47 protein-coding genes and 1 pseudogene are annotated in these 45,218 nt (G+C 71.1%); 13 read left to right on the top strand and 35 right to left on the bottom strand.

Annotated elements, in window-relative coordinates; genetic code table 11:
• Positions 1-1,707: glycerol-3-phosphate dehydrogenase/oxidase (locus tag M4D54_RS07205; RefSeq protein WP_259890819.1), on the bottom strand; the 1,707-nt coding region annotated here is incomplete at its 3' end.
• A 139-nt stretch (positions 1,708-1,846) separates the two neighbouring features.
• Between M4D54_RS07205 and M4D54_RS07200 the strand changes: the two genes are divergently transcribed.
• The gene (locus M4D54_RS07200; RefSeq protein WP_259890817.1) at positions 1,847-2,806 is read left to right on the top strand and encodes a sugar-binding transcriptional regulator; all 960 of its coding nucleotides are present in this window, start codon (positions 1,847-1,849) and stop codon (positions 2,804-2,806) included.
• A 148-nt stretch (positions 2,807-2,954) separates the two neighbouring features.
• Here M4D54_RS07200 and M4D54_RS07195 read toward each other — a convergent pair whose 3' ends face one another.
• The 3 genes from M4D54_RS07195 to M4D54_RS07185 are packed head-to-tail and all read right to left on the bottom strand — an operon-like array spanning position 2,955 to position 5,588.
• Positions 2,955-3,404, bottom strand: a complete 450-nt coding sequence (locus tag M4D54_RS07195) for an ASCH domain-containing protein (RefSeq protein ID WP_193866450.1) — start codon at positions 3,402-3,404, stop codon at positions 2,955-2,957.
• Positions 3,401-4,273 (bottom strand): formate dehydrogenase accessory sulfurtransferase FdhD, encoded by an 873-nt coding sequence (fdhD, locus tag M4D54_RS07190; RefSeq protein WP_193866449.1) that lies wholly within the window; start codon positions 4,271-4,273, stop codon positions 3,401-3,403. Before fdhD ends, M4D54_RS07195 begins: the two co-directional genes overlap by 4 nt.
• Positions 4,274-4,319: 46 nt before the next feature.
• Positions 4,320-5,588, bottom strand: coding sequence for an ATP-binding protein (locus tag M4D54_RS07185; RefSeq protein ID WP_259792210.1), 1,269 nt, complete (start codon positions 5,586-5,588; stop codon positions 4,320-4,322).
• Positions 5,589-5,821: 233 nt separating this feature from the next.
• Here M4D54_RS07185 and M4D54_RS07180 point away from each other — a divergent pair, with 233 nt between their 5' ends.
• The gene (locus M4D54_RS07180; RefSeq protein WP_193866447.1) at positions 5,822-6,169 is read left to right on the top strand and encodes a hypothetical protein; all 348 of its coding nucleotides are present in this window, start codon (positions 5,822-5,824) and stop codon (positions 6,167-6,169) included.
• Between the two features lie 144 nt (positions 6,170-6,313).
• Here M4D54_RS07180 and M4D54_RS07175 read toward each other — a convergent pair whose 3' ends face one another.
• From M4D54_RS07175 to M4D54_RS07125, 11 genes are all read right to left on the bottom strand, one after another.
• Positions 6,314-6,787 carry an SRPBCC family protein gene (locus M4D54_RS07175; RefSeq protein ID WP_193866446.1) on the bottom strand — a complete coding sequence of 158 codons (474 nt, stop codon included), beginning with the start codon at positions 6,785-6,787 and terminating at the stop codon, positions 6,314-6,316.
• 163 nt (positions 6,788-6,950) lie between these two features.
• Positions 6,951-7,910, bottom strand: a complete 960-nt coding sequence (locus M4D54_RS07170) for an ABC transporter substrate-binding protein (RefSeq protein WP_193866445.1) — start codon at positions 7,908-7,910, stop codon at positions 6,951-6,953.
• A 118-nt stretch (positions 7,911-8,028) separates the two neighbouring features.
• Entirely contained in the window at positions 8,029-8,691 is a 663-nt protein-coding gene (locus M4D54_RS07165; protein WP_193866444.1) for an ABC transporter permease, read from the bottom strand.
• The gene (locus tag M4D54_RS07160) at positions 8,688-9,368 is read right to left on the bottom strand and encodes an ABC transporter permease (protein ID WP_259890816.1); all 681 of its coding nucleotides are present in this window, start codon (positions 9,366-9,368) and stop codon (positions 8,688-8,690) included. Before M4D54_RS07160 ends, M4D54_RS07165 begins: the two co-directional genes overlap by 4 nt.
• Positions 9,365-10,204 carry an ABC transporter ATP-binding protein gene (locus M4D54_RS07155; RefSeq protein ID WP_193866442.1) on the bottom strand — a complete coding sequence of 280 codons (840 nt, stop codon included), beginning with the start codon at positions 10,202-10,204 and terminating at the stop codon, positions 9,365-9,367. Before M4D54_RS07155 ends, M4D54_RS07160 begins: the two co-directional genes overlap by 4 nt.
• Before the next feature lie 75 nt (positions 10,205-10,279).
• Entirely contained in the window at positions 10,280-11,068 is a 789-nt protein-coding gene (locus tag M4D54_RS07150) for a class II glutamine amidotransferase (RefSeq protein WP_259890815.1), read from the bottom strand.
• A gap of 115 nt (positions 11,069-11,183) precedes the next feature.
• On the bottom strand, positions 11,184-12,011 hold the full coding sequence (locus M4D54_RS07145; protein ID WP_259890814.1) for an amino acid ABC transporter permease: 828 nt from the start codon (positions 12,009-12,011) through the stop codon (positions 11,184-11,186).
• Positions 12,008-12,706, bottom strand: coding sequence for an amino acid ABC transporter permease (locus M4D54_RS07140; protein ID WP_259890813.1), 699 nt, complete (start codon positions 12,704-12,706; stop codon positions 12,008-12,010). The genes M4D54_RS07145 and M4D54_RS07140 overlap by 4 nt, the downstream gene beginning before the upstream one ends.
• A gap of 68 nt (positions 12,707-12,774) precedes the next feature.
• Positions 12,775-13,776, bottom strand: a complete 1,002-nt coding sequence (locus M4D54_RS07135) for a glutamate ABC transporter substrate-binding protein (RefSeq protein WP_259890811.1) — start codon at positions 13,774-13,776, stop codon at positions 12,775-12,777.
• A 71-nt stretch (positions 13,777-13,847) separates the two neighbouring features.
• On the bottom strand, positions 13,848-14,654 hold the full coding sequence (locus M4D54_RS07130) for an amino acid ABC transporter ATP-binding protein (RefSeq protein WP_284690647.1): 807 nt from the start codon (positions 14,652-14,654) through the stop codon (positions 13,848-13,850).
• Positions 14,655-14,814: 160 nt separating this feature from the next.
• Positions 14,815-15,615 (bottom strand): hydroxymethylpyrimidine/phosphomethylpyrimidine kinase, encoded by an 801-nt coding sequence (locus M4D54_RS07125; RefSeq protein WP_259792223.1) that lies wholly within the window; start codon positions 15,613-15,615, stop codon positions 14,815-14,817.
• A gap of 236 nt (positions 15,616-15,851) precedes the next feature.
• Between M4D54_RS07125 and M4D54_RS07120 the strand changes: the two genes are divergently transcribed.
• The gene (locus M4D54_RS07120) at positions 15,852-16,421 is read left to right on the top strand and encodes a GtrA family protein (RefSeq protein WP_193866436.1); all 570 of its coding nucleotides are present in this window, start codon (positions 15,852-15,854) and stop codon (positions 16,419-16,421) included.
• A gap of 23 nt (positions 16,422-16,444) precedes the next feature.
• Entirely contained in the window at positions 16,445-17,668 is a 1,224-nt protein-coding gene (locus M4D54_RS07115; protein WP_259890810.1) for an aminotransferase class I/II-fold pyridoxal phosphate-dependent enzyme, read from the top strand.
• Between the two features lie 99 nt (positions 17,669-17,767).
• On the opposite strand, the gene M4D54_RS07110 is transcribed toward M4D54_RS07115, so the two are convergent.
• Both M4D54_RS07110 and M4D54_RS07105 read right to left on the bottom strand, forming a co-directional pair.
• Entirely contained in the window at positions 17,768-18,739 is a 972-nt protein-coding gene (locus M4D54_RS07110) for a hypothetical protein (RefSeq protein ID WP_259890809.1), read from the bottom strand.
• A gap of 132 nt (positions 18,740-18,871) precedes the next feature.
• Positions 18,872-21,022: a 3-hydroxyacyl-CoA dehydrogenase NAD-binding domain-containing protein gene (locus tag M4D54_RS07105; protein ID WP_259890808.1), complete on the bottom strand. Its 2,151-nt coding sequence runs from the start codon at positions 21,020-21,022 to the stop codon at positions 18,872-18,874.
• Between the two features lie 251 nt (positions 21,023-21,273).
• Here M4D54_RS07105 and M4D54_RS07100 point away from each other — a divergent pair, with 251 nt between their 5' ends.
• Complete coding sequence (locus M4D54_RS07100) at positions 21,274-22,047, top strand: hypothetical protein (protein WP_259791316.1); 774 nt, start codon at positions 21,274-21,276, stop codon at positions 22,045-22,047.
• On the opposite strand, the gene M4D54_RS07095 is transcribed toward M4D54_RS07100, so the two are convergent.
• From M4D54_RS07095 to M4D54_RS07075, 5 genes and pseudogenes are all read right to left on the bottom strand, one after another.
• On the bottom strand, positions 22,034-22,282 hold the full coding sequence (locus M4D54_RS07095; protein WP_259791317.1) for a hypothetical protein: 249 nt from the start codon (positions 22,280-22,282) through the stop codon (positions 22,034-22,036). The two genes, M4D54_RS07100 and M4D54_RS07095, sit on opposite strands and share 14 nt — an antisense overlap.
• Before the next feature lie 115 nt (positions 22,283-22,397).
• Positions 22,398-23,306: a hypothetical protein gene (locus M4D54_RS07090; RefSeq protein ID WP_259791320.1), complete on the bottom strand. Its 909-nt coding sequence runs from the start codon at positions 23,304-23,306 to the stop codon at positions 22,398-22,400.
• A 167-nt stretch (positions 23,307-23,473) separates the two neighbouring features.
• Positions 23,474-24,802, bottom strand: coding sequence for a glycoside hydrolase family 32 protein (locus M4D54_RS07085; RefSeq protein ID WP_259890807.1), 1,329 nt, complete (start codon positions 24,800-24,802; stop codon positions 23,474-23,476).
• A 38-nt stretch (positions 24,803-24,840) separates the two neighbouring features.
• Positions 24,841-25,323 (bottom strand): annotated as a pseudogene (locus M4D54_RS07080) (carbohydrate ABC transporter permease); the annotation flags it as partial.
• An 87-nt stretch (positions 25,324-25,410) separates the two neighbouring features.
• Positions 25,411-25,815, bottom strand: coding sequence for a hypothetical protein (locus M4D54_RS07075; protein WP_259791325.1), 405 nt, complete (start codon positions 25,813-25,815; stop codon positions 25,411-25,413).
• Between the two features lie 177 nt (positions 25,816-25,992).
• Between M4D54_RS07075 and M4D54_RS07070 the strand changes: the two genes are divergently transcribed.
• Positions 25,993-26,769, top strand: a complete 777-nt coding sequence (locus M4D54_RS07070; RefSeq protein ID WP_259890806.1) for a hypothetical protein — start codon at positions 25,993-25,995, stop codon at positions 26,767-26,769.
• Complete coding sequence (locus M4D54_RS07065; RefSeq protein WP_259890805.1) at positions 26,766-28,244, top strand: hypothetical protein; 1,479 nt, start codon at positions 26,766-26,768, stop codon at positions 28,242-28,244. The genes M4D54_RS07070 and M4D54_RS07065 overlap by 4 nt, the downstream gene beginning before the upstream one ends.
• A gap of 24 nt (positions 28,245-28,268) precedes the next feature.
• Here M4D54_RS07065 and M4D54_RS07060 read toward each other — a convergent pair whose 3' ends face one another.
• The 4 genes from M4D54_RS07060 to M4D54_RS07045 form a co-directional block, all read right to left on the bottom strand.
• The gene (locus M4D54_RS07060) at positions 28,269-28,673 is read right to left on the bottom strand and encodes a hypothetical protein (protein WP_193866422.1); all 405 of its coding nucleotides are present in this window, start codon (positions 28,671-28,673) and stop codon (positions 28,269-28,271) included.
• Between the two features lie 202 nt (positions 28,674-28,875).
• On the bottom strand, positions 28,876-29,226 hold the full coding sequence (locus M4D54_RS07055) for a hypothetical protein (RefSeq protein WP_259890804.1): 351 nt from the start codon (positions 29,224-29,226) through the stop codon (positions 28,876-28,878).
• A gap of 349 nt (positions 29,227-29,575) precedes the next feature.
• Positions 29,576-30,874, bottom strand: a complete 1,299-nt coding sequence (locus tag M4D54_RS07050) for an acyl-CoA dehydrogenase family protein (protein WP_259890803.1) — start codon at positions 30,872-30,874, stop codon at positions 29,576-29,578.
• Positions 30,874-32,091, bottom strand: a complete 1,218-nt coding sequence (locus tag M4D54_RS07045; RefSeq protein WP_259890802.1) for an acetyl-CoA C-acetyltransferase — start codon at positions 32,089-32,091, stop codon at positions 30,874-30,876. The genes M4D54_RS07050 and M4D54_RS07045 overlap by 1 nt, the downstream gene beginning before the upstream one ends.
• Positions 32,092-32,247: 156 nt before the next feature.
• Between M4D54_RS07045 and M4D54_RS07040 the strand changes: the two genes are divergently transcribed.
• The gene (locus M4D54_RS07040; protein WP_259890801.1) at positions 32,248-32,454 is read left to right on the top strand and encodes a hypothetical protein; all 207 of its coding nucleotides are present in this window, start codon (positions 32,248-32,250) and stop codon (positions 32,452-32,454) included.
• The gene (gene pdxH, locus M4D54_RS07035; RefSeq protein WP_259890799.1) at positions 32,451-33,143 is read left to right on the top strand and encodes a pyridoxamine 5'-phosphate oxidase; all 693 of its coding nucleotides are present in this window, start codon (positions 32,451-32,453) and stop codon (positions 33,141-33,143) included. Before M4D54_RS07040 ends, pdxH begins: the two co-directional genes overlap by 4 nt.
• A gap of 51 nt (positions 33,144-33,194) precedes the next feature.
• Here the strand turns inward: pdxH and M4D54_RS07030 are convergent, their stop codons facing one another.
• Positions 33,195-35,234: a cation-translocating P-type ATPase gene (locus tag M4D54_RS07030; RefSeq protein ID WP_259890797.1), complete on the bottom strand. Its 2,040-nt coding sequence runs from the start codon at positions 35,232-35,234 to the stop codon at positions 33,195-33,197.
• A gap of 27 nt (positions 35,235-35,261) precedes the next feature.
• On the bottom strand, positions 35,262-35,516 hold the full coding sequence (locus M4D54_RS07025; RefSeq protein WP_259890796.1) for a heavy-metal-associated domain-containing protein: 255 nt from the start codon (positions 35,514-35,516) through the stop codon (positions 35,262-35,264).
• 191 nt (positions 35,517-35,707) lie between these two features.
• On the opposite strand from M4D54_RS07025, the gene M4D54_RS07020 reads away from it, so the two are divergent.
• Positions 35,708-36,418 carry a Crp/Fnr family transcriptional regulator gene (locus M4D54_RS07020; RefSeq protein WP_259890795.1) on the top strand — a complete coding sequence of 237 codons (711 nt, stop codon included), beginning with the start codon at positions 35,708-35,710 and terminating at the stop codon, positions 36,416-36,418.
• A gap of 230 nt (positions 36,419-36,648) precedes the next feature.
• Here M4D54_RS07020 and M4D54_RS07015 read toward each other — a convergent pair whose 3' ends face one another.
• Together M4D54_RS07015 and M4D54_RS07010 are read right to left on the bottom strand one after the other, a co-directional pair.
• The gene (locus tag M4D54_RS07015; protein ID WP_259890794.1) at positions 36,649-37,515 is read right to left on the bottom strand and encodes a GH25 family lysozyme; all 867 of its coding nucleotides are present in this window, start codon (positions 37,513-37,515) and stop codon (positions 36,649-36,651) included.
• Positions 37,516-37,525: 10 nt separating this feature from the next.
• Positions 37,526-38,269: a glutamine amidotransferase gene (locus tag M4D54_RS07010; RefSeq protein ID WP_259890793.1), complete on the bottom strand. Its 744-nt coding sequence runs from the start codon at positions 38,267-38,269 to the stop codon at positions 37,526-37,528.
• 89 nt (positions 38,270-38,358) lie between these two features.
• Between M4D54_RS07010 and M4D54_RS07005 the strand changes: the two genes are divergently transcribed.
• Positions 38,359-38,673, top strand: a complete 315-nt coding sequence (locus tag M4D54_RS07005) for a hypothetical protein (protein ID WP_259890792.1) — start codon at positions 38,359-38,361, stop codon at positions 38,671-38,673.
• A gap of 21 nt (positions 38,674-38,694) precedes the next feature.
• Here M4D54_RS07005 and M4D54_RS07000 read toward each other — a convergent pair whose 3' ends face one another.
• Together M4D54_RS07000 and M4D54_RS06995 are read right to left on the bottom strand one after the other, a co-directional pair.
• Positions 38,695-39,360, bottom strand: coding sequence for a GNAT family N-acetyltransferase (locus tag M4D54_RS07000; RefSeq protein WP_259890791.1), 666 nt, complete (start codon positions 39,358-39,360; stop codon positions 38,695-38,697).
• 104 nt (positions 39,361-39,464) lie between these two features.
• Positions 39,465-39,953 (bottom strand): Hsp20/alpha crystallin family protein, encoded by a 489-nt coding sequence (locus M4D54_RS06995; RefSeq protein WP_193866856.1) that lies wholly within the window; start codon positions 39,951-39,953, stop codon positions 39,465-39,467.
• 339 nt (positions 39,954-40,292) lie between these two features.
• Between M4D54_RS06995 and M4D54_RS06990 the strand changes: the two genes are divergently transcribed.
• Positions 40,293-40,925, top strand: coding sequence for a pyroglutamyl-peptidase I (locus M4D54_RS06990; RefSeq protein WP_259890790.1), 633 nt, complete (start codon positions 40,293-40,295; stop codon positions 40,923-40,925).
• A gap of 356 nt (positions 40,926-41,281) precedes the next feature.
• Here the strand turns inward: M4D54_RS06990 and M4D54_RS06985 are convergent, their stop codons facing one another.
• The 3 genes from M4D54_RS06985 to M4D54_RS06975 all read right to left on the bottom strand — a co-directional run bounded on the left by M4D54_RS06985 (position 41,282) and on the right by M4D54_RS06975 (position 44,115).
• Positions 41,282-42,199 carry a rhomboid family intramembrane serine protease gene (locus tag M4D54_RS06985; protein ID WP_259890789.1) on the bottom strand — a complete coding sequence of 306 codons (918 nt, stop codon included), beginning with the start codon at positions 42,197-42,199 and terminating at the stop codon, positions 41,282-41,284.
• A 54-nt stretch (positions 42,200-42,253) separates the two neighbouring features.
• Positions 42,254-43,411, bottom strand: coding sequence for a winged helix DNA-binding domain-containing protein (locus M4D54_RS06980; protein WP_259890788.1), 1,158 nt, complete (start codon positions 43,409-43,411; stop codon positions 42,254-42,256).
• Positions 43,412-43,578: 167 nt separating this feature from the next.
• Positions 43,579-44,115: a peptidylprolyl isomerase gene (locus tag M4D54_RS06975; protein ID WP_259890786.1), complete on the bottom strand. Its 537-nt coding sequence runs from the start codon at positions 44,113-44,115 to the stop codon at positions 43,579-43,581.
• 254 nt (positions 44,116-44,369) lie between these two features.
• Here M4D54_RS06975 and M4D54_RS06970 point away from each other — a divergent pair, with 254 nt between their 5' ends.
• Positions 44,370-45,164, top strand: a complete 795-nt coding sequence (locus M4D54_RS06970) for a hypothetical protein (protein WP_259890784.1) — start codon at positions 44,370-44,372, stop codon at positions 45,162-45,164.
• Positions 45,165-45,218: the final 54 nt, after the last annotated feature.

Here is a 45,218-nt window from a genome sequence, read left to right as displayed (position 1 = left end):
GACGGCCGCGGCCGCCTCGTCGTCGCTGTGGGACGCCTCGGCCTCGAGGCGGGCGGCGATGAAGGCGCGGTAGGTCTCGACCTCCGTGCGGGTGCGGGCCTCGTCCCAGCCCAGCTCAGGGCCGACGATCGCGGCGATCTCCTCGGCGGCGCCGACTCCGCGGTCGCGCACCTCGTAGTCCAGGCGCAGGCGGCGGGTGATGACGTCGGCCAGGTGGACGGCGCCCTCCGCGCGGGCGGCGTACAGCACCTCGGCGCGCAGGTAGCGGGGTGCCTGCTCGAGCGGCTCGAGCAGCGAGGGGTCCTCCTCGGCCAGCGCGAGCACGTCGGTCAGCAGGGCGCCGTAGCGGAACAGCAGCCGCTCCACCCGGATCTCGTCGAAGCCGTGGCGGGCGGCGAGCTCGGCCTGGTCGCGCTTGAGCTCCGCGTATCCCTGCGCGCCGATGATCGGCACCGAGCGGGTGAGGCTGTGGCGGCCGGGGTAGGTGTCCTTGACGGCGAAGTCCACGATGTCCTCGGCCATCACCCGGTAGGTGGTGTACTTGCCGCCGGCGATCGCGGACAGTCCCGGCTCCATGCGCATCACGGTGTGCTCGCGGGAGACCTTCGAGGAGGAGCCCTCGGACTTCTTGATCGGCTGCAGCAGCGGGCGCAGGCCCGCGTACACGCCGATCACGTCGTCCCGGGTGAGGTCCTCGGCCAGCACCTCGTTGGCGTGCTCGAGCACGTAGTCGATGTCCTCGCTGGTGGCGGCCACGTGGTCGGGGTCGTGGGTCCACGGGGTGTCGGTGGTGCCGATGATCCAGTACTCGTCGGAGGGGATCAGGAACAGCACGGACTTCTCGGTCTTGGTGATCACGCCGGTGTCGCGCGCGGCGGGGATACGGTCGCGGGCGATGGTGATGTGGATGCCCTTGGAGGCCAGCACCTCCAGGCCCTTCTCGGAACCGGCCAGCTCCTGCTGCTCCTGGGTCCACACACCGCCACCCAGGATGGTCTCGCAGGCGTGGACATCGAACTCGTCCCCGGTGAGGACGTCGCGCACACGGGCGCCGGCGATCCGCTCCCCGTCGCGCAGGTAGCCGATGACCTCGGTGTAGTTGGTGACCGCGGCCTCGTACTGGGCGGCCGAGCGCACCAGCATCATCACGAAGCGGGCGTCGTCCATCTGGGCGTCGAAGTACTCCAGGGCGCCTACGATCTTCTCGCCGTCCAGCGCCGGGAAGTACTCGAGCATCTTCTTCTTGAGCAGGTGGCGGTGCATGGGCACGGCGCGCTTGCGGCCGATCATCTGCATGGCGTCGTACAGCATGACGCCGGAGCCGATGAAGGCGCGGTCCACGACCTTGTGGAAGAAGGGGAACACGAAGCTGATGGGGTGCACCAGGTGGGGCGCGGTGTGCTTGATCAGCAGGTCGCGCTCGCGCAGGGCCTCGGCCACCAGCTTGAAGTCGAGCATCTCGAGGTAGCGCAGGCCGCCGTGCATCAGCTTGGAGGAGCGCGAGGAGGTGCCCGAGGCCCAGTCGCGAGCTTCGACCAGGCCCACGGACAGCCCGCGGGTGGCGGCGTCGAAGGCGGCCCCGGCACCGTTGACACCCCCGCCGACCACCAGCACGTCCAGCGGGTTCTGGGCCGTCGCGCCGCGCAGCCGGTCCAGGTGCTCCTGGCGGGAGGCGGGCGTGAGGGTGGCGGCGCTCTTGTTCGGCACGGGGCGCTCCTTCGCGTAGAGGTTCGGCTGCCCGGGCGAACTGGGGGTCCATCACCAGACGACCGGGACTTAGGACCCAGGATGGCGCTAACGTGCGGGGCTCGGCAAGCGGGGTGCACGAACGTGCAACACTGGGGGCATGGCCCAGGATGCACGGCAGCAGAGCGCCTACGAGGCTGCACGGATGTACTACGACGAGGGCCAGACGATGGGGGCCATCGCCTCCGCATTCGGCATCTCCCGCTCCACCGTGTCCCGCCTGCTTCGCGATGCCCGGGAGCAGGGGATCGTGCGGATCACGCTGCGGCCCCCGGGGGTGCGCCGCCTGGCGGACCTGCGCTCGGCGATCGGTCAGCGCTACGGCGTGCGCACCCACGTGGTGCCCACCAGGCCCGACAGCTCCGAGCGGGAGCGGTTGCGCGCCGTGGCGGCGGATGCCGCGGGCGTGGTCGAGGACCTGCTGCAGCCGGATCAGGTGGTGGGCATCGCCTGGGGCACCACCATCACGGCGGTGGTGGAGCAGCTGGCGCCCCGACCCGTGCTGGGAGCGCAGGTGGTGCAGCTGAACGGGGCGATCAACACCGAGGGCTCGGGCCTGGCCAACGTGTCCACCGTGATGGATCGGGTGGCCTCGCGCTGGTCTGCCACGGTGCACCACTTCCCGGTGCCGGCCATCTTCGACTATCCCTCCACGCGGGAGGCCATGTGGCGCGAGCGCTCGGTGCGGCACGTGCTGGAGATGCAGCGCCGCTGTCGTCTGGCGGTGTTCGGGGTGGGCGCCTTCGATGCCGAGGTGCCCAGCCAGGTCCACGCCAGCGGTTACCTCACGGAGGACGATCTCGCCCAGCTGTACTCCGACGGGGCGGTGGGGGACGTGTGCACCGTGTTCCTGCGGGCCGACGGGTCCTGGCGCGACGTGCGCATGAACCAGCGCTGCTCGGGGCCCAGCCCCGCGGCGCTGGCCTCGATCCCCCGGCGGGTGCTGGTGGCCTCCGGTGCCCGCAAGGCGGTGCCCCTGCGTGCGGCGCTGCGGGCGGGGTGCGCGACGGACCTGGTGCTCGATGAGGCCACCGCCGCGCGCCTGCTGGCGCTGGATTGAGGCGCCGCGACTGTGCCCGTACGGACTGGTACGGCCCTATGTGGGCGGGGACGTGCCCGTCTGGCTGGAGGATGCGACCGCCGTGAGCGCGGAGGCGATCGCGGCACTCGAGACTGAGCCGGTCCTCGATACCGCCGCTCCGACACCGTCACGCTACGAACAGTAGGCGGAACCTCTCGCACACCACCGGCATGTCCGGGGTGACACCGCGGGGATCCTCCCCGTGCTCGCGCCAGAACGCCTCGTGCACCCGCCGCCAGTGGGCCAGGGAGCGGTCGCCCTCCCCCTCGGCATGCGCATGGGCGGCGTCCACCTGGTCGAAGGGCACCACGCTCACCCGGGTCGTCTCGAGCACCGCCCGCGGCCGGCCGGCACCGTCCAGCACGATCGAGAGGTCGCCCTCCCGGGGAAGGGGGTCGCCTGAGACTCGGTAGTCCTGCAGGGAGGAGGCGGTGGCTGTCTTGATGCCGTCGAGCACCAGGGCCAGCAGCTCGTCGGCCTGCTCGGGGGTGGCCCCGAAGGCCCAGGCCTCGGGGAGCTCGCACGGCAGCGCGGGGCAGCTTCTTCGCGCGGTGGCCCAGAAGGCGTCGAGGCTCACCCCTCGGCGTCCGTGAGGTCCAGGCGCTCGGGGTGGGTGTACACGTTCATGCGGCCGTCGCCGTCGTCGAAGGCACGCGTGAAGCCGACCAGCGTCATCCCCACCTCCTGGGCGGTGTCGATCGCCAGTGAGCTGGCAGCCGAGACACAGGCCAGCAGGGGGATCCCGGCCATGAATGCCTTCTGGGCGATCTCGAAGCTGGCACGGGAGGAGACCAGCAGGAAGCAGTCGTTGAGCGGCAGGCGGTCCTCGAGCAGGGCCCAGCCGATCACCTTGTCCACCGCGTTGTGGCGGCCCACGTCCTCCCGCACCACCAGCACCTCGCCGTCCCGGGTGACCAGGGCGGCGGCGTGCACTCCCCCGGTGCGGGAGAACACGGCCTGGTCGTCGGTGAGGTTGCGGGCGGCATCGAGGATGGCGCGCGGATCCACCGTCCAGCTGCCCATCAGCACGTAGCGGCCCTTCTGCCGCACCGCGTCGATGCTCTCGGAGCCGCACACCCCGCATGCCGAGGTGGTGGTGAAGCGCTTGGTGGGAACCTGCTGCAGCTGCGGGCGGGCGGTGGTGAAGTCCATGACGTTGTACGTGTTCTGCGCGAACCCGCTGCCGTCGTCCACCACCGCGCCGTCGCAGTAGCGGGCCTCGACGATGTCCTCACGGGAGGCGATGATCCCCTCGCCGTGCAGGAAGCCGTGGATCAGCTCCACATCGCTGCCGGGGGTGCGCATCGTCAGGGAGAGCTGCTGGCCGTTCAACCGGATGTCCAGGGGCTCCTCGACGGCGACATGGTCGCCCTTGCGGCCGGCGTACAGCCGACCGTCCCGCACTCGCACGGTGCGGATCCGCTTCGTCTCGGTCACCCTGCCCATGGTCAGAGCCTAGTTGGTGCATGCCGGCAGTTCCGCGCGGAGCCGTTCAGGATCCGAGGGCAGCGAGCGGGAACGTGGACACGCCGTTGTCCAGCTGCATGGTCGCTCCCGTCCCCGTGACGACGGCCGTGAACACCGGGGGCCCGGCGTGCGTTGCGATGTCCTCCACCGTCACTCGGAGCTTTTCAGCGGCTGCCCCAGCTGCGCGGCCTCCGAGCTTGACCTCGACCGCGGCCCAGCGTCCCCCCGGCCAGGTGAGGACCGCATCGATCTCCCTCCCGTTCGAATCCCGATAGTGATGGACCTGGGCGCCCGAAGCCTCGCCAAGCGCCATCAGGTCATGCACAACTGCGGACTCGAAGATCAGCCCGAGAGTCTCAAGGTCCCGCCTGAGATCGGCTGACGTCGCCCCGAGAGCAGCGGCCGACAGGACAGGATCGGCCAGATGGTACTTCGGCGACGTTCGCACCCGAGCCTTGGATCGAAGCCGCGGGATCCACGCGGGGACCGCCTCAACGACGAACATCCGACGGAGCACTTCGATAAGGCTCGCCAAGGTTTCACGAGCCATCGATCCCGCCACCGGCTCGAGGTCCTTCAGTATCGCCGCTTGCGTGACTTCCGAGGCGGTGGACCGCGCAAAGGAACGCAGCAACTGGTCGATGACAACGGGCCTCTGTCGCGTGGAGGCGAGCCGGGGAAGGTCGGTACGCGCCACCTCTCCGAGGTATGCCCGGGCCTGCCGCAGTGCACCCTCTTCCGAAAGGTCCACCAGCCCCGGAAAGCCGGAGCGCACCACACCCGCGATGACATCGTCAAGAGTCGGAGCAGCAGCGACAGTCTCCACGGGCTCTCCATCAAGGAGAGACCGCAGGGAGACCGAGCCCGTAGAGCATCCCTTCTCAAACCAGGTCAGAGTGTGCTCCCGAACCCTGAGGAAGCGCCCTGCACCGGAATGTCGCGTCACATCGTCAGAAGGGACCGCTGACCCGGTGAGGATGAATGACCCCCGATGTCCGCCGAGGTCGACTTGTCGACGCACCCGGTTCCACATCTCAGGCATCACCTGCCACTCATCGAGAAGCCGGGGCTGTGCACCGTCCAGCAGCACCTGCGGTGCGACTTCGGCGAGCTCTTGGGCCTCCGGCGAATCGAGGAAGACGTAGCTCTCCGCCAGATTCAGAGCCGTCATCGTCTTCCCACACCCCCGTGGCCCCTCGATGATCACCGCCCCGGAGCCGGCCAAAGCCGATGACACGACTGCGTCGACCACGCGCGGGCGATACGCCACGCCGAAGTTCGTCAAGGTGTCCACGCCGCCACTCTAGAGGACGAACGATGCAGGTCACAGGTTGTGTCCGGCATTCTGCAGGATTCTTGATCGACATCCTGCAGAACGACTATTCGACATTCTGCAGAAGGCCAGGTCGGCAAGCTGCAGACACCGGTTCCGGTTGCCCGCCACCCACCCGACTGTCGCGTACTGTTCGAGGCAACGGGCCACCTCCAACCCAGAGCACACGTGCCCCACACCGCGAGGGAGCCTCGATGTACCGGACCCGGATATGGCCGCTGCCGATCTTGATCGCCACCCCCTTGCTGGTCTGGGCCTTCCACGATCGCGCCGGCTGGGGGCACTCGTTCGGCGTGGTGGTGATCGGTCTGCTGCTGACGATCCTGGCCGTGAGCTGCAGCGCGCTGCCGTACAGCACCTTCCGCACCGCCGTCACCGGGATCGTGGTGCTCTGCGTGGTGGCGCCCTTCGCCTCCGGGATCGTCTACGGGGATCCGCTGGTGGCGGTGCCGTTCCTGGCCGCCCTGGGGGGCGCGGCCGCTCTGGTAAGGGCGCCGCAGGCGCCCCGGCCACCGCAGGCGGGTGCGCCCGCCCCTCGCTGAGCAGGCTCGACGGCGCCCGCTGAACAGCCCGCAGCCCACCCCACCGAGGTGGCGGGACGGGCTGCGGTGCAGGGGCCGGTCCGGGGACCGACGCAGTCAGCGTGGCCGGTTCCGGACCGGCGGAATCGGCGCGGGTGCGACCGATCAGTTCTTGACGACGGCGCCGGCGAGCAGGTTGAGGGACTCCTCCAGCTTCTCCTCGGGGACGGCCGGGAAGCCGACCTCTTTGGCAAGCTTCTCGTCGACCTTGGACCAGTCGTAGGTCAGGGATACCTCGGTGGAGTCGGCATCGACGGGCTTGAGCTCGTACAGCCACTCCCAGCCCCCGGGCTCGTCCTTGTTCTTCTCCTGGGCGGGCTGCCAGCCGATCATCTTGTTCTCGTCGAAGGCGGTCACGTGGTTGTGCATCACGTAGTCGCCGCCGTTCATCTCGGCGTGCATGTTCATCACGAACTTCTCACCGGACTTGGTGATGCGCTCGGTGTTCTCGGCAGAGCGCACCATGCCCGAGCCGTCGAACTCGTGATGGCGGGCAGGCAGGGTGAGCACCTCGAAGATGTCCTTCGCGGGGGCGTCGATGGTGCGGGTGACGGTGAGGGAGGTCTGGTTCTGGCTCATGTCGCCACCATGCCGCACACGCCTGGAAATGTCACCCAGACTGCGAGATCGTCCCCCGGGCGCCGAGACCTGGTTATCGAGCTGACCTGCGATGACGTCGACCGCTCGACCGCGCGGTTCCGCGACCGTGAGTCGCACCGGCGGGCGCAGGATCGGGTGCGCGTCAGACCAGGCCCTTCTCCCCTAGCCAGTCCGTGGCGATGGTGGCGGAGTTCGCCTGCTCCTCGACGCTGCGCTGGTTGATCGCCACCAGGTCGTCAGCGCTGAGCTGCTCGATCACGCGCTCGATCGCAGCGGCGGCGGTCTCGTCGACCTTCTCGGTGACCAGGGGAACCACGTTCTGCGGCAGGATCATCGACTCCGGGTCCTCCAGGACCACAAGGTCGTTGGCGGCGATGGCGGGGTCGGCGGTGTAGATGTCCGCCAGCTGCACGTCACCATCGGTGAGGGCCTGCACGGTGAGGGGGCCACCGGAGTCCTCCACGGGCACCACGGTGACATCGACCCCGTAGATGCTCTTGGCGCCCTCGGGGCCGTACGGACGCACCTCGAACTCGCTGTTGGCAGCGATCCTCAGATCCGGGATGCCGGCCAGGTCCGCGATCGTGGTCAGGGAGTGCTCCTGGGCGAACGCAGCGGTCGTGGTGTACGAGTCCTGGTCGGAGGCCTCGGCGAAGTCGAGCACCCGCAGCGCCCCGGGCAGGGCCTCCCCGAGCGCGGAGTGGATCTCCTCCGGCGAGGCGCTGGGGGCGTCCGGCTCGTAGTGCTGCAGCAGATTGCCCAGGTACTCAGGCAGCACGTCCAGCGACCCGTTCTCGAGCTCCGGCACGTACACCTCGCGCTGCCCGATCTGGAACTGCCGCTCGACGGTGAAGCCCTCGGCCTCGAGCACCTGAGCGAACAGCTCCGCGATGATCTCGTTGGAGTAGTAGGCCTGCGAGCCGATGACGAGCGTGCTGGAGCCCACGGCACCACCGCCGTCCGATGGCGCCGTTCCCTCCTCGCCGCCCTGCGCGGTGTCCTCCTCGAAGGGGTCGGAGCTCGAGCATGCGGCCGCGCCGAGCACGACCCCAGCGGTCCCCCCGGCTGCGAGCAGGGAGCGTCGGGTGCTGCGAATGGTCATGGCGAACTCCTACGGGTTGGTTCGGACGGGCTCGGGGCTCAAGGAACTCGGACGGGCTCGGGACCGTTCCAGGGTACGGGCCCGCGCGGGCCCGACCTCGACCATCCGGTCACCGGCCTCACACGCCGCGGGGCGCGGTGAGCCGCTGGACGCCCAGCAGCAGCAGGTCCAGAACCAGCGCCAGGGCGATCACCAGCACGGAGCCTGCGATCATCTGCGGGTAGTCCTGCGAGCCCAGTCCCAGGAAGATGTACCGGCCCAGACCACCGTTGCCCACGTAGGCCGCGAGCATGACGGTGGCGACGACCTGCACCGTCGCGCCGCGCAGCCCGCCGATCAGGAGCGGGAGGCCCAGTGGGATCTCCACCCGCGTGAGGATCTGCATCTCGGTCATGCCCTGCGCGCGGGCCGCGTCCACAGTGGCCGGGTCCGCCGATTCCACGGCGGAGTACGCGCCGGCCAGCAGGGACGGTACCGCGAGCACCACGAAAGCAAGCAGCGGGGCTGTGAGGCCGATGCCCATCAGCAGGGCGAACAGGGTGACCAGGCCCAGGGTGGGCAGTGCGCGCGCCGCCCCGGCGGCCATCACGACGATCCCCTTCCCGCGCCCGGTGTGCCCCACCAGCAGGCCCAGCGGGATCGCGATCAGGGCAGCGACCAGCACCCCGAGCGCCGTGTACCCGAGGTGCTCCAGCATCCGCGCAGGGATGCCGGAGGGGCCGGTCCAGCGTGCGGGATCGGCCATCCACTCCAGAGCCTGCCCCAGGGGACTCCCGTTCATGCCGCCGCCCCCGTGCGCTCGCGGCCCCGGGAGCGCCGCGGGGCGCCCCGTCGGGTCCAGGGCATCAGCAAGCGGCCCGCCAGGACCAGCAGCGCGTCCAGCATCAGGGCCAGCACTGCGGTGAGCACCACACCGGTGAGGATCTGCACCGGGATGCCGCGTCGGAACCCGTCCACGAACAGCATGCCCAGGCTGGGGACCCCGAGGACTCCCCCCACGGTCACCAGCGACACGGTGCTGACCGCCACCACTCGCAGCCCGGCCAGCAGCACCGGGCCGGCAAGCGGCAGCTCCACCGCCCAGAATCGGGCCGCCGGTGCGTACCCCTGGGCAGTGGCGGAGCTGAGCACGTCGCGGTCCACCGAGCGGAAGGCGTCGGAAGCAGAGGGCACCATGAGCGCGAGCCCGTACAAGGTGAGCGCCAGGATTATGTTCACGGGGCTGCGGAACCCCGTGCCCAGCATGCCCGGAAGGAGCACGAACAGCGGCAGGGAGGGAATCGCGTACATGAGACCGGAGGCGGTGGTGATGCCGGTGCGCAGCCAGCCGGCGGCATTGGCCAGCTTCGCTAACGGCAGGGCGAGCAGGAACGCGATCAGGATGGGCGGCAGCGACTGCGCCAGGTGCGCTCCCGTGTACGCCACGATCTGGTCGAGGTTGGACTGCAGCCAGTTCACGTCATGTGCTCCCCGGCGGTGCGGTCATGGTCGAGCACGCCGGTGGCCCGCCCGTCGGCGTCGACCACCACGCGCCTGCCGTCGACCTCCTCGAGGTGCAGGGTGCGCGTGCCACGGTCCGCACCCACGAAGCGGGAGACGAAGTCATCGGCAGGCCGGGCCAGGATCTCCCGCGGGGCGCCCTGCTGGGCGATGATGCCCCCGGGACGCAGCAGCACCACGCGGTCCCCCACCAGGAATGCTTCGTCGATGTCGTGGGTGACGAAGACGATGGTCTTGCGCAGCTCGCGCTGGAGGCGGAGCAGCTCCTGCTGCAGGTCCGCCCTGACGATCGGGTCCACCGCGCCGAAGGGCTCGTCCATCAGCAGGATGTCCGGATCCGCTGCAAGGGCCCGCGCCACCCCCACGCGCTGCTGCTGGCCACCGGAGAGCTGGGCGGGGTACCGGGTGGCGACCTGCTGGTCCAGTCCCACCAGCTCCAGCAGTTCGGCGGCGCGGGTGCGCGCATCGCGACGCGAGGTGCCGCGCAGCACGGGGACGGTGGTGATGTTGTCCAGCACGGTGCGGTGCGGAAGCAGCCCGGAGGCCTGCATGACGTAGCCGATGGAGCGGCGCAGCTGCACAGGGTCCAGGTGCGCCACGTCCTCGCCGTCGATCAGCACGCGCCCGGCAGTGGGGTCGACCATGCGGTTGATCATCCGCATCAGGGTGGTCTTGCCGGAGCCGGAGGAGCCCACCAGGACCACGCTCCGGTGCGAGGGGATCTCAAGGGTGAAGTCCTCCACGGCCACCGTGCCGCCGGGGTACTCCTTGCGGACGTTCTCGAATCCGATCACCGTGTGCTCCGTACGACGGGGAGGGGCGGTGTGCTCCGCCGGGCGACCCACAGTAGCGGAGATCGCCGCGGCCTCTCAGACCGGGATCGGCACGATCGCCGGGTGGCGCATCACCGAGAGGGTGCGACGGTCCACCACCAGGGCCTCCCCCTGCTCGAGCTCGAGGTGGTCGGGCTGCGGGATGCCCGTGGACGCCACGATCACGCGCTCGGGGTCGATGCGGTAGCGCAGGGTGTAGTTGTCCGGGCGATGGTGGGGCTTGGCCTGTGCCGGGTCGTGCTGCTGGTACGCCACCAGCAGGTCCGGGGTCATGTACAGGCAGTTCAGTGCCTCCGGCACCCGGGTGCCGTAGCGCAGGCACAGGGCGGTGATCTCCGCGGCGGCGCGCTGCACGGCGACGACCGGCTCCTCGGTGCGGGCGTACAGCTCCACCAGGGAGAAGTACAGCTCCGAGTCCGTGGTCCCTTCGGGCACGCGGCCACCGCGGGAGAGGATCTCCTCGCGCAGGGGGCCCGAGAGGTCGAACTGGCCGTTGTGGGCGAACACCACGTCGCCCTCGCGGAAGGGATGGGTGTTGGTGATCTGCAGAGGCAGGCCGGGGCTGGCCTTGCGCAGGTGCACCAGCATCATGGGGCCGTGCGCGGCGGCGAGCGCCTCCCGGTAGGCGGTGGACTCGCGGGCGACGTCCAGCTGCCGCAGGATCTGCGGGGTTGACCGCTGGGCGGGGCCGTCCTGCTCGAACCACGCCACGCCCCAGCCATCCCGGTGCAGCTCCGACAGCTCCGTGAACGGCTCCAGCTCGTGGGCGATGGCACGGTCCAGGGAGATGCGCTCACGGCTGACGACACCGAGCAGACGACACATGGGAGGGTCCTTCTTCCGTGGGACGGGGGTTCCGCAGCGGGTGTTCTCCGGAGCGGGTTGTGCTGGGGGAGTTCGACGGAGCGAGGTCGCGCAGCAGCGGGTGCACGCTGCCTGCTCAACCGGCCGTCGCGCGCGCCTTCATCCGCGCGTCCAGCGCCAGCGCGATCCGGGTGAGCAGGAAGTTGATGGCGATGTAGATGACCGAGACCACCACGTAGGTCTGCACCAGGTAGCGGGTGATGGAGACCATCGTCTTGCCCTGGAACTGCAGCTCGTTGAAGCTGACCACGTAGCCCAGCGTGGAGTCCTTCAGCAGGCTCACCAGCGCCAGGATCAGGCTGGGCAGCACCAGGCGCACGGCCTGCGGCAGCACCACGTGGAGCATGGAGTCGCGCGGGGTCAGGCCGATCGCGGCCGCGGCCTCGTGCTGGCCCTTGTCCACGGCCTTGATGCCGGCGCGGAACACCTCGGCGGTGGTGGCGGAGGAGACCAGGATCATCGGGATCACCAGCATCCAGAACCGCGGCACGTTCACCCCGTAGGCGGGCAGGGCCAGCAGGAACGCATAGACCACCAGCAGCATGGGGATGCCACGGAAGAACTCGATCCAGCAGGTCACCGCCGCGCTGAGCGGGGTGATGCGGGAGAGCCTGCCCAGGGCCAGCAGCAGGCCCAGCGGGAAGGCGACCACGGCGGCCATGGCGGTGGCCTTCAGGGTGCCCATCAGGCCCTTGCCCAGGAAGGCCAGGTAGTCGGCGCGCAGGTACACCACCCACTTGCCGGGATCGAGCTCGCCGTTCATCGCGAACTGCCGCAGCCCCAGCGCGATCACGCCGAGGATCACCAGCACGCTGAGGATCGACAGGACCAGGATCCGACGGCGGCCCTTCGGGCCGGGCGCGTCGAACAGCACCTGGGTGGCGGTGTTGGTGCGTGCGCTCATGCCTGCGCTCCTGCCTGCACGTCGAGCGCGCGGTCAGGGCTGCGACGGCGGGTGTCCGACGGGGACACGGCGCGCTCCAGCACCCCGCCCAGGTAGGCGCCGCCCAGGGACAGCACCAGGTACACGGCACCGGCCACCAGGAACATGGCGACCGCCTGGGCGTACTGGATGTTGAGCCTTTGGGTGACGCCGGTGATCTCCATGACCGCGATCGCGGAGCACAGTGAGGAGCCGATGACGGTTCCGATGAACACGTTCACCAGCGGCTGGATCATGGTGCGGAACGCCTGGGGCAGCACCACGTGGCGCAGGGTGCCGAAGAATCCCAGCCCGATGGAGCGCGCGGCTTCCGCGTGCCCCACCGGCACCGTGTTGATGCCGGAGCGCACGTTCTCGCACACGAAGGCAGCTGAGGACAGGGTCAGGCCCAGCACGCCGCACCAGAAGTACGGCAGGGTCAGCCCCACGTCCGGCAGTCCGAAGGCGATCAGGATCAGCAGGCTCAGCAGCGGGATGTTGCGGAAGATCTCCACGTACACCGTGGCCGCCCACCGCAGCGGCGGGATCGGGCTCACCCGGCACACGGCCAGCACCGTGCCCACGACCAGGGCGAAGACGTAGCCCAGTAGGGTGAGCGCGACGGTGGTCGCGATGCCCTGCAGCAGCAGGGGGATGTTCTCGCTGATGGCGTGCATGGGGACCTTCCGGGGGGCGCCGACGGGGCCGCGCTGGCGGGCGGGCCCCGTCGGTCAGGCGATGGGGATCAGGCGGGCAGGTCGCCGGGGACGGGCGGCTCGGGGGCGTCGCCCGGGACGACCTCGCCGATGGTGGCGGTCCAGAGCTTCTCCCAGGTGCCGTCGTCGATGATCGCCTGCAGGAAGGTGTTGACGAAGTCCAGGGCGTCCTCGTCGTCCTTGGACAGGCCAACGCCGTAGGGGTCGTCCACGAAGGGCTCGCCCACCACCACGACGTCCGGATCGGCCTTGGAGTTGCCCAGCAGCACGCCCTGGTCCAGCACGTAGGCATCGGCCCGACCCTGCTTGAGGGCGGCCACGCAGGACTCGTTGTCCGGCAGCTGCTGCACATCGCCCGGATCGGTGACGTGCTCCTCGATGGCCTGGATGCCGGTGGAGTTGGACTGGGTGACCAGGTTCTTGCCGGTGAGGTCCTCGGGCCCGGAGATCGACTCGGCGTCCTCGGCGCGCACCTGGATGGCGGTGCCGGAGAGGTAGTACGGGCCGGCGAAGTTGATGACCTCGAGGCGCTCGGGGGTGATCGAGTAGGTGGCGATCACGCAGTCCACGGTGCCGTTCTGCACCATGGTCTCGCGGGTGTCGACGGTGGTGTCGATGTACTCGACCTTGTCCGCGCCGTCCTCGCCCAGGATGTAGCGGGCCAGCAGCTGGGTGATGCCGGCGTCGAAGCCGGTGGGGTTGCCACCGGAGGTGTCGGCCAGGGAGAACACCTGGTTGGCGACGGTGCCGCCACGCTTGAGGATGCCGGCCTCCTTGATGCGGGTGGCCCAGGCGCTGGCCTCGATGGCGGCGTCCTCGGCGACGGGACCGGAGGCGACCGCATCGGCGAAGCCGCCGCCTGCGCCGCCCTCGCCACCGCCGTCGGAGCCGCCGCCTGCGCCGCCCTCGCCGCCGAGCGAGGGGCCGTCACCGGTGTCGGAGCCGCAGGCTGCCAGGGCAGCGCCGAGGGGCAGTGCGGCGGCGGCCGCGACCAGGGCACGGCGGCCGGGGCGGAAGGTGCTGGTGGTCATGGTGTTCTCCGTTTCGTGGGGTGATCGTCAGGTGCGGGAGTTCGCGGGTGCCGGTCGGTGCCGGTCGGGTGTCAGTGCGGGAGGATCTTGGACAGGAACGCCTTGGCGCGATCACTGCGGGGGGCGGTGAAGAAGGCCTCCGGCTCGCCCTCCTCCACGATCTCGCCCTGGTCCATGTAGACCACGCGGTCGCACACGTGGCGGGCGAAGCCCATCTCGTGGGTGACCACGAGCATGGTCATGCCCTGCTGGGCCAGTTCGGTCATCACGTCGAGCACCTCGTTGATGACCTCGGGGTCCAGGGCGGAGGTGGGCTCGTCGAACAGCAGCGCCTTGGGCTTCATCGCCAGTGCGCGGGCGATGGCCACGCGCTGCTGCTGGCCGCCGGAGAGCGCCGCGGGCAGGGAGTCCGCCTTGTCCGCCAGGCCCACGCGCTCCAGCAGCTCCCTGGCCTGGGCCTCGGCCTCGGCTTTGGGGACGCCGCGCACCTTGCGCGGACCCAGGGTGACGTTGTCGATCGCCTTGAGGTGGGGGAAGAGGTTGAAGCTCTGGAACACCATGCCGACGTCGGAGCGCAGGGCGGTCAGGGCCTTGCCCTCCTCGGGCAGGGGCTCGCCGTCGATCAGGATCTCGCCGTCGGTGATGGTCTCCAGGCGGTTCACGCAGCGGCACAGCGTGGACTTGCCGGAGCCGGAGGCGCCGATCAGGGCCACCACCTCGCCGCGGTGGATGTCCAGGTCGATGTCCTTCAGCGCCTGGAAGTCGCCGAAGAACTTGGTGACCCCGCGCACCGAGATCAGGGGCTCGCTCGACTGCCTGGCACGCGAGGGCTCACGCTGCTCCGCGGGGGCGCCGGGTGTGCTGCTGGTCTCTTCCATGCACCGAGAATGTCTGGTGCGACCGCCCACTGTCCAGCAAGCGGAATAGTTGTTTACATTTCGGAATGTATTTGTGACCGCCCGGCGCTCATGGGGGCGGGCGCCGCAGGGTCCTCCTGCGGCGCCCGGTCACCCGTCGATGCGATCGGCCGGCTGTCGCTCAGCCCTGGTAGCCGCGCTGGTACACGGCGTCGAAGGGCAGGTGGCTGGGCTGGCGGTGCTCGATGGAGCTGTCCACCACGGCCTTGGCGGTGCGCGCGGCCTCGAGCGGGGTGGCGCCCTTGGCCAGCTCGGCGGTGACGGCGGCAGCGAGCGTGCAGCCGGCGCCGTGGATGCGGTCCTCGCCGGTCTTGGGGCTGCGCAGCTCGACGGTCTGCTGGCCGTCGTAGAACACGTCCACCGCGTCCGCGCCCTCCAGCACCACGCCGCCCTTGGCGAGCACGACCACGTCGTAGGCGTCGTGGATGCGGCGGGCGGCCTCGGTGAGGTCCTCCACCGACTCGATGGCGTCCATGCCGGACAGCGCCAGCGCCTCGAAGTGGTTGGGGGTCACGAAGGTGGCCTTGGGCAGGATCTTCTCCTTGAGTGCGTTGTCGGTGTCCAGCGCGTGGCCGAACTCCTGCCCCTTGCAGATCAGCACCGGGTCCAGCACCACGTTGGTGAAGGAGTGCTCGGCCAGGGCGGCGGCCACGACGTCGATGGTGGCCGGGCTGCCCAGCATGCCGATCTTGACGGTGTCGATGTCGTGCACGCCCGTGCAGGCCTCGATCTGATCGGCGATCACCTGGGGCTCCACGGGCACGAAGCGGTGGTTCCAGTTGTCCTTCGGGTCCATCGAGACGATGCAGGTCAGCGCCGCGCAGCCGAAGGTGTCGAGCTGGTGGAACGTCTTGAGGTCGGTCTGTGCACCGGCGCCTCCGGTGGTCTCGGAGCCGGCGATGGCGAGGGCGACGTGAGTCATGTGTCCTTCCTGAACTGTGCTGCGGGTCCCGATCGTGCGAGCCCGCCGGTGATGGGTGTGCCGCGGGCTCCCAGGGCTCGGTGCCCGTTCCTGCGGCGATGGCCGCGCGCTCCCAGGGCCTCCCGTGTGCCGGGCGCCCGTCGCAGCAGCCGTGTCGCGCGCTCCCAGGGTCTCCCGTGTGCCGGGGACCCGTCGCAGCGACCGCAGTCCGATCCTACTCGGGTACAGTGCCGTGCGTGTCCAGGCCCGATGCCGTCACGGCCGAGGAGGCCGGCGCCCCACCCCGCCCGTCCCCGCATCGTGCCACCGTTGGCCCGCGCCCTGGGCGCGGTTCGGGCTCCTCCCCCCGTTCCCGCACCGGTGCCCTGGCCGCCGAGCACCTGCGGCCCACCCTGACGTTCCTCACCGTGGGCGGGCTGGTGTTCCTGTTCGACGCCGCGCTGTACAACCTGCTGGTGTTCTGGGACCCCGCGGAGGGATGGGGACAGGGGCTGATGCACGGCCACCCGCTGGCCGCCAAGCTGCTGACCATCGCGGTGGCCTCGTGCCTGACCTACCTGGGCAACCGCCTGTGGACCTTCGGGGACCGGCCCCGCCCCCACACGGCTCGCTCGATAGCGCTGTTCGTGCTGGTGAACCTGATCGCCGCGGGGCTGCAGCTGGGCTGCTTGGGCTTCTCCCGCTACGTGCTGGGCCTGGACTCGGTGCTGGCCGACAACGTCTCCGGGACCTTCATCGGGCAGATCGTCTCGACCACCTTCCGGTACGTGACCTACGGACGGTACGTGTTCCCCCGCGAGCGCTGACCTCGCTCTGACACACTCGGGCCATGGACACCTCCGGCCCCTGGACCCGCGCCTCCGGCGCCACCGGACTGCTCACCGACGGCATCGCCCGCCCCACGGTGTTCGCCCGCATCTCCGCCCGCGCCGCGCAGACGGGCGCGGCGAACCTGGGGCAGGGGTTCCCGGACACCGACCCGCCCCACAAGGTGGCCGAGGCCGCGATCGCAGCGATCCGAGCCGGCCACAACCAGTACCCGCCCGGGGCCGGCGAGCCCGTGCTGCGGGAGGCGATCGCGCTGCACCAGCAGCGCCGCTACGGACTCGACTGGGACCCTGCCGGGGAGGTGCTGGTGACAACCGGCGCCACGGAGGCGCTGGCGGCCACCGTGCTGGCGCTGGTGGAGCCGGGGGACGAGGTGGTCACCCTGGAGCCCTTCTACGACCAGTACGCGGCCCTGATCGCCCTGGCCGGCGGGGTGCACCGCACCGTCCCGCTGCGCATCGTGCCGGGTGCCGACGGGGACCTGGCCACCACGGTGGACGCCGCCGAGCTGCGCTCGGCCTTCGGTCCCCGCACCCGGATGGTGATCGTGAACTCGCCCCACAACCCCACCGGGGCGGTGCTGGATCGGGAGGTGCTGGTCGCGATCGTCGAGGAGGCGGTGCGGCACGACGCGCTGATCGTCACCGACGAGGTGTACGAGCACCTCACCTACGGTCCCGCCCACGTCCCGATCGCCACGCTTCCCGGGGCCCGTGAGCGCACCGTCTCGATCTCCTCGGCGGGCAAGACGTTCTCGGTGACGGGCTGGAAGATCGGCTGGGTCACCGCGCCCTCTCCCCTGGTCACCGCCATCACCGGGACCAAGCAGTGGCTCACCTACACCTCCGGGGCGCCCTTCCAGCCCGCGGTGGCGGTGGGCCTGCGCATGCCCGACGAGGCCATCGCCGGCATCGCGGATGACCTGCGAGAGCGTCGGGACCTGCTGGTGGCGGGGCTGCGCTCGGTGGGGTTCACCGTGGGGGTGCCGGAGGCCGGCTACTTCGTGGTGGCCGATGCCGCGGGCCTGGGCGAGCCCGATGCCGAGGCGCTGTGCGAGCGCCTGCCCACCGAGGCCGGGGTGGCCGCGATCCCCCTGACGGCGTTCTACCGGCCCGGCAGCGCAGAGTCCGCCGCGGCCGGCTCGCTGCTGCGCCTCGCGTTCTGCAAGGACCGCCCCACCATCGAACTGGCCCTGGAGCGCCTGGCCGACTGGTCCGGCCACTGATCACGGCACGCACCCGCCGATCCCTCCGACGGCCGCCACGCGGACGGCCCGCCCTCCCCGTGCGGGGTGGGCGGGCCGTCGGGCGTCACAGCAGGTGGGTCACTCGGCAGCGACCCACACCTCCTCACCGTCGAAGTCCAAGAGCACCGACACGTTGAACGAGCCCTTCTGGACGGCATCGGTGGGGATGGTGAAGGGGATGTTGAACTCACCGGTGCCGCCGTCGTACAGCTCTCCCACGTCCATCGCGTCGTTGGGGACCACGAGCGGAGCGGACATGTACGAGTTGCCGCTGTCGGCCACGTAGTTGGTGCTCAGCAGCAGCAGAGGCTCGACGCTGCCGGAACCGCGGTAGGTGAGCGTGACGGGAACCATGATGTGGACCTCGCCCTCGCCCGGATCCTCGTTGAACTGGTTCGTCTCCTTGATCTCTTCGGTGGCGTCCCAGTTCACGTTGCCGAAGCTGATCTCCAGCTCGCCCTCCTCGGTATCGGGGAGGACGAAGGTCTCACCGGCCCCGTAGGGGTTCTCACGCGTGCCCTTGTCACCGTCGCCGGCAGGCTCGGTGGTGTCGTCCCCACCCTCGGGCTCGGTGGTGTCATCCCCACCCTCGGGCTCGGTGGTGCCGTCCGGATCGGGTGTCTCCTCCTGGGTGGTGGTCGTGTCACCGCCACCCGTGGGCGGATCCTCCTCGCCACCACGGGTGAACAGGAAGATGCCGCCGCCGATGATGCCCGCGATGAGGGCCAGCACGGCACAGCCGGCGCAGATCAGCAGGGGCAGCTTGGAGCCGGACTTCTTCTCGCCCTGCTGCGGGGCGGCTCCCTGCGCACCGTCCCCGTAGGACGGTGCGTAGCCGGAGTTCGGCGAGCCCTGGCCGTAGTCCGAGTAGCCGGCGTTGGGGGAGGGCTGGCCATAGGCGTCCTGGCCGTAGCCCCCCTGGCCGTAGGCGTCCTGCCCGTACCCGGCGTTCGGCGAGGGCTGGCCGTAGCCGTCCTGGCCATTGCCCTGGGGTTGCCCGTAGGGATCGCCGGACTGCTGACCCCATCCGTTCTGCGGTGGCTGCGACATGTTCTCTCACCCGGCGCTGTAGCACAGCGCCGTACCCCTCTCACGACACGACGGTATGTCGGGCCCGTCGCCCGACACGCATATGGTAAGTGTCCCGAAACACGTTCTCGGCCGCAGAATGTCGCTTTCCGATCACGAATCGGTGCCGGAGCCGAACCGGTTCCCATGAAAGGTGCGGCCGGCACCGCTCAGGGCCGCCCCGCTGCTGTCCAGGTAGGGGGTGATACCGCCCCGGTGCCGCGGGAAGCCCGCCCCCAGGATCAGCGCGAGGTCCACGTCCTCCACGCGCTCGACCACATCGGCGTCGAGCATCAGGGCGATCTCCTCCGCGAGCCCCTCCAGCACGCGATCCAACAGGGCCTCCCCCACGGGAGCCTGCGCAGAACCGGTGCCGTCGGGAGCGAACACCTCCGCCACCACCGGGGACACCTCGGGCTGGACGCTGCCTCGGCGGGACTCGGTGAACCGCACCTTCCGCTCCACCATGGCCGAGAGCCCCGGGGATGCGTGGAAGCGGTCGCCCAGCTCCTGGACCAGCACCTTCCCGACATGGTCGGCGACCGCGTGACCCACCAGGTCCAGCAGGGCCAGCGGGCGCATGGGCAGGCCCAGCGGGTCCAAGGAGGTGTTCACCTCGACCGGATCGGCGCCGGCGTCGAGGGAGGCCAGCACCTCGCCGAGCACGCGGAACAGCAGGCGGTTGACGATGAAGCCGGGCGCGTCGGCGCTGCGCACGGCGAACTTGCGCAGGCGGCGCACCACCTCGAGACCGGTGGCCAGGGTGGCCTCGTCGGTGGCGTCGGTGTGGATCACCTCCACCAGCGGCATCTTCGCGACGGGGTTGAAGAAGTGCAGGCCGACCACGCGCTGCGGGTGCTGGAGATCCGCGGCCATGGCGCTGACCGAGAGCGAGGAGGTGTTGGTGACGAGCAGCGCCTCGGGATCCAGCACGCCCTCGAGCTCGCCGAACACGGACTTCTTGATCGCGAGGACCTCGGGGACGGCCTCGAGCACCAGGTCGCAGCCGGCGAGGTCGGCCACGTCGGTGGTGGCGTCCAGCAGCTCCGCGATCCGGGTGGCGGTGGTCTCGTCGAGGCTGCCGCGGGCGGCCGTCTGGGCGATGACCTCACGCGCGGCGGCCAGGCCCTTCTGGGTGATCCCCTGGTCAAGGTCCCGCATGATCACCGGGACCTGCAGGCCCAGGGCGAGCTGGGCGGCGATCTGAGCAGCCATCAGGCCCGCCCCGGCCACGCCGACGCGGGTGATCTCCCGGGCGCCCTCGACGGGGGTGCGGCCGGGCTTGCCGCGGCGCAGCATCTCGGCGGAGTACAGCGAAGCCTTGGCTCCGTCGGAGCGCACCAGCTGCCCGAGGGCCGCGGATTCGCGTGCGAGCGCATCGGTCAGCTCGCTGCCGGGCAGCTGCTGGAGCAGTTCGAGAGCGCGGGCCGCGGCGGGGGCGCCCTGGGCCTCCATCCGGGCGGCCCAGGCGCGGCGGGTCTCGCCGGTGGGCAGGGGTGCGTCCAGGGCATCATGCAGGGCCTCGGCCTCCGGGGAGTCCTCACCGGGCAGGGGATCGGGCCGGTCCTGCCAGGGCGAGGAGCCACCGGCGGCATCGGCGCGGGCCGCGACGATCGCCGCGAACTCCTCGAGTGCGGCCGGGAGGTCCTCGGCGAGCGCATCCACCAGGCCCGTCTCGGCGGCCTGCTCGGCGCTCAACAGGCGGTCGCGGGTGGGGTCCTCGAGGATCATCCGCACCGCGGTCTCGGGGCCGACGACGGACTGCAGCAGCGTGGTGCCGCCCCAGCCGGGCAGGATGCCCAGCCCCGTCTCGGGCACGCCGATGCCGCGGGCGCCGGGGACGGCGGTGCGCACATCGGCCATCAGGGCCACCTCGAGGCCGCCGCCGGGGGCCGCGCCGCCCAGGTGGGCGAGGATCGGGACGGGGCTGGTGCGCACGCGGACCTGCAGCTCGTGGGCGGCGCGGGTCATCTCCTCGACGCGGTCCACGGCGGAGGGGTCGGCGAACATCGAGAGGTCCGCGCCGGCCAGGAACACCTTCCCGGTGCCGGTGAGGGCGATCGCGCCCACCTCCCCTGCCTCGGCGCGGTCCAGGGCGGCGTTGATGGCACCGGTGACGGCCTGGATCGACTGCGGGCCCAGGGTGGCCGGGCGCCGCTCCTCCCCCTCCGGCGGCGCGAAGGTCAGCACCGCAACGGTGCCGAGAGCGGAATGCTCGACGTCCTCGGTGATCACCCGGGTGATGTGTTCGGTGTAGCTGCTCATCGGGGGCCTTTCGCGTTCTCGTCGTCGAGGGCGGGGGCGCAGGGAACGGAGGATTCCTGATACCGCCGGTTTCAGGAACAGCATGCCCGAGGGGGCCGGACCGTGTCCACCGCGGTTACCCGGAGGAAGAGGAGTTCTCCCCATCGCGCCAGCCCACGGGGCGTGTCTACCGTGTGGGATCAGGCTGCGCCGACGGCCCGACGGACGGCTCGTCACCGGGCGCACGACTGCGATCGAGAGGATGTGAGGACATGGGACGCACGACTATCATCAGGAACCGACGGGCCCGCACCGCGTTGCTGGTTCCGTTGGCGGGACTGGCACTGGTGGTCTCCGGCTGCGGGCTGCTGGGCCAGGAGGACCCGCCGCAGGAGCCGCCGGCCGTCGAGCAGCCGGAGGGGGACGAGCAGGAGCCCTCGGACGCCGGCGGTGAGGAGCCCGCCGAGGACGACGCCCAGGAGCCGTCGGACGCCGGCGGCGCAACGGACGACCAGGCCGGCGGAGCCACCGACACCGAGCTCGCCGCCCCGGGAACCGAGGTGCCGGTGGGCGAGGCCGCCACCATCCACGTGCAGGTGCTCGAGGAGGGCGAGGAGTACTACGGCTACGGCGTCGTCTCCACCACGGTCACCGAGATCGTCGAGGGCGATCCGGCGATCATCGAGCAGTTCGACGAGGACGACCAGGCCGACCTCGAGGGCATGACCCCGTGGTACGTGAAGGCCGAGCACGAGATCCTGAGCTTCGAGGGCGATCCGAACGCGGACATGACGCCGTCGCTGGAGGTGCAGGACGCCGAGGGCAACAGGCTCACCGTGGGCATCTCCTTCGGCGGCAATCTCGACGACGACTGCGATCTGCAGCTGTTCGACCAGGCCGAGCCCGGCGCGACGGCCTCCACTTGCGACGTGGTGTTCACCGACGGTGAGCCGCCGGCCCGGGTGGCCTGGGAGGGCGACGACAAGGCCGACGGGGACGACAACCCCTACGAGGACGCCCCGGTGGTGTGGGTCAACGAGGGCTGAGCCCCGCTGAGTGCCCCCCGGCCGGGAGGGGGTTCGGAACCAGGCCGAGGACCGGCTCGTACAGGGCGTGGTCGGTCTCGGCGCGGATCCACAGCTCCTCCGGCACGGCGACGGCCCGCTCGCCGCGGTAGGAGACCTCGGCCTCCAGCACCACCAGCTGGTAGCCCTGCTGGATGACGTCCTCGCCTTTCGCCAGGGGCACCGCGGGGTCGAGCTCGATGCCGGTGGCGTGCACGCTGATGGTGCCGCCATCCAGAGTGGGCCAGGTGAAGGTGTGCTCCCCGACCAGACGAGCCCCCGATATCGCATTGCGACCTGCGATCTTCGGGGGCTCGTCGGCGCGCGCGGGCTCAGACGCGCGGCTTCGTGAACAGGTACCACTGGCCGTCGTGCGGATCGGACGTCGGCCCGCGCTGGGCGATCGCGTGCCAGGTGCCGTTGCCGCCCTCGGGCGCCCCGGTGACCGTGCAGGTGGCGGTGACGCCGCCCTCGGCCATCTCGCAGGTGGCGGCCATGTCGGGGTCGGGCGCGCCGTCGGACGCGATCGCGAAGTTGACGGAGCCCACCAGTGCATCGGCCACTTCCTCCCCGGAGATCTCGGCGGGGACGGGGGTCGAGACCTTGCCGAATCCGATCTCGACCTCGGTGGACACGGAGAAGTCCGTGGGACCTGCCGCATCGGCGTACATCAGCAGGGCCGGGTTCCCGAACCCTGCCGAGACCACCCGCACGGTGAGCTCGAGCTGGTTGCCGGTGGGCTCGGCCCGCTCGTCGTGCTCGGTGATGGTGCAGGTGGCCGCGTCGCCGCCGATCACGGCCTCGCCCTGGCAGGAGCCCCCGTTGGAGCCGATGAACTCGGTCCTCTCGAGCTCCCCGGCGCTCATCCGGCCGCGCTCCCCGAGTTCCTGGTAGAGGTTCTGGTACACGAAGTAGGAGACTCCGTCGGTCTCCGGCATCTGCTCGGCGCTCACGGTGCCGGCCCAGTCGGCGGGGGCTGACCCCTTCGGGTCGCTCGTCTCGTCCGAGGGCTGCTCATCGGTGGCCCCGGTCGATGTCTCCGTGGTCTCCTCACCTGGCTCGGTGGGATCCTCGGCGGGCTCCGCTGGCCCCTGCGCTGCCGGGGCGTCGTCGCCCCGGGGCGCTCCGGCGGGCTCCTCGACGCCATCGGTGCAGGCGATCAGCAGGGCGCCGGCGGCGACGACGGAGAACGCGCTTGCGCTGAGGCGTGCGACGGAGCGGCGGTGGATGGTGCTGTGCATGGTGGTTCGGTCCCCCCGGGATCAGGCCGTCCGTCAGCCCATCGCTGCGAGGTCCGGCCAGGGCTCAGACTTGACTCTGGCCATGCCGAAACTTTACGAAGTCTTTACCTTTATGGGTGGGGGTGACACATCACGGATCGGTCACGGATGTGAGCGGCGACGGGGCTTCAGACGCTCGCACCTTGAGAACCCAGCTCCCACCCACCGATGAGCGCTCCTCGTACCAGGACCCGATCCCCTTCGGAAGGGTAGAACCGCATGGTGCGTCCGGTTCCGGAAGCAGGGAGAAGCTCTAGGATCCCGCCGTCGATCATCAAGGATGCCCCACCCCCGTCATGCGCGAGGAGCTCGGTGAGCGTGCCGTCCGCAGACAGCAGGTCGACGGTGACGGGCCCCTCGACCTGGAACTCCGCACGGTACGGACCGGACAGCTCCATCCGGGACCGCCCGCCCCCTGCCTGATCGATCAGAAGAGGCGCGCCGCGAAGCGCGGTCAGCTCGGGAGGAAACCCGGTGACGAGTCGGTCCCCCTCCACGGAGAGCACGCGGGGGAAGGTGAGGCATCCTGCCCATCCCTGGGCATCGGTCTGCGCTTGTGTGCGCGACAGGGCCTCCCAGGACCAGCCCCACAGCAGCACTCGGTCCCGCTCCGCGTCCACCACTGCCTGGGGCGCATAGAAGTCCGGGCCCTCATCCACGCGCCCACCGCTGCGAGCGTGGAAGCGCGGGCACCCGCGACCGTCGGCCTCGAGCTCACCCAGCAGGTAGTTCACCTGGACAGTGGAGCGGGCCACCACCTCGGGCCGGTACCAGAGCGAGAGCATCAGCACCCACTGCTGGCCCACCCGCACCAACTGGGGGCACTCCCACAGCTCGGCCGGGGCGTGCTCGGCCGCCACGGGATCATCCCCGCGCAGCAGTTCGCCCACGTACTCCCACTGCTCCAGATCATCACAGCTGAACAGCAGGATCACGGGAGTCACGCCGCTCTCACCCCGCACCCCGGCGCCCTGGATCGCCCAGCGCCGCCCCTCGAACTCGAACACGAACGGATCCCGCACCCCGATCAGGCCCGGGATCGGGGGCACCTCGGCGACCACGCGGCCCGGGTCCACGAGCTGTTCCAGGGCTCGGTCGGCCCGCGCCACCAGCACACGCGAGAAGGCGTTGTCACCCTGACCGTCGACCCCTGAGTACACCAGGGTCGGCACACCGGCCGGATCCATCCGCCGATCCAGGAGCCCCACACCGCTCCAGCAGCCGTCGGCATCGGCTTCGCCGTCCCGTGGAACGGGCCCCAGCGGCTCCGGGCGCCAATGCGCAAGGTCCGCCGAGGACATGTGTCCCCAGTGGATCCTCTCGTGACGGGCGGAATGGGGGTTGTACTGGAAATACACGTGCCAGCGACCGTCCACGCGCATGATGCCGTTGGGGTCGTTGATCCACCCCCGGGGGTGGGTGCGGTGCAGGGCGGGGAAGTGAAGGGCGCTGGTCAAGCCGGGAACTCCTGGTCGTCGAGGTTCGTGGGGAATGGTCATTTCGAGGCGCCTGCGGTGAGGCCCTCGCGCAGGTAGCGCTGGCCGAACAAGAACACCACCACGGCCGGGATCATCGAGAGGATCACGCCGGCCAGCACGATCGAGATCGAACCGGTGCCCAGGTTGCCCTGAAGGGTCACCAGGCCCAGCGGGAGGGTGTAGTTCTCCTCGGAGATCATGAAGATCAGCGGACGGAAGAACTCGTTCCAGTGGAAGTTGAACGCCAGTACCCCCACGATCGCCATTCCGGGCAGCGCGAGCGGCGCATAGATGGAGAAGAAGGTGCGCCAGGGGCTGGCACCGTCGATCGCGGCTGCCTCGCCCAGGTCCAGCGGCAGGCCCAGGAAGTACTGGCGCATCAGGAAGGTGCCGAAGGCGGTGGGGATGGCCGGGAGGATCAGCGCCAGCAGGGTATCCGACAGTCCCAGCCCGCGGATGATCATGAACACCGGCACGATGGTCACTGAACTCTTGACCATCCTGGGAAGTCTTCTTTGCAGAGTCTCCTCATCTGCGGCCCTCCGGATCCCTCCGGTGATTGCGGCCGACAGCGGCAGCGCCCCGCCTCAGCTCAGCCCGTAGTGCTCGAAGAAGTGACCGAAGGTGACTCTCTCCACCTGGTCGGCGTACTCGGGCCCGAGCAGTGCTTTCGGGGCGAGCGTGGAGCCGTCGGACCCGTTCGCGGTCACGTGGACCTCCCGGTTCCCCTCCCCCTCGTCCATCTCGAAGACGTACTCGGTGACCACGCGCCATGCAGGATCGAGGGCGTCGAGGAGCTCGTCCTCACCGGCATCGAAGTGGATGTCGCCCGAGAGGCCCGTGCGGAGCCCACCACCGCCGGTGCGGCCGATGTCGGAGCTGGTGACACCCGAGACAGCTTCCACCTCACTGTTCAGCCGCTCCTTCTCCGAGGGGCCGAGCCGGCCGCACCCTGCCAGGGCGGCGACGAGCCCCGAGAGCCCTCCTGCCATCACCGTCCGCCTCCTCATGCCTCGCCGCCCTTCGCAAGTCCGCGCACGGTGCGAGCCTAACCGGTGCGGGTCGTGACGTCGTGGCCGAGCCGCGGGGTGGGGACAACTCCCCATGGTCATCACGCATCGGGCTCTCTAGGCTCCAAGAGCACAGACCGCCTTCCTGAGGGGGACCCGATGGCTGTGTTCACCGCTTCTCTCGACAGCGCACTGGTGCGTGAGACGGCCGCACAGGCACGCGCCGACGGCGCGGACCTCAATCCGCTGTGGCAGACCATGATCATCGTGCCCGATGCCCCCTCCCCCGGAGCGGCCGAGCACGATCCTGAGCATGCGGCGCTCCTCCGGCGTGCTCTGACTGCACCGTGCGTCGCCGCGATCGCCGTGACCCCCGCCGACGGCCCGCGCACCGAGCTGCAGATCTCCGTCGATGCCGAGGGCGCCGTCGTCTGCGCCCGGCGAGGCGACGGAGCGGCTGGCTGGTCGCCGGTGGACGCGGAGGCGCTCCCCGAGATCGTCATATCGATGGCCCCTCCGGGATCCCGGCTGGCGGCCCCGGCGTCGATGACCACCCGCTCGAAGGCCACTCGTCTGCAGCTGAGCAGTGCACAGGTCGAGCAGATCCGCAGCGCCGTCGAGCACGGCGACACCGCCGACAGCGCCATCGCTGCGCTCCCGGATCTCGATCCGGGTCTGCGCGATGCGCTGACCAGCACGGGTGATCGGGCGAGCCTCGCGATCCATCTCATCCCGCCCGCCCCGGAGGAGAGCGTGACCCTCCTGCGCCGGTGGACCAGCGGGGAGCGGGGTCTCTACAGCGCCGACGGTCCGGCCGGCCCCCTCGCCGGGGTGCACCCGGTCGAGGACGGGGACTTCTTCGGCACCGTGATCCCGCTGCTGCAGGAGGGCACGCGGATCGCCCGGGCGCACTCGACGGCGGGAGGTGCGGCATGAGCGGCTTCCTGGGGATGGATCCGGGGCAGGCGCGCACCCACGCCGAGCACCTGCGCACCGAATCCCAGCGGGTCGAGGAGCTCCATGCCGAGATCGACGCGTTCGTGCAGGGCGTCGACTGGGTGGGACCGGACCGCGAGGGCTTCGTCCAGGAATGGGCCGGTCGGGTCGGTCCGCAGGTCAGCTCGCTGAGCGAGCGCCTCCAGGGGCTCGGCTTCGACCTGGAGGCGGAGGCCGACCAGCAGGATGCGGCCTCGGAGCCCGGCGGCGACGGCAGCGGTGACCCCGAGAGCCTGCTGCCCGAGGACGTCACCGACTTCCTGGACCGGCTCGACGAGGGCATCCGCGGGCTGCCCGAGGGGCTCCAGCGCCTGCTCCCCGACACCCCCTGGGCGGAGATGATCGCGGGTGGCGTCGTCGACCTCGCTGAAGGGGCCGAGGGCTTCCTCGAGGGCGGACGCGACACCCTGAAGGGGCTGCCCGGACCGCTCGGCGACCTCTTCGACGGCCTGCCCGACGGGGACATCGAGATCCTCGACGAGCGATCCGAGATCGAGCTCGGCGAGGAGCCCCGCCACGTGCAGGACAGCGAAGCCCCGCAGGATCTGGCCGACCTCGTCCTCGACAACGACGAGACCCGCCGCGACATCACGACCGTGCCGCCGGGTGGAGAGTACGACCCCGAGGATTCGGCACAGATCCGGATCCAGACCATCCAGGGTGCCGACGGCACCGAGCGGTACATCGTGCACGTGCCACCGACCCAGGGTGCGGACCTGTGGTCGGAGGAGGGCGGTCTCCCGGGGACCCTCGAGGGATGGAACGGGCAGGGCCAGCCCTTCGGCTGGGCCAACAACATCTACGCGATGGCGGGACGGGAGAATGCCGGGGCGAACGCCGTGACGGCCGCGATGGAGGAGGCCGGGATCCCCCCGGGCTCGGACGTCGCCTTCGTGGCGCACTCCCAGGGCGGCCTGGTCGCCGCGCAGTTGGCCGACGATCCCGCCTTCAACTCCTCCACCGGCGCCGCGGGCACCTACAACGTCACCGACATCCTGTCCGTCGGCTCCCCGGTGCAGACCTACACCCCGGCGCAGAGCTCCACCGATGTGGTCAACGTCCAGCACGTCCAGAACGAGGGGACCGACGGGGACTTCGTCCCCACGCTCGATCTCGAGGGGCGCTCCTTCCGTCATCCCGGCGGCAATCCGGCGGAGAACGTGCAGGACGTGCACATGCAGACTCCGCACGAGAACCCGGACTTCCCGCAGCCGGACGCGGCCCACAACGCGCATGAGTCGGTGCACCGCAGTCGCGACGGCTCCTACTCGGATACGTCCGGCTACTACGGCACTCTCACCCAGCATCCCGACCATCCGACCCTGGCGGACAAGGCGGATCGCATGGACGGTCTGTACATCGGCGAGGACGTCACACTCACCGAGGACGTGGTCATCGATGCCCGCCGGATCTGACGCGATCCGGCCCCCTCGGAGCGCTCAGATCAGACCGTAGTGCTCGAAGAAGTCTCCGAAGTGCACGGCCGCGTCCTGGTCGGCATACTCGGAGCCCAGCAGCTCTTTCGGCGCGACGGTGGAGCCATCTGCCCCGTGGGCGACCACCAGGACTCTGCGCATCTCGAACCCGTCGTCGAGCTCGAAGACGTACTCGGTCACCTCCCGCCACACTGGATCCAGGGCCTCCAGAAGCTGATCCTGCCCGACGTCGAAGTGGATGTCTCCGCGCAGGCTGGTGCGCATGGTCCCGCCGCCGCTGGTCTCCATCTCCGAGGAGGTCACATGCTCGAACTCCTCCACCGGGTCGTTCAACGAGTCCGTGCGCGACGGCAGCAGGCGCCCGCAGCCCACAAGTGCGGCCACCATGCCCGCAAGCCCTCCAGCCATCAGCACTCGCCTCCGCATCCGCTCCGCCTCTCCTGATCCCACCGCTGCGATTGCTCCAGCATCGCAGATCCTGCCTGCTCCCTCACCGTCGCCGCGTCTCCCCGGTCCGCCCGCTGAGCTCCAGGCCCCGGCGTCCTGCGCGCTCAGCGCTCCGCGAGGTGCAGCGGCTCACCGGCGATGGCGCTCCTGCAGGGACGCGGCCTCAGCCCTCGAGGGTGATCAGCTGCTTCCCGCCGGGCGCGACGATCCGCACCTCGGGGCCGAAGGTCGCGTTCTGCACCTCGTGCGCGAACACGTCGGAGGAGACCATCGCGGCGAGGACACCGGCGCCGCCCGCGCGGAAGAGGAACAGCTGCGTGGAGGACTGGTAGTACTTCCCAGTGAGCAGCTTCGTGCCGGCCGCCTCGTTGACGCGTTCTGCGGGGGTGGCCTCCGGGAACACCATCAGCTCGTCGAACTCCACGTCGACCACGTCGGCGAGAGCACGCTCACCACCGCCCTCCCACAGAGGACCGATCGCGTCGTCGATCGCCTTTCCCGAGGTCAGCTCCATGACACCTTCTCCTTCACCCGCAGGTTGTGTGAGCCCGCATCCGGTCACCACGCTCATGGTGAGCAGGAGCGCCGCTCGCCGCGTCAGGGTCTTGGTCCCGACGTCCGTCCGTTGCATCAGCTGGTCTGCCTCTCCAGCGGATGGTCGGAGACGACCTGCGTGATCGCTGTCTGCCCTCGCGTCAAGGCGGTCGCGCAGCCGCGCACTGCCTCTGTGTCCTGTCCGAGAAAGTTCATGCCCCGCCCCGTCACTCGAGTCATCGTCTCTCGGCGCCGACGCTAGCCCGTGCTGACAGGGGAGGCGATGGGGAGCACTCCCCATCGCCTCCCGAGTCACGGAACTTCGACGATCACGCGAACGCGCTGGTCCCGGTGATCGACCGGCCGACGATCAGCGACTGCATCGTGTCGGTCCCCTCGTAGGTGTGCAGCGCCTCGATGTCGGCCATGTGGCGGATCACCTGGTTCTCCAGCAGGATCCCGCTGCCGCCGAGGAGGTCGCGGGCGTCGGCCGCGATGGCGCGGGCCGAGCGGGTGCAGAACACCTTGGCGAGCGAGGCCTGCTCGGGCCGCAGGCTGCCGGCCGATTCCAGGTCCGCCAGGCGCCGGCAGTGCAGCTGCATGGAGGTGAGGGTGGCGAGCATGTCCGTCAGACGCACCTGGACGTGCTGGGCCTTGGCCAGAGGGCGTCCGAACTGCACGCGGGTGCGAGCGTGCTCGAGGGCGGCCTCGTAGCAGGCCACGGCGTGGCCGAGCGCTCCCCAGGCCACCCCGGCGCGGGTAGCGAACAGCACCCGGGACGTGTCCTTGAAGGAACGGGCCCCGGGCAGGCGCGCATCCAGCGGCACGCGCACGTCGGCCAGATGGATGTGGGCCTGGTGGATGGCGCGCAGGGACACTTTGCCGCGGATCACCTGCGCCTCGTAGCCGGGCAGGGACTGCTCGACCAGGAAGCCGGAGACCTGGCCGTGCAGGGCATCGTCGGAGGGGTCGTCCACCCGCGCCCACACCACGGTGAGGTGGCCGTCGGCCCCGTTGCCGATCCAGCGCTTCTGGCCGCTGATCACCCACTGCTCGCCGTCACGACGGGCGGTGGTCTCCAGGGACACGGAGTCGGAGCCGTGGTCGGGCTCGGTCAGGGCGAAGGCGGCGAAGGCCTGCCCGGTCACCACGGGCTCCACCCAGCGCTGCTTCTGCTCCTCGGAGCCCAGCAGCACGATCGAGCGCAGGGCGAGCCCGCCCTGGACGCCCACCATGGTGCCCACGGAGCCGTCCAGGCGGGACAGCTCCATGGTGACCAGGCCGGTGGCGAGGGGGCTGAGGCGGCGGTGGCCGGGGATGTCCATGCCGTCGGTGAACAGGTCCAGCTCGCCCAGGCGGGCGATGAGGTCGGTCGGGTACTCGCCGCGGTCCCAGCACTCGTCGATACGGGGCAGCACCTCGGGGGCGAAGGAGCGGGCCACCCGCCAGGCCTCGAGATCCTCGCGGTCGACGTCCTGGAACAGGGCGTAGTGGTCGGCGGTGCGGGGAAGCAGGGCCTCGGCGGTGCTCGCCTCGGCGTCGGGCAGGGAGATCACGGGGCCGGGGCCGGCGGCGGTCTTAGCGGGGTCCGGGGCGTCAGGGGCATCAGCGATCTCGGTGGTGGTCATCAGTTCATCCTCTCGATGATGAGGGCCATGCCCTGTCCGCCTCCGACGCACAGGGTGGCCAGGCCCAGCTCGCCGTCTCGCGCGCGCAGGCCGTTGATCAGGGTCGTGGTCATGCGGGCGCCGGTGGAGCCCCAGGGATGGCCCAGCGCGATGGCGCCGCCGTGGACGTTGAGCCTGTCGTGGTCGATGCCGAGGTCCTCTGCCGCCGGGATCACCTGGGCGGCGAAGGCCTCGTTGAACTCGACCAGGTCGATGTCGTCGATGGTGAGGCCGGCCAGCGCCAGTGCGCGGCGGGTCGACCCCACCGGGCCCAGGCCCATGATCTCGGGGCTGAGGCCGGAGACGCCGGTGGCCAGGATGCGGGCCAGCGGGGTGATGCCGAGCTCCTCGGCGCGGTCTCGGTCCATCACCACCAGCGCGGCAGCCCCGTCGGAAAGCGGGCAGCAGTTGCCGGCGGTGACGGTGCCGTCGGGCCGGAACACGGGGTCGAGCCCCGCCACGGCCTCGAGGGTGACCCCGGAGCGCGGGGAGTCGTCCGTGGTGATCTGGGTGCCGTCGGGGGTGGTGACGGGGGTGATGTCGAGGTCGAAGAATCCTGCCTCGCGGGCGGCCTCGGCACGGTTCTGGGAGCGCACTGCGTACTCGTCCTGCGCCTGGCGGCTGATGCCGCGCAGCTCGGCGACGTTCTCGGCGGTCTGGCCCATCAGGATGTACGGGTCGGGCAGCTCGCCGTCCTCGCGCGGGTCGTGCCAGGGGGCGGGGATCTGGCGGGTCGCACGGCGCTCGGTGCGCTCCCAGGCCTGCTGGTACATCGGGTCGCGCAACTCGTCGTCGATGAACTTCCCGGGCACCATGGTCAGCGACTCGACGCCGGCGGAGACCACGGCCCTGGCCTCGCCGGAGAGCACGGCGTGGAAGGCGTTGCGGGTGGTCTGGATGCTGGAGGCGCAGAAGCGGTTGACGGTGCTGCCGGGCACGGTGTCCAGGCCCAGGCGCACCGCGACGATGCGGGCCAGGTTGGCGCCCTGGATCCCCTCGGGCAGGCCCACGCCCAGCTGCACGTCATCGAGGGTGGAGGGGTCCAGCTCGGGCACCTGGTCCAGGGCGGCGCGGACCATCTGGGCGGCGAGGTCGTCGGGGCGGACGTCCTTGAGCGAGCCCTTGCGGGCGCGGCCGATGGGGGAACGGGCGGCGGCGACGATCACGGCCTCGGGCACGGCTTCTCCTTCGATGTCGGTGCTCGGCGTGGGCGCGGTCGAGCGGCGCCCACTGTTCTTGATACTACGGGTTGCAGTTACTTTGTGGGAAGTCCAGGACTCGACCACTCCGGGCCGCGCGCCGGCGGCACCGGGCGAGATGCCTACGATCAGGGAATGACCGCGCCCGGCTTCACCATCGACACCCCGCGCCTCGAGGACGCCCCGGCCATCGCCCGCGTGCACGTGGAGAGCTGGCGGGACGCCTACGCCCGTCTGCTGGAGGACCACGAGCACTGGTTCGGCGCCCCCGCCCTGGAGATCGCCCGGGCGATCAGGGAGGGTCTCGGCGCGCACCATCATGGGAAGGACTCACAGCCATGAACGCCCAGGACCCCTCCACCCGCCTGGCCGCCGAGCGCATGCCGTACCGCACCGGTCGCCTCGCCGATGAGGCCGCCCCCGATCCCCTGGCCCTGTTCGACGCCTGGATGGCCGAGGCCTTCGAACGGCGCGACAGCCACGGCGATCTACCCGAGCCCACCGCCGTGGTGCTGTCTACCATCAGCACCGATGCCGACGACCGGGCCCGCCCCCGTTCGCGGACCGTGCTGCTGAAGGCCCGGGACCGGCGCGGCTTCGTCGTGTACACCAACCTCGACTCGGACAAGGGCCGTGAGGTCGCTGCCTCCCCCGTGGCGTCCCTGCTGCTGCCGTGGTTCCCGCTGCAGCGCCAGGTGCGGATCGAGGGGCAGGTCGAGCAGGTCGACGCGGAGGAGGCCGATGCCTACTTCGCCTCCCGTCCCCGAGGCTCGCAGATCGGCGCCTGGGCGTCCCGGCAGTCACGGCCCGTGGCCTCCCGTGAGGTGCTTGAGGAGCAGTACGCCGAGGCCCAGGCGCGGTTCGAGGGCGGGCAGGTGCCGCGCCCGAGGCACTGGGGCGGGCTGCGCATCGTGCCGGATCGCATCGAGTTCTGGCAGGGCCGGGAGAACCGTCTGCACGACAGGATCGTGTACCGCAGGCCGGGCGGGCCTGACGGCGGCGGCTGGCAGCGCGAGCGCCTCCAGCCCTGAGCAGGGCCGGAGGCGCGGGTGGCTCCCTGACGGCTCGGGGCGGCACCGCCGTCAGCCGCGCACGGGTCGCAGCAGGCGCATGGCGTTGACGATCACCAGCAGCACGCTGGCCTCGTGCACCAGCATCCCCAGGGACATGGTGACCCCTCCCAGCAGCACACCCAGCAGCAGCATCCCCACAGTGGCCAGGGCGATCACTATGTTCTGTCGCATCACCGCAACGGTGCGGCGGGCCAGTCGCAGCGACTGCGCCAGGGCCGGCAGCGAGTCCCGCATCAGCGCGATGTCGCTGGTCTCGATGGCCACCGCACTTCCGGCGGCCCCCATCGAGACGCCGATGTCGGCCGAGGCCAGTGCGGGGGCGTCGTTGACTCCGTCGCCCACCATCGCCACGGTGCGGCCGCGCGCCTGCAGCGCCGCGATCTGATCGAGCTTGCCCTCGGGCAGCAGACCGGCGTGCACGGTGTCGATGCCCACCTCCGCGGCCACGGCCTGAGCCACGCGGGGCTGGTCGCCGGTGAGCATCACGACCTCGCGCACTCCTGCGCGGCGCAGGGCGGTGATCGCGTCGGCGGCCTCGGCCCGCGGGGTGTCGGCCAGTCCGATCACGCCCAGCACCGTCTCGTCGAGGGTGACGATCATCGGGGTGCGGCCGCGCCGCGCGGTCTCGTCGGCCAGGTCGATCGCCTCTCGCCGCTCGGAGCTGCCCCCGATGTCGGACTCGTGCAGCATCGCCTGGCTGCCCACGGTGATCGCATGGCCGCCGTGGCGGGCCAGCACACCGCGCCCCACCACCGCGTCGGCCTGTTCGGGGATCTGCCCCAGGTCCAGGCCCTCCGCACGGGCGGCCCGGACCACGGGGGCGGCCAGGGGGTGGTCGCTGGTGAGCTCGGCGCGGGCGGCCCACAGCAGCACCTCCTCGCGGGTGCGTCCCGGCAGTGGGAGCACGTCGGTGAGCACGGGCCGCCCGGTGGTGAGGGTGCCGGTCTTGTCCAGGGCCACGGTGTCGATCCGGGCGGAGGTCTCCAGGTGCTCGCCGCCCTTGATCAGCATGCCGTCGCGCGCACCGCGGCCGATGCCCGCCACGATCGCGACCGGGATGGAGATCACCAGCGCGCCGGGGCAGGAGATCACCAGCAGCGTGAGCGCCAGTTCAACATCCCCGGTGAGCACCCCGAACACCACGGACAGCACGATGATCGCCGGGGTGTACCAGCGGGCGAAGCGGTCCATGAAGGCCTGCGTGGGGGCCTTGGCGTCCTGCGCCTCCTCCACCCGGCGGATGATGCGGGCCAGCGTGGTGTCCGCGCCGATGCCCTCGGCGAGCACGGTGAGCAGTCCACCGGTGGCGACGGTGCCGGCGTAGACGGGGTCCCCCTCGGACTTCTCGGCAGGAACGGACTCGCCGGTGATGCCGGCCTCGTCGATCGCGCCGCGGCCGGCCAGGACGTGCCCGTCCACGGGCACCCTGGTGCCGGGGCGCACCAGCACCTGCTCCCCCTGCCGCACCTCGGTGGCGGCGATGGTCTGCTCGGTGCCGTCCCGCAGCACCACGGCCTGCTCCGGGGCGGTGCTCACCAGGTCGGTGAGGGCCCGACGGGTGCGCTGCAGGGTGCCCTTCTCCAGGGCGTGGCCGATGGCGAACAGGGTGGTGACAGCCGCCGCCTCCCAGTACTCGCCGATCACGATCGCGCCGATGGTCGCGATGGAGACCAGCAGGTCGATGCCGACCACCCGGTGGCGCAGCGCCCTCACGGCGGCGATCAGGATCGGGGTGCCGCTCACCAGGGCCGCACCGACCATCAGCAGGCCGGCCGGCCCCGGCAGCACCGATCCGGTGGCCGGGGAGCCGGTCAGGGCGTCGAGCAGCCAGGACAGGCCGATCAGAACGGCGGCGATGCCGGGGCGCACCCAGGCGCGGACCGGGAGCAGCCCCTGCCCGCGACGCGCGGGCCTGCCCGTGGGCCCTGCGGGGCCGGGTCGCCGGCTGCCGCCGGGAGAATCCGGCGCGTAAGACCCTGCTGCGCGGGCGATGTCGGGATCGGGTCCCGCCGACGGGGCGCTGTCGAGGATGGGGCTGGGGCTGCTCATGATCGGTCCTTTCCCGGGGCGGGCGGCTCAGAAGGCGGAGGGGCGGGCGGTGTAGCCGGCGCGCTCGACGGCGTGCACCAGCTCGTCGACGCCGGTCACGGACGGGTCGTGGTTCACCTCGATGCGGGAGGAGGCGAAGTGGACGGTGGCGTTGGAGACGCCCGGCAGGGACCGCAGGGCCTTCTCGATCTTGGAGACGCAGGAGGGGCAGGAGAAGCCCTCGGCGCGCAGCACGGTACGAGTGGCAGCGGGGGCAGCAGTGGTGGTGTCGTCGGTGGTCATGGGGTTCCTTCCGGTCGGGTGAGCGGCCGTTCCGCTCATGACAGGAAACTTAGATCCGTCAGAACCGCAGTGCCTTGACGTCGGTCAAGCGACGCTGCCGGGCCGCATGCCACAGTGATGCCATGGCCACCGATCCACCGAGCAGCCCAACTCCGGCGAGCGCCCCGCCGAGCAGCCCGCATCCGAGCAGCATGTCGCCGGCGAGCCTGCCCGAGCCCGCCGGTGCACCCCGTGACACCTGCGTGGCGCGGGTGCCGATCTTCTCCCTGCTGAGCCCCGAGGACCAGCAGGCGGTGGCCTCCTTCGCCCACCCCGTGGACCTCGAGCGCGGGCAGCTGCTGTACCGGGCCGACGACCCGCTGCGACGCCTGTTCGTGGTGCACCGCGGGAGGCTGAAGCTGGAGCGCACCTCCGTCACTGGTCGCGAGCACCTGCTGCGCGTGGTGGGGCCCGGGGACGTGGTGGGCGAGCACACCTTCCTCACCGGGACCCGGCCGGACTTCGTGGTGCAGGCGCTCGAGCCCGCGCAGATGTGCGTGTTCGACCACCGCGACCTGGCCACGCTCGTACGGCGGTTCCCCGCGATCTCCGTGGCCATGCTGCGGTCGTTGAGCGATCGTCTGGTCGCGAGCGAGAACCGCCTCGCGCTGGCGGGGGCGGAGGTGCCGGTGCGGGTGGCGGAGTACCTGCTCGCCCTGCCCTCGCAGGCGACGACGGCCGAGGGGCATCCGCTGGTGCGCTGGCCGCTGCCCAAGCGGGACGTGGCCGCCCTGCTGGGCACCACCCCGGAGTCGCTCTCCCGCGCCCTGGCCCGTCTGCGGGACGAGGGCCTGGTGATCCCGGCGGGGGAAGCGGTGGCGCTGCCGGACCTCGACGCACTGGAGGAGCGGGCGCGATACTGAGGGCGCCATCCGCACTCCCCGAAGGCAGCCACCCATGAGCACCTCCCCCGCCGGCTACTCGGGTCGCGCCGCCAATGCGGCGGTGTGCGCCTGCGCGGAGGACCCGGCGCCGTGGTTCCCGGTGGAGGAGGCCCTGTTCGAGGACCAGCCCGGTGCCGAGGGCCTCAGCAACGAGCGGCTCACCGAGATCGCCGTCGGTGCCGGGGCGAGTGAGGCGGCGGGCGACCCCCTCAGGACTGCCCCTCCTCGGGCGCCGGCAGCTCCAGGTCCTCCTCGCGGGGGATCGCGGCGTGCTCGCGCAGCACCTCGATGCGCACCACGTCGATGTCAACCGGGCCCTCGATCCCCGAGACGGTGCCGTCGAAGCGCAGCTGCCACACGGCCCAGTCCTCCGGGGAGGGGCGCCCGCGGTCGGAGTAGAGCCAGTCGGGGCGGGAGTCCGCCACCGGCAGGCCGTAGTGGTCGCGCCATTCGCTGGAGGAGTAGATGACCATGCGCCTGCCCCAGGCCTTCTCCACCGCGTGCGTGAAGGCGTCGATCTCCGCCTGGGCGTCCACCGCTTCTGGTCGCTCCTCGCAGGCCCCGTCGAACTCGAGATCCAGGGCGGGCGGCAGGGCAGTGTCGTCGGGCGGTGCGGCGGCCAGGAAGGAGGCGGCCTGCTCCGCGCCCGGGGAGCACAGCGTGAAGTAGTGGTAGGCGCCCACGGTGATCCCGGCGGCGCGTGCCCCGTCCCAGTTCAGGCGGAAGTGGGTGTCGGTGAAGCCGCTGCCCTCGGTGGCCTTGATGTAGGCGAACACGTAGCCGTCGCCGGCCACCTGCTCCCAGTCGATGTCGCGCTGGTAGCTGGAGACGTCGATGCCCATCGCCTCGTCCGCGGTCAGCTGGGTCTCCTCCGGCAGCTGGGTGAGGGCGGGGGCGCCGGCGGGGGTGCTGCCCACGGTCATGGCGGCATCGTCCGCGCGGTGCGGGCGGTCCCCGCCTCTCAGGTTCGCCACCAGGGCTGTGCAGCCGCCGATCACCAGCAGCAGCACGGCCACCAGGATGGCCACGGCGATGCGCTGGCGCCGACGGACCTGCTCACGGGTGAATCGGGGCACGCAGCGGACACTACCTGCCGCAGCCGTGAACGGTCGCGAAGGCACGCAGAAGGTGGGGCGGGTGATCCGCGGTGCGCCGACCCAGCAGGGCGAAGATGTCCTCCATCTCATCGGGGTCGAAGTACCCGTGGTCGCGGTAGGCGCGGGCGCGCTCCATGACGGCGGGCACATCCATCTCGGGATGGAACTGGGTGGCGTACTGGCGGGTGCCCACGCGGAACATCTGCACCGGGCAGTGCTCGCCGGTGGCCAGCACGGTGGCATGGGAGGGCAGGGCGGTGACCGCCTCCTTGTGCCCCACCAGCCCGGTGAACACCTCGGGCAGGCCCGCCTCGATGACCACGGGGTCCTCGCGCCCGGCCTCGGTGAGCGTGATGGGCACGGCGCCCAGCGGCTCGCCGTGGGTGCGATCGATGGTGGCGCCCACGTGGCTGCCCAGGGTGCCGATGCCGTAGCAGGCGCCCAGGAAGGGGATGTCCTGCTCCATCACCTCATCGAGCACCGCGGCGAGCGCCCTCTCGGCCCGGATCTGCTGCGGGGACTTGGTCTCGGCCGGGTCGGAGACGGTGAAGGGACTGCCGCCAAGGTAGATGCCGGAGATCTCCTCGGCGCGGATCGCCGGGGCGTCCTCACGCTCGATGCGCACCCAGCGCAGGTCGTCGTGGCCCAGACCGCTGAAGCGCTGGAAGGAGGCGGCCTCGGCCCGGGCGACGTCGTCCTCGGGACGGGTGGTCAGCAGCAGGAACGGTTTCACGCGAGAATGCTAGCGGCCCCCGTCGAAGGAGATGCACGTGACCGAGGGCGGCGCAGCTCGCCGATCTGGTCAGCGGCACCTACGACGCCGTGTGGGGACGGGCGCGGCTGGTGGTGCTGGGCGGGCGGCTGTTCGACCTGGACGACACCGCGACGGATCCTGCCGAGGACGCCCTCGAGCTGTGCGTGGCCGGGGTGCGGTCCGATCCCATCGAGCCGGACCGCACGGCGGTGGAGCTGGCCGCCTGGGGCGACACCGGGTACGGCACCTGGGCCGAGCCGATCCTGGCGCGGGTGCAGGCCGATGGCGAAGATCTCGCCTGCACGGGCCTGATCGAGACCGGTCAGCTGCTGGCCCCGTCGGCGCAGTTCACCATGCCGGATCGGGTGCGGGCCCCGCACTGATCAGCCCTTGGGGGCTCCCCCTCAGCCGCCGGCTCCCAGCAGACCGCGCAGGGCCCCCGTGAGGCCCTCGACCTCCACGGCCACGTCGGGCCTGCGGAAACGCTCGGGGGTGAGGCTGAAGCGCTGCTGTGTCTTGGCACGGCCGTTCTCCTCGACCACCAGCAGACCGTCCTCGCGGTACCCGCAGCTGCGGGAGACCCCGTAGGAGGCGCCGTTGCCCACCACGGCGCTGGTCTCTGCGCGCTGCGCGCCCAGGTGGTCGAACGCCAGCACCAGCACGGCCTGCCGCATGAGCGTCCCGTGGCCCTTGCCCTGCTCATCCAGGGTGAGCCAGGAGCCGGAGCCCACCACGCGCCGCACCGCGAAGTGCGAGGCGCCCAGGTCCTGCATGCCGATCAGCCGCTCCTGGTGGAAGATGCCGAAGGAGAGGTTCCAATCGGTCGGGCCGACCTTCGAGCGCAGCTGCCACTGGAACTGGACGGACCGCGCCACTCGTTCGTCGGGGTCCACGTCGTACCAGGGGAACACCTGGTCGGAGTCCATGTCGGCGAAGATCGGCCGGTGCAGCAGAGCGGCGTACTCCGGCAGATCCTCGTCCCGGAGGGGACGCAGGGTGAGGGGGCCGGCGGTGATGCGTAGCCCGAAGGGCGGATAGAGGTCGGGCAGCGGGCTGGGCAGGGCGGTCATCGCGCGATCCTAGCGCCGTGGGCCCGCCCGGCCGCTCGGGCCGGCATGCAAGGCAGAGTCCCCCGGCTCCCGCCGCGAGCCGGGGGACTCGTGATCCGGGGGTGTCAGCTGTTGAGCTCACCCTCGATGGTGCGGCCCTCGGGGGCGGGGGCGGTGTCCTGCCCGGAGGTCACCGAGGGCTGCGCGGAGCGCTCGGTGTGGGCCACGTTGATCTTGCGCGGCTTGGCCTCCTCGGCCATGGGGATGGTCAGACGCAGCACGCCGTCGCTGTACTCCGCCTCGATGCGGTCCAGGGAGACCCGGCTGCCCAGGGTGAGCTGGCGGGCGAAGGTGCCGGTGGGGCGCTCACGGGTGAGCCAGGAGCGCTCCGCGTCGTTCGAGGCCGAGGCCTTGCGCTCGGCGCGCACCGTGAGGGTGCGGTCCTCGACGTCGACGTCCACGCTGGCGGGGTCCACGCCGGGCAGGTCGATCTCGGCGACGAAGCGGTCGTCCTCGCGGTACAGATCCATCGGCATGCCGACCGAGGCCGGGGTGCGGGCGAGATCCGAGAAGAAGCGGTCCACTTCCTGGAAGGGGGTGAAGCTGCGAGCCATGATGTGCCTCCTGAGGTATCGGTGTGCGGTCGAGCAGGGGCCGTAGCTCCTCCTGCTCTCGGCAGGGTCAACGCGGTGCGCTCCCTCCCTATTCCAAAGTTGAGCCGACCGCGCTCACGTGAGCTGGATCACGCCAAAGGCGTTGGGAGCGGAGAGTCCCAGCATGGCGCAGATGGGCCGCTGTGTCTGCCCGTCGCGGGTGGACTCCGGGCAACTGCCCACCCGCGATCCCCGCCCCCGCCTCCCCCGCGCCGTGTTGTGCCGTCTCGCCGCGCCGTGCCGTCTCGCGCCGTGCCGCGCCTCCCCGATTTGCGGCAGTGAGGCTCCTACCGTGGATCCATGACCGTCGACGTGCTGCTGACCGGCTTCGCCCCCTTCGACGGGGCCGACATCAACGAGTCCTGGCAGGCCGTCCAGGCCGCCGCCGCGCAGCTGCGCGCGGAAGGCGTCGAGGTGGCGCAGCTGGAGCTGCCGGTCGAGTTCGACGCCGCTGGGGACCTGCTGGAGGCGGCCGTGCGCGAGCACCGTTGCGGCCTGGTGGTGGCCACGGGCCTGGCGGCCGGACGCCGCGCCGTCACGCCGGAGCGGGTGGCGATCAACGTGCGCGACGCACGCATCCCGGACAACTCCGGTGACCGCCCCGTCGATGAGCCCGTGGTGCCGGGCGGTCCCGTCGGCCATTTCAGCACCCTGCCCATCAAGGCGATCGTGGCCGCCCTGGCCGAGGAGCCCGCGATCCCGGCGGCGGTCTCGCAGACGGCCGGCACCTACGTGTGCAACGACGTGTTCTACCGCCTGCTGCACCTGCTGGCCACCGACCCCGGCCTGGCCGGCATGCGGGGCGGCTTCGTCCATCTGCCGGCGGCCGCGGACCTGCCGGTGGAGGACTCCGCCCGGGCGCTGGTGCGGGCCGTCCGCACCTGTCTGGCGACCCCGGAGGACGTGGTGCTCACCGGCGGCGCCGAGCACTGACCGCCCCGGTACCGGTGCACTGCACACGGCACCCGGCCCACGGCTCGCGGCGCCAGGGGAGAGTTATCCACAGGGTTCTCCACATCTGGGGATGAATCACAAGGATGTAGTTCCCCAGGTCCCGTGGCGCAGGTCCCCGTGCTTCGCGGAGTGCCGCCCGCATCTCGCGGCCCTCAACGGTCCCCAGCGATCCACAACGCGACGCCGGTTGTCCACAGCAAGACCGTGAAATCCCCCGCGCACCCCGGTTCATCCACAATCCTGTCCACAGCTGGGGATAGTCACACCGGTGTCATTCTGCGGTGCCCTGCGCGAATGTTCTGCAGGGCACTCTCGTACAGCAGGCCTCGGCCGGCTCAGAAGTAGGGGACGGTGAGCGCCTTCAGCACCACCGCCACCGCGCACAGCAGCACCGCACCGGCGATCAGGGCCCCGTGGATCAGGGCGGAGCGCCGGGCGAGGGCCTGGCGGTCGGTGCCGTGCGTGGCCTTGGGCCGCAGCGCGAACATGGCCGCGACCAGGGCCGTGCCCACCAGCAGCCCGCCCAGATGGCCCTGCCAGGAGATGTTCGGGACAGTGAAGGTGATCAGCAGGTTCAGGCCGATCAGCACCAGGATCTGGGCGCTCTGGCCACCCAGGCGGCGGTTGACGATGAACATGCTGCCGAACAGTCCGAACACTCCGCCGCTGGCACCCAGGGTGGCGGTGGTCCACTCCAGGGTCATCGGGTTCGCGAGCACGTACACCGCGGTGTGGCCGCCGAGGACGGAGGCCAGGAACACCCCGGCGTAGCGGGTGTGGCCCAGAGTCTGCTCGAGGTACTGCCCCACCACCCACAGCGCCCACATGTTCAGCGCCAGGTGCATCACGCCGCCGTGCAGGAACCCGGCGGTGAGGAAGGTCCACGGCATCGCCAGCGCTCGGAACGGCGCGAAGATCCCCCACTGGGTGACGATGTGCGGGGCCAGCGCCTGCCCCAGGAAGGCCAGCACGCACAGGCCCATCAGGGTGTAGGTGACGTACGGGGTGCGGCGCCCCGCCGACGCCCCCATCGCGTTGCGGGGGCGGGTGCCGGCCTGCTGGCGGGCGATGTCCCTCTCGCAGTCCACGCACAGCACGCCCACCTGGGTGGGGCGCTGGCATTGCGGGCAGGCGGGACGCTCGCAGCGCTTGCAGCGCACGTAGCTGACGGTGTCCGGATGGCGGGGGCAGACGGGCTGGCCCTGCGGGTCCGGGACGTCCTGTGCGCTGTAGCCGTAGGTGGGGCGGTTCATGGGGTCATTCCTACACGACCGCCCTGGACCGGACGCCCCGCCCGCGGTGGGCGCTCACACGACCGTGTACGGGAACGCCTGGAACAGCTTCTCGAAGCGGCGCTTCTGGGCGGGGGTGACCTCCGCGAGCTCCTTCAGGTCCAGGCGTCGTTTCCCGGCCGCGCCGGTGCGGCCCCACGTGCCCACCAGCGCGCCGCGCCGCAGGGCCGCGCGCTTGAACACCCCGTTGTTGCCCGGTACCAGCGCGCGGTGCTGCTCCTCGTCCATCAGGTAGAGGCGGTCGCGGTAGCCCAGCACCAGCTCGTCGAAGCCGGGCAGCAGCAGCTCGGCCATGGTCTCCTTCTCGTGCTCGGCGTACTCCTCGAGCAGGCCGGGCCGGAACCACAGCTTCTCCCCGTCGCCGCCCGTGGCCCGGCCGGGCTGGGAGTGCACGACGCCCTTCGCGTCGGCGAAGCCGTGCTCGAGCTGGTCGCCCACCTGCCCCAGGGCCTGGTCGATGCGCCTCATCGGCAGCTTGGACCACCAGGCGAGGTCCCGGACGGTCGCCGGGCCGTGGCTGGTGAAGTACCGCAGGGCCAGCTCGGCGATGGCGGCGGTCTCGTCCCCGCCGAAGGTGCCCTCGAGATCGGATCCGCGGGGCAGCCACCGCTGGGCCAGCACCACGGCGGTCTCCCCCTCGTCGCGCCAGGGGCCGTAGGCGGCGACCCCGGTCGAGAGGAAGTGGGTGAGCATGTGGTAGCCGCGACCGTCGTCGGTGGCCAGGCCCGCCCCTTGCCAGGCCGCCATCAGCTCCCCGCGCAGCACGCCCCGGCCCACGCCCGGGTCCGACTGCTCAGCCGCGAGCTCCTCGAGCACCCGCCGGGCGGTGCCGAAGTGCTCCTCCTCCAGGCCCAGGCCGCTGCGGCGCTTGACGGCCGAGCGCACGGAGGCGCCCGCGCACAGCTCGGTGAGCCACGCGAGGGTGTCGGCGGCCACCGCGAACACGGTGCCGCGCATCGGGTAGCCGCGCACGATCAGCCCGCTGTCGAAGGCGGCGTACACGCGCGTGAGGTCACCGCCGGTGCGCAGCGCCAGGGAGGCCATCACGCCGGGCAGGTCCTGCCCTTGGTGGGCGCCGAAGGAGCGGGCCGCCTCCAGCGGGGTGCGGAAGCGGACCGGGCCCACCAGGCCCTGCGCGAGGATGCGGGCTCCGGCCAGGTGTCGCTGCGTCATGGTCGGAGGCTATCGGCCTGCGGCCGCGGTGGGGAGGGCCGGGCCGGGTCGATCGGTCGGAAGCGGGACGGGGCATGACGGCAGCGCCCCGCCGCGGAGCTGGTGCTCCGGGCGGGGCGTCACGGTCGCGCCGACGGGCGCGCGGTCAGTGCGGGATCAGGGCGCGCTCAGCGCTCGACGGTGACCGACTCGATGACGACGTCCTCGAGGGGACGGTCGCGCATGTCGGTCTTGGTGGCGGCGATCTCGTCGACGACCTTCTTGGAGTCCTCGTCGGCCACGACACCGAACACGGTGTGCTTGCCCTGCAGGTGCGGGGTGGGGCCCACGGTGATGAAGAACTGGGAGCCGTTGGTGCCGGAGGGGCGGCCGGTGATGGCGTTCATGCGCTTGCCGGCGTTGGCCATGGCCAGCACGTAGGGCTCGTTGAAGTTCTTCTCGGAGATCTCGTCGTCGAAGGTGTAGCCGGGGCCGCCGGTGCCGGTGCCCAGCGGGTCACCGCCCTGGATCATGAACCCGGAGATCACGCGGTGGAAGATCACGCCGTCGTAGAAGGGGCGCGTGACCTTCTGACCGCTCTCGGGGTCGGAGAACTCGCGGGTCCCCTCGGCGAGGCCCACGAAGTTCTCGACGGTCTTCGGGGCGTGGTCGGGGTACAGCTCCAGGCGGATGTCCCCGTGGTTGGTGTGCAGAGTTGCGAACATGGCGTCATCCTCGCACACCGCCGTGGGACGGCCAGGGGCCCGCGACGGCGGGCCGCGCACGTCCCTGCCGGCTCCCTGCTGATGCGTCACCGCCGGGTCCGCACTCCCGTCGGACATACCGTTCGGCTGGGAACCGGGATGCGGGCACGCGTTAGAGTTGTGCCACACGGATCCGCCGCGTCCACCCGGATGCGGGGGTCCAGGGACCGCCGTCGGCCCGATCCGGCGGATACAGACCGAAAGGGGAATCCCTCATGGCGCTGACCACGAAGCGGGAGACCAAGAAGGCCAAGAAGCAGGCCAAGAAGACCGCAGCCGCTGCCGGCTCGACCCAGCAGCAGGCGGAGAAGGCCATCATCGAGCTGCAGAAGCTCGCCGCGGCCATCGGACCGGTCGTGTCCGAGGGCGCTCGCGAGGCCCGCAGCCGCAGCCGCGGCCTGGTGGACCAGGTGCGTCCGGCCGTCGAGGACAAGCTGCGTCACCAGGGCGACAAGATCGCGGGCCTCACCGCCGCCGTCGGCCCCTTCGCCGACAAGTTCATGCACGACCTGCAGGACGACTACTACCCGCGTGCCCGTCGCACCGCCAGCACCACGAACAACGTGCTGCGCGCGGCTGTGGACGCGGCCCGGGCGGAGCTGGACAAGGGCCAGGCGGACATCCGCGCCGCTGCGCTGACCCCCACCCCGCAGAAGAAGAAGGGCGGCGCCGGCAAGGTGCTGCTGGTCCTGGGCCTGGCTGCAGCCGGGGCCGCCGCCGGGTACGTGGCCTGGCAGAAGACCCGCCCGGTGGAGGACCCGTGGGCTCCCCCGGCGGACTTCGCCCGTGCGCACTACCCCGCCTCGGCCTCCTCGGAGACCGACTCCTCGACCGTGTCCGACACCGTCGGCTCGGCCGATGCCGGTGACGTGGCCCAGTCTTTGAAGGGTGAGGACCGCAACTCCGACGTCGAGCCGACGACCGTCAAGGTCGACTCGGACCTCGAGGAGAGCAAGACCAACGGCGAGGTCGACGGCGAGAAGCGCGGCACCCACCGCGGCGACGCCTGAGACCACCCGCCTGACGTCACGGCCCCGATCGCGGCCTGACCGGCGGGCCCCGGC

This window comes from Brachybacterium sp. p3-SID1565 (genome assembly GCF_025143785.1).
In the GTDB taxonomy this organism is placed as follows: domain Bacteria; phylum Actinomycetota; class Actinomycetes; order Actinomycetales; family Dermabacteraceae; genus Brachybacterium; species Brachybacterium epidermidis.
Note: the sequence above shows the minus strand (reverse complement) of the source record. Positions and strands in the feature narration are given on the sequence as shown.

What these genes read in the sequence shown, in the direction of transcription:
- M4D54_RS07200 (WP_259890817.1), top strand. Translation starts at nt 1,847, where the DNA reads ATGGCCCAGGATGCACGGCAGCAGAGCGCCTACGAGGCTGCACGGATG.
- fdhD (WP_193866449.1), bottom strand. Translation starts at nt 4,273, where the DNA reads ATGGGCAGGGTGACCGAGACGAAGCGGATCCGCACCGTGCGAGTGCGG.
- M4D54_RS07180 (WP_193866447.1), top strand. Translation starts at nt 5,822, where the DNA reads ATGTACCGGACCCGGATATGGCCGCTGCCGATCTTGATCGCCACCCCC.
- M4D54_RS07175 (WP_193866446.1), bottom strand. Translation starts at nt 6,787, where the DNA reads ATGAGCCAGAACCAGACCTCCCTCACCGTCACCCGCACCATCGACGCC.
- M4D54_RS07170 (WP_193866445.1), bottom strand. Translation starts at nt 7,910, where the DNA reads ATGACCATTCGCAGCACCCGACGCTCCCTGCTCGCAGCCGGGGGGACC.
- M4D54_RS07165 (WP_193866444.1), bottom strand. Translation starts at nt 8,691, where the DNA reads ATGAACGGGAGTCCCCTGGGGCAGGCTCTGGAGTGGATGGCCGATCCC.
- M4D54_RS07150 (WP_259890815.1), bottom strand. Translation starts at nt 11,068, where the DNA reads ATGTGTCGTCTGCTCGGTGTCGTCAGCCGTGAGCGCATCTCCCTGGAC.
- M4D54_RS07145 (WP_259890814.1), bottom strand. Translation starts at nt 12,011, where the DNA reads ATGAGCGCACGCACCAACACCGCCACCCAGGTGCTGTTCGACGCGCCC.
- M4D54_RS07140 (WP_259890813.1), bottom strand. Translation starts at nt 12,706, where the DNA reads ATGCACGCCATCAGCGAGAACATCCCCCTGCTGCTGCAGGGCATCGCG.
- M4D54_RS07135 (WP_259890811.1), bottom strand. Translation starts at nt 13,776, where the DNA reads ATGACCACCAGCACCTTCCGCCCCGGCCGCCGTGCCCTGGTCGCGGCC.
- M4D54_RS07130 (WP_284690647.1), bottom strand. Translation starts at nt 14,654, where the DNA reads ATGGAAGAGACCAGCAGCACACCCGGCGCCCCCGCGGAGCAGCGTGAG.
- M4D54_RS07125 (WP_259792223.1), bottom strand. Translation starts at nt 15,615, where the DNA reads ATGACTCACGTCGCCCTCGCCATCGCCGGCTCCGAGACCACCGGAGGC.
- M4D54_RS07115 (WP_259890810.1), top strand. Translation starts at nt 16,445, where the DNA reads ATGGACACCTCCGGCCCCTGGACCCGCGCCTCCGGCGCCACCGGACTG.
- M4D54_RS07110 (WP_259890809.1), bottom strand. Translation starts at nt 18,739, where the DNA reads ATGTCGCAGCCACCGCAGAACGGATGGGGTCAGCAGTCCGGCGATCCC.
- M4D54_RS07105 (WP_259890808.1), bottom strand. Translation starts at nt 21,022, where the DNA reads ATGAGCAGCTACACCGAACACATCACCCGGGTGATCACCGAGGACGTC.
- M4D54_RS07100 (WP_259791316.1), top strand. Translation starts at nt 21,274, where the DNA reads ATGGGACGCACGACTATCATCAGGAACCGACGGGCCCGCACCGCGTTG.
- M4D54_RS07090 (WP_259791320.1), bottom strand. Translation starts at nt 23,306, where the DNA reads ATGCACAGCACCATCCACCGCCGCTCCGTCGCACGCCTCAGCGCAAGC.
- M4D54_RS07075 (WP_259791325.1), bottom strand. Translation starts at nt 25,815, where the DNA reads ATGGCAGGAGGGCTCTCGGGGCTCGTCGCCGCCCTGGCAGGGTGCGGC.
- M4D54_RS07070 (WP_259890806.1), top strand. Translation starts at nt 25,993, where the DNA reads ATGGCTGTGTTCACCGCTTCTCTCGACAGCGCACTGGTGCGTGAGACG.
- M4D54_RS07065 (WP_259890805.1), top strand. Translation starts at nt 26,766, where the DNA reads ATGAGCGGCTTCCTGGGGATGGATCCGGGGCAGGCGCGCACCCACGCC.
- M4D54_RS07060 (WP_193866422.1), bottom strand. Translation starts at nt 28,673, where the DNA reads ATGGCTGGAGGGCTTGCGGGCATGGTGGCCGCACTTGTGGGCTGCGGG.
- M4D54_RS07055 (WP_259890804.1), bottom strand. Translation starts at nt 29,226, where the DNA reads ATGGAGCTGACCTCGGGAAAGGCGATCGACGACGCGATCGGTCCTCTG.
- M4D54_RS07050 (WP_259890803.1), bottom strand. Translation starts at nt 30,874, where the DNA reads ATGACCACCACCGAGATCGCTGATGCCCCTGACGCCCCGGACCCCGCT.
- M4D54_RS07040 (WP_259890801.1), top strand. Translation starts at nt 32,248, where the DNA reads ATGACCGCGCCCGGCTTCACCATCGACACCCCGCGCCTCGAGGACGCC.
- pdxH (WP_259890799.1), top strand. Translation starts at nt 32,451, where the DNA reads ATGAACGCCCAGGACCCCTCCACCCGCCTGGCCGCCGAGCGCATGCCG.
- M4D54_RS07030 (WP_259890797.1), bottom strand. Translation starts at nt 35,234, where the DNA reads ATGAGCAGCCCCAGCCCCATCCTCGACAGCGCCCCGTCGGCGGGACCC.
- M4D54_RS07025 (WP_259890796.1), bottom strand. Translation starts at nt 35,516, where the DNA reads ATGACCACCGACGACACCACCACTGCTGCCCCCGCTGCCACTCGTACC.
- M4D54_RS07020 (WP_259890795.1), top strand. Translation starts at nt 35,708, where the DNA reads ATGTCGCCGGCGAGCCTGCCCGAGCCCGCCGGTGCACCCCGTGACACC.
- M4D54_RS07000 (WP_259890791.1), bottom strand. Translation starts at nt 39,360, where the DNA reads ATGACCGCCCTGCCCAGCCCGCTGCCCGACCTCTATCCGCCCTTCGGG.
- M4D54_RS06995 (WP_193866856.1), bottom strand. Translation starts at nt 39,953, where the DNA reads ATGGCTCGCAGCTTCACCCCCTTCCAGGAAGTGGACCGCTTCTTCTCG.
- M4D54_RS06990 (WP_259890790.1), top strand. Translation starts at nt 40,293, where the DNA reads ATGACCGTCGACGTGCTGCTGACCGGCTTCGCCCCCTTCGACGGGGCC.
- M4D54_RS06985 (WP_259890789.1), bottom strand. Translation starts at nt 42,199, where the DNA reads ATGAACCGCCCCACCTACGGCTACAGCGCACAGGACGTCCCGGACCCG.
- M4D54_RS06980 (WP_259890788.1), bottom strand. Translation starts at nt 43,411, where the DNA reads ATGACGCAGCGACACCTGGCCGGAGCCCGCATCCTCGCGCAGGGCCTG.
- M4D54_RS06975 (WP_259890786.1), bottom strand. Translation starts at nt 44,115, where the DNA reads ATGTTCGCAACTCTGCACACCAACCACGGGGACATCCGCCTGGAGCTG.
- M4D54_RS06970 (WP_259890784.1), top strand. Translation starts at nt 44,370, where the DNA reads ATGGCGCTGACCACGAAGCGGGAGACCAAGAAGGCCAAGAAGCAGGCC.